Source organism: Nocardioides sp. B-3 (assembly GCF_024703895.1).
Taxonomy (GTDB): Bacteria; Actinomycetota; Actinomycetes; order Propionibacteriales; family Nocardioidaceae; genus Nocardioides.
In genome coordinates, this window is the sequence record NZ_CP087968.1 from 3,612,506 (window position 1) to 3,666,740 (window position 54,235).

Annotated in this window: 60 protein-coding genes and 17 pseudogenes (2 of these 77 cut by a window edge); 35 read left to right on the forward strand and 42 right to left on the reverse strand. The window is 70.3% G+C overall.

All coding sequences use genetic code 11. The features are described 5' to 3' along the window. Nucleotides 1-109, reverse strand: partial view of a hypothetical protein gene (locus tag LP418_RS34410; protein WP_442940314.1) — the start only. It extends 218 nt beyond the left edge of the window; 109 of the gene's 327 nt are visible here — the first part of the coding sequence; it begins with the start codon at nt 107-109; the stop codon falls past the left edge of the window. A 1,036-nt stretch (nt 110-1,145) separates the two neighbouring features. Beyond that, complete coding sequence (locus LP418_RS23940; RefSeq protein ID WP_336276126.1) at nt 1,146-1,682, reverse strand: class I SAM-dependent methyltransferase; 537 nt, start codon at nt 1,680-1,682, stop codon at nt 1,146-1,148. Here LP418_RS23940 and LP418_RS31455 point away from each other — a divergent pair. Next, nucleotides 1,681-2,025 carry a hypothetical protein gene (locus LP418_RS31455; RefSeq protein WP_336275799.1) on the forward strand — a complete coding sequence of 115 codons (345 nt, stop codon included), beginning with the start codon at nt 1,681-1,683 and terminating at the stop codon, nt 2,023-2,025. The two genes, LP418_RS23940 and LP418_RS31455, sit on opposite strands and share 2 nt — an antisense overlap. On the opposite strand, the gene LP418_RS23945 is transcribed toward LP418_RS31455, so the two are convergent. The 3 genes from LP418_RS23945 to LP418_RS23955 form a co-directional block, all read right to left on the reverse strand. Beyond that, entirely contained in the window at nt 1,994-2,494 is a 501-nt protein-coding gene (locus LP418_RS23945) for a binary toxin-like calcium binding domain-containing protein (protein WP_257953966.1), read from the reverse strand. The two genes, LP418_RS31455 and LP418_RS23945, sit on opposite strands and share 32 nt — an antisense overlap. Then, nucleotides 2,442-3,554 carry a hypothetical protein gene (locus tag LP418_RS23950; RefSeq protein WP_257953967.1) on the reverse strand — a complete coding sequence of 371 codons (1,113 nt, stop codon included), beginning with the start codon at nt 3,552-3,554 and terminating at the stop codon, nt 2,442-2,444. The genes LP418_RS23945 and LP418_RS23950 overlap by 53 nt, the downstream gene beginning before the upstream one ends. A gap of 206 nt (nt 3,555-3,760) precedes the next feature. After that, a complete protein-coding gene (locus LP418_RS23955) occupies nt 3,761-3,970 on the reverse strand; it encodes a thrombospondin type 3 repeat-containing protein (RefSeq protein ID WP_257953968.1) in 210 nt (69 codons plus the stop codon). Between LP418_RS23955 and LP418_RS23960 the strand changes: the two genes are divergently transcribed. Next, nucleotides 3,960-4,193, forward strand: coding sequence for a hypothetical protein (locus LP418_RS23960; RefSeq protein ID WP_257953969.1), 234 nt, complete (start codon nt 3,960-3,962; stop codon nt 4,191-4,193). The genes LP418_RS23955 and LP418_RS23960 overlap by 11 nt on opposite strands. 17 nt (nt 4,194-4,210) lie before the next feature. On the opposite strand, the gene LP418_RS29975 is transcribed toward LP418_RS23960, so the two are convergent. From LP418_RS29975 to LP418_RS23980, 3 genes are all read right to left on the reverse strand, one after another. After that, complete coding sequence (locus LP418_RS29975) at nt 4,211-4,744, reverse strand: Ig-like domain-containing protein (protein WP_272496288.1); 534 nt, start codon at nt 4,742-4,744, stop codon at nt 4,211-4,213. Next, complete coding sequence (locus LP418_RS23975; RefSeq protein WP_257953970.1) at nt 4,741-5,112, reverse strand: thrombospondin type 3 repeat-containing protein; 372 nt, start codon at nt 5,110-5,112, stop codon at nt 4,741-4,743. The genes LP418_RS29975 and LP418_RS23975 overlap by 4 nt, the downstream gene beginning before the upstream one ends. A 205-nt stretch (nt 5,113-5,317) precedes the next feature. After that, nucleotides 5,318-6,433, reverse strand: a complete 1,116-nt coding sequence (locus LP418_RS23980; protein WP_257953971.1) for a thrombospondin type 3 repeat-containing protein — start codon at nt 6,431-6,433, stop codon at nt 5,318-5,320. Between the two features lie 731 nt (nt 6,434-7,164). On the opposite strand from LP418_RS23980, the pseudogene rpsA reads away from it, so the two are divergent. Next, nucleotides 7,165-8,658, forward strand: a pseudogene (rpsA, locus tag LP418_RS23985) (30S ribosomal protein S1). 72 nt (nt 8,659-8,730) lie between these two features. On the opposite strand, the gene LP418_RS23990 reads toward rpsA, so the two are convergent. Together LP418_RS23990 and LP418_RS23995 are read right to left on the reverse strand one after the other, a co-directional pair. Beyond that, entirely contained in the window at nt 8,731-9,705 is a 975-nt protein-coding gene (locus LP418_RS23990; RefSeq protein WP_257953972.1) for a class I adenylate-forming enzyme family protein, read from the reverse strand. Nucleotides 9,706-10,038: 333 nt separating this feature from the next. Further along, on the reverse strand, nt 10,039-10,197 hold the full coding sequence (locus LP418_RS23995) for a hypothetical protein (RefSeq protein ID WP_257953973.1): 159 nt from the start codon (nt 10,195-10,197) through the stop codon (nt 10,039-10,041). Between the two features lie 93 nt (nt 10,198-10,290). Between LP418_RS23995 and LP418_RS24000 the strand changes: the two genes are divergently transcribed. From LP418_RS24000 to LP418_RS24020, 7 genes and pseudogenes are all read left to right on the forward strand, one after another. Further along, nucleotides 10,291-10,794, forward strand: coding sequence for a hypothetical protein (locus LP418_RS24000; RefSeq protein WP_257953974.1), 504 nt, complete (start codon nt 10,291-10,293; stop codon nt 10,792-10,794). A gap of 105 nt (nt 10,795-10,899) precedes the next feature. Continuing rightward, nucleotides 10,900-11,235: a helix-turn-helix domain-containing protein gene (locus LP418_RS24005; protein WP_257953975.1), complete on the forward strand. Its 336-nt coding sequence runs from the start codon at nt 10,900-10,902 to the stop codon at nt 11,233-11,235. 22 nt (nt 11,236-11,257) lie between these two features. Continuing rightward, nucleotides 11,258-11,771, forward strand: a pseudogene (locus tag LP418_RS31460) (aminotransferase); the annotation flags it as partial. 103 nt (nt 11,772-11,874) lie between these two features. After that, nucleotides 11,875-12,003: pseudogene (locus LP418_RS31465) on the forward strand (aminotransferase); the annotation flags it as partial. Next, the gene (locus LP418_RS31470; RefSeq protein WP_336275800.1) at nt 11,957-12,538 is read left to right on the forward strand and encodes a hypothetical protein; all 582 of its coding nucleotides are present in this window, start codon (nt 11,957-11,959) and stop codon (nt 12,536-12,538) included. The pseudogene LP418_RS31465 and the gene LP418_RS31470, both read left to right, overlap by 47 nt. A 1-nt stretch (nt 12,539) precedes the next feature. Then, nucleotides 12,540-12,827 carry a sulfotransferase gene (locus LP418_RS24015; RefSeq protein WP_257953976.1) on the forward strand — a complete coding sequence of 96 codons (288 nt, stop codon included), beginning with the start codon at nt 12,540-12,542 and terminating at the stop codon, nt 12,825-12,827. Nucleotides 12,828-12,872: 45 nt separating this feature from the next. Continuing rightward, nucleotides 12,873-13,397 carry a hypothetical protein gene (locus tag LP418_RS24020; protein ID WP_257953977.1) on the forward strand — a complete coding sequence of 175 codons (525 nt, stop codon included), beginning with the start codon at nt 12,873-12,875 and terminating at the stop codon, nt 13,395-13,397. A 33-nt stretch (nt 13,398-13,430) separates the two neighbouring features. On the opposite strand, the gene LP418_RS24025 is transcribed toward LP418_RS24020, so the two are convergent. Next, nucleotides 13,431-14,552 carry an ABC transporter ATP-binding protein gene (locus tag LP418_RS24025; protein WP_257953978.1) on the reverse strand — a complete coding sequence of 374 codons (1,122 nt, stop codon included), beginning with the start codon at nt 14,550-14,552 and terminating at the stop codon, nt 13,431-13,433. Between the two features lie 15 nt (nt 14,553-14,567). Beyond that, nucleotides 14,568-15,212: an ABC transporter transmembrane domain-containing protein gene (locus LP418_RS24030; protein WP_257953979.1), complete on the reverse strand. Its 645-nt coding sequence runs from the start codon at nt 15,210-15,212 to the stop codon at nt 14,568-14,570. 118 nt (nt 15,213-15,330) lie between these two features. Between LP418_RS24030 and LP418_RS24035 the strand changes: the two are divergent. The 6 genes and pseudogenes from LP418_RS24035 to LP418_RS34415 form a co-directional block, all read left to right on the forward strand. Then, nucleotides 15,331-15,471 (forward strand): annotated as a pseudogene (locus LP418_RS24035) (MarR family transcriptional regulator); the annotation flags it as partial. 301 nt (nt 15,472-15,772) lie between these two features. Beyond that, nucleotides 15,773-16,021: pseudogene (gene coaE / locus LP418_RS31475) on the forward strand (dephospho-CoA kinase); the annotation flags it as partial. A 73-nt stretch (nt 16,022-16,094) separates the two neighbouring features. Then, nucleotides 16,095-16,310, forward strand: coding sequence for a dephospho-CoA kinase (locus LP418_RS31480; protein WP_336275801.1), 216 nt, complete (start codon nt 16,095-16,097; stop codon nt 16,308-16,310). Between the two features lie 87 nt (nt 16,311-16,397). Continuing rightward, the gene (locus LP418_RS24050; RefSeq protein ID WP_257953981.1) at nt 16,398-16,658 is read left to right on the forward strand and encodes a hypothetical protein; all 261 of its coding nucleotides are present in this window, start codon (nt 16,398-16,400) and stop codon (nt 16,656-16,658) included. A 17-nt stretch (nt 16,659-16,675) separates the two neighbouring features. After that, nucleotides 16,676-16,927 (forward strand): hypothetical protein, encoded by a 252-nt coding sequence (locus LP418_RS24055; protein WP_336276127.1) that lies wholly within the window; start codon nt 16,676-16,678, stop codon nt 16,925-16,927. A 337-nt stretch (nt 16,928-17,264) separates the two neighbouring features. Next, a pseudogene (locus LP418_RS34415) lies at nt 17,265-17,435 on the forward strand (glycosyl hyrolase family 3); the annotation flags it as partial. Between the two features lie 115 nt (nt 17,436-17,550). On the opposite strand, the gene LP418_RS24065 reads toward LP418_RS34415, so the two are convergent. Continuing rightward, complete coding sequence (locus LP418_RS24065) at nt 17,551-17,724, reverse strand: hypothetical protein (protein WP_257953984.1); 174 nt, start codon at nt 17,722-17,724, stop codon at nt 17,551-17,553. Between LP418_RS24065 and LP418_RS24070 the strand changes: the two genes are divergently transcribed. Next, entirely contained in the window at nt 17,657-18,265 is a 609-nt protein-coding gene (locus LP418_RS24070) for a glycoside hydrolase family 3 N-terminal domain-containing protein (protein WP_257957167.1), read from the forward strand. The genes LP418_RS24065 and LP418_RS24070 overlap by 68 nt on opposite strands. A gap of 260 nt (nt 18,266-18,525) precedes the next feature. Here LP418_RS24070 and LP418_RS24075 read toward each other — a convergent pair. Then, nucleotides 18,526-19,525: pseudogene (locus LP418_RS24075) on the reverse strand (sigma-70 family RNA polymerase sigma factor). Between the two features lie 635 nt (nt 19,526-20,160). Continuing rightward, nucleotides 20,161-21,464 (reverse strand): annotated as a pseudogene (locus LP418_RS24080) (DNA polymerase IV). A 162-nt stretch (nt 21,465-21,626) separates the two neighbouring features. Here LP418_RS24080 and LP418_RS24085 point away from each other — a divergent pair. After that, nucleotides 21,627-22,362: pseudogene (locus LP418_RS24085) on the forward strand (DUF4192 domain-containing protein); the annotation flags it as partial. A 250-nt stretch (nt 22,363-22,612) separates the two neighbouring features. Then, the gene (locus tag LP418_RS24090; protein WP_257953986.1) at nt 22,613-24,073 is read left to right on the forward strand and encodes a glutamate-cysteine ligase family protein; all 1,461 of its coding nucleotides are present in this window, start codon (nt 22,613-22,615) and stop codon (nt 24,071-24,073) included. Between the two features lie 42 nt (nt 24,074-24,115). On the opposite strand, the gene LP418_RS24095 is transcribed toward LP418_RS24090, so the two are convergent. Further along, the gene (locus LP418_RS24095; protein WP_257953987.1) at nt 24,116-24,508 is read right to left on the reverse strand and encodes a hypothetical protein; all 393 of its coding nucleotides are present in this window, start codon (nt 24,506-24,508) and stop codon (nt 24,116-24,118) included. 133 nt (nt 24,509-24,641) lie between these two features. Here LP418_RS24095 and LP418_RS24100 point away from each other — a divergent pair, with 133 nt between their 5' ends. Then, nucleotides 24,642-25,043 (forward strand): universal stress protein, encoded by a 402-nt coding sequence (locus LP418_RS24100; RefSeq protein ID WP_257953988.1) that lies wholly within the window; start codon nt 24,642-24,644, stop codon nt 25,041-25,043. A 39-nt stretch (nt 25,044-25,082) separates the two neighbouring features. Here LP418_RS24100 and LP418_RS24105 read toward each other — a convergent pair whose 3' ends face one another. Continuing rightward, nucleotides 25,083-25,412, reverse strand: coding sequence for a MarR family winged helix-turn-helix transcriptional regulator (locus tag LP418_RS24105; protein ID WP_257957168.1), 330 nt, complete (start codon nt 25,410-25,412; stop codon nt 25,083-25,085). A 173-nt stretch (nt 25,413-25,585) separates the two neighbouring features. Between LP418_RS24105 and LP418_RS24110 the strand changes: the two genes are divergently transcribed. From LP418_RS24110 to LP418_RS24150, 10 genes and pseudogenes are all read left to right on the forward strand, one after another. Continuing rightward, the gene (locus tag LP418_RS24110; RefSeq protein ID WP_257953989.1) at nt 25,586-25,921 is read left to right on the forward strand and encodes an ATP-binding cassette domain-containing protein; all 336 of its coding nucleotides are present in this window, start codon (nt 25,586-25,588) and stop codon (nt 25,919-25,921) included. Further along, nucleotides 25,884-26,903 carry an ATP-binding cassette domain-containing protein gene (locus tag LP418_RS24115; RefSeq protein ID WP_336276128.1) on the forward strand — a complete coding sequence of 340 codons (1,020 nt, stop codon included), beginning with the start codon at nt 25,884-25,886 and terminating at the stop codon, nt 26,901-26,903. Before LP418_RS24110 ends, LP418_RS24115 begins: the two co-directional genes overlap by 38 nt. Further along, nucleotides 26,882-27,274 (forward strand): hypothetical protein, encoded by a 393-nt coding sequence (locus LP418_RS24120; protein ID WP_257953991.1) that lies wholly within the window; start codon nt 26,882-26,884, stop codon nt 27,272-27,274. Before LP418_RS24115 ends, LP418_RS24120 begins: the two co-directional genes overlap by 22 nt. Before the next feature lie 46 nt (nt 27,275-27,320). Next, a complete protein-coding gene (locus tag LP418_RS24125) occupies nt 27,321-27,932 on the forward strand; it encodes an HhH-GPD-type base excision DNA repair protein (protein WP_336275802.1) in 612 nt (203 codons plus the stop codon). 680 nt (nt 27,933-28,612) lie between these two features. After that, a pseudogene (locus LP418_RS34420) lies at nt 28,613-28,687 on the forward strand (sigma-70 factor domain-containing protein); the annotation flags it as partial. 109 nt (nt 28,688-28,796) lie between these two features. Next, on the forward strand, nt 28,797-29,534 hold the full coding sequence (locus LP418_RS34425) for an RNA polymerase sigma factor (protein WP_442940315.1): 738 nt from the start codon (nt 28,797-28,799) through the stop codon (nt 29,532-29,534). A gap of 565 nt (nt 29,535-30,099) precedes the next feature. Beyond that, nucleotides 30,100-30,348 (forward strand): annotated as a pseudogene (locus LP418_RS34430) (Zn-dependent exopeptidase M28); the annotation flags it as partial. A 58-nt stretch (nt 30,349-30,406) separates the two neighbouring features. Next, the gene (locus tag LP418_RS24140) at nt 30,407-30,580 is read left to right on the forward strand and encodes a hypothetical protein (protein WP_257953993.1); all 174 of its coding nucleotides are present in this window, start codon (nt 30,407-30,409) and stop codon (nt 30,578-30,580) included. Further along, nucleotides 30,577-30,723: a hypothetical protein gene (locus LP418_RS24145; RefSeq protein WP_257953994.1), complete on the forward strand. Its 147-nt coding sequence runs from the start codon at nt 30,577-30,579 to the stop codon at nt 30,721-30,723. The genes LP418_RS24140 and LP418_RS24145 overlap by 4 nt, the downstream gene beginning before the upstream one ends. Nucleotides 30,724-30,763: 40 nt before the next feature. Further along, entirely contained in the window at nt 30,764-30,880 is a 117-nt protein-coding gene (locus tag LP418_RS24150) for a hypothetical protein (RefSeq protein ID WP_257953995.1), read from the forward strand. Between the two features lie 4 nt (nt 30,881-30,884). Here LP418_RS24150 and LP418_RS24155 read toward each other — a convergent pair whose 3' ends face one another. The 5 genes from LP418_RS24155 to LP418_RS24180 form a co-directional block, all read right to left on the reverse strand. Beyond that, entirely contained in the window at nt 30,885-31,280 is a 396-nt protein-coding gene (locus LP418_RS24155) for a CapA family protein (RefSeq protein ID WP_257953996.1), read from the reverse strand. 91 nt (nt 31,281-31,371) lie between these two features. Further along, nucleotides 31,372-31,941, reverse strand: coding sequence for a CapA family protein (locus LP418_RS24160; RefSeq protein ID WP_257953997.1), 570 nt, complete (start codon nt 31,939-31,941; stop codon nt 31,372-31,374). A 5-nt stretch (nt 31,942-31,946) separates the two neighbouring features. Then, entirely contained in the window at nt 31,947-32,621 is a 675-nt protein-coding gene (locus LP418_RS31485) for an EamA family transporter (protein ID WP_442939996.1), read from the reverse strand. Nucleotides 32,622-32,777: 156 nt separating this feature from the next. Then, nucleotides 32,778-33,155 (reverse strand): DUF456 domain-containing protein, encoded by a 378-nt coding sequence (locus LP418_RS24175; RefSeq protein WP_257954000.1) that lies wholly within the window; start codon nt 33,153-33,155, stop codon nt 32,778-32,780. A 189-nt stretch (nt 33,156-33,344) separates the two neighbouring features. Beyond that, the gene (locus tag LP418_RS24180) at nt 33,345-33,599 is read right to left on the reverse strand and encodes a DUF7455 domain-containing protein (protein ID WP_257954001.1); all 255 of its coding nucleotides are present in this window, start codon (nt 33,597-33,599) and stop codon (nt 33,345-33,347) included. 337 nt (nt 33,600-33,936) lie between these two features. On the opposite strand from LP418_RS24180, the pseudogene LP418_RS24185 reads away from it, so the two are divergent. Both LP418_RS24185 and LP418_RS24190 read left to right on the forward strand, forming a co-directional pair. Then, a pseudogene (locus tag LP418_RS24185) lies at nt 33,937-35,927 on the forward strand (DNA gyrase/topoisomerase IV subunit B). Between the two features lie 195 nt (nt 35,928-36,122). Next, on the forward strand, nt 36,123-36,449 hold the full coding sequence (locus LP418_RS24190; RefSeq protein ID WP_257954002.1) for a hypothetical protein: 327 nt from the start codon (nt 36,123-36,125) through the stop codon (nt 36,447-36,449). Between the two features lie 46 nt (nt 36,450-36,495). Here LP418_RS24190 and LP418_RS24195 read toward each other — a convergent pair whose 3' ends face one another. Genes LP418_RS24195 through LP418_RS24205 form a run of 3 tightly spaced genes read right to left on the reverse strand, consistent with a single transcriptional unit; the run spans nt 36,496 to nt 38,790 of the window. Next, nucleotides 36,496-37,020 carry a hypothetical protein gene (locus LP418_RS24195; protein WP_257954003.1) on the reverse strand — a complete coding sequence of 175 codons (525 nt, stop codon included), beginning with the start codon at nt 37,018-37,020 and terminating at the stop codon, nt 36,496-36,498. After that, entirely contained in the window at nt 37,017-38,330 is a 1,314-nt protein-coding gene (locus tag LP418_RS24200; protein ID WP_257954004.1) for a nickel-binding protein, read from the reverse strand. Before LP418_RS24200 ends, LP418_RS24195 begins: the two co-directional genes overlap by 4 nt. Continuing rightward, nucleotides 38,218-38,790 carry a hypothetical protein gene (locus LP418_RS24205; RefSeq protein WP_257954005.1) on the reverse strand — a complete coding sequence of 191 codons (573 nt, stop codon included), beginning with the start codon at nt 38,788-38,790 and terminating at the stop codon, nt 38,218-38,220. The genes LP418_RS24200 and LP418_RS24205 overlap by 113 nt, the downstream gene beginning before the upstream one ends. A 31-nt stretch (nt 38,791-38,821) precedes the next feature. Between LP418_RS24205 and LP418_RS24210 the strand changes: the two genes are divergently transcribed. Continuing rightward, entirely contained in the window at nt 38,822-39,226 is a 405-nt protein-coding gene (locus tag LP418_RS24210) for a hypothetical protein (protein ID WP_257954006.1), read from the forward strand. Between the two features lie 295 nt (nt 39,227-39,521). On the opposite strand, the pseudogene LP418_RS34435 reads toward LP418_RS24210, so the two are convergent. The 10 genes and pseudogenes from LP418_RS34435 to LP418_RS24255 form a co-directional block, all read right to left on the reverse strand. Continuing rightward, nucleotides 39,522-39,842 (reverse strand): annotated as a pseudogene (locus tag LP418_RS34435) (ATP-binding protein); the annotation flags it as partial. 130 nt (nt 39,843-39,972) lie between these two features. Beyond that, nucleotides 39,973-40,500, reverse strand: a complete 528-nt coding sequence (locus LP418_RS24220) for a helical backbone metal receptor (protein ID WP_336275803.1) — start codon at nt 40,498-40,500, stop codon at nt 39,973-39,975. A gap of 34 nt (nt 40,501-40,534) precedes the next feature. Next, on the reverse strand, nt 40,535-40,759 hold the full coding sequence (locus tag LP418_RS31495; protein WP_336275804.1) for a helical backbone metal receptor: 225 nt from the start codon (nt 40,757-40,759) through the stop codon (nt 40,535-40,537). A gap of 46 nt (nt 40,760-40,805) precedes the next feature. Next, nucleotides 40,806-43,994: pseudogene (gene icmF / locus LP418_RS24225) on the reverse strand (fused isobutyryl-CoA mutase/GTPase IcmF). A 62-nt stretch (nt 43,995-44,056) separates the two neighbouring features. Next, nucleotides 44,057-44,242 (reverse strand): hypothetical protein, encoded by a 186-nt coding sequence (locus LP418_RS24230; protein WP_257954008.1) that lies wholly within the window; start codon nt 44,240-44,242, stop codon nt 44,057-44,059. Further along, nucleotides 44,239-44,535 carry a hypothetical protein gene (locus LP418_RS24235; RefSeq protein ID WP_257954009.1) on the reverse strand — a complete coding sequence of 99 codons (297 nt, stop codon included), beginning with the start codon at nt 44,533-44,535 and terminating at the stop codon, nt 44,239-44,241. Before LP418_RS24235 ends, LP418_RS24230 begins: the two co-directional genes overlap by 4 nt. 83 nt (nt 44,536-44,618) lie before the next feature. After that, the gene (locus LP418_RS24240; protein WP_257954010.1) at nt 44,619-45,113 is read right to left on the reverse strand and encodes a beta-class carbonic anhydrase; all 495 of its coding nucleotides are present in this window, start codon (nt 45,111-45,113) and stop codon (nt 44,619-44,621) included. Between the two features lie 10 nt (nt 45,114-45,123). Next, complete coding sequence (locus LP418_RS24245; protein WP_257954011.1) at nt 45,124-45,729, reverse strand: hypothetical protein; 606 nt, start codon at nt 45,727-45,729, stop codon at nt 45,124-45,126. After that, nucleotides 45,708-46,265 (reverse strand): hypothetical protein, encoded by a 558-nt coding sequence (locus tag LP418_RS24250; RefSeq protein ID WP_257954012.1) that lies wholly within the window; start codon nt 46,263-46,265, stop codon nt 45,708-45,710. The genes LP418_RS24245 and LP418_RS24250 overlap by 22 nt, the downstream gene beginning before the upstream one ends. Nucleotides 46,266-46,452: 187 nt before the next feature. Further along, entirely contained in the window at nt 46,453-46,998 is a 546-nt protein-coding gene (locus tag LP418_RS24255; RefSeq protein WP_257954013.1) for a hypothetical protein, read from the reverse strand. On the opposite strand from LP418_RS24255, the gene LP418_RS24260 reads away from it, so the two are divergent. Continuing rightward, nucleotides 46,988-48,211, forward strand: coding sequence for an NAD(P)-binding domain-containing protein (locus LP418_RS24260; RefSeq protein ID WP_257954014.1), 1,224 nt, complete (start codon nt 46,988-46,990; stop codon nt 48,209-48,211). The two genes, LP418_RS24255 and LP418_RS24260, sit on opposite strands and share 11 nt — an antisense overlap. 15 nt (nt 48,212-48,226) lie before the next feature. Here LP418_RS24260 and LP418_RS24265 read toward each other — a convergent pair whose 3' ends face one another. From LP418_RS24265 to LP418_RS24290, 7 genes and pseudogenes are all read right to left on the reverse strand, one after another. Beyond that, nucleotides 48,227-48,700 carry a hypothetical protein gene (locus tag LP418_RS24265; protein ID WP_257954015.1) on the reverse strand — a complete coding sequence of 158 codons (474 nt, stop codon included), beginning with the start codon at nt 48,698-48,700 and terminating at the stop codon, nt 48,227-48,229. A gap of 165 nt (nt 48,701-48,865) precedes the next feature. After that, nucleotides 48,866-49,084 carry a hypothetical protein gene (locus LP418_RS24270; RefSeq protein ID WP_257954016.1) on the reverse strand — a complete coding sequence of 73 codons (219 nt, stop codon included), beginning with the start codon at nt 49,082-49,084 and terminating at the stop codon, nt 48,866-48,868. Continuing rightward, nucleotides 49,081-50,034 (reverse strand): MFS transporter, encoded by a 954-nt coding sequence (locus tag LP418_RS24275; protein WP_257954017.1) that lies wholly within the window; start codon nt 50,032-50,034, stop codon nt 49,081-49,083. Before LP418_RS24275 ends, LP418_RS24270 begins: the two co-directional genes overlap by 4 nt. Then, nucleotides 50,031-50,183, reverse strand: coding sequence for a hypothetical protein (locus LP418_RS24280; RefSeq protein WP_257954018.1), 153 nt, complete (start codon nt 50,181-50,183; stop codon nt 50,031-50,033). The genes LP418_RS24275 and LP418_RS24280 overlap by 4 nt, the downstream gene beginning before the upstream one ends. Continuing rightward, nucleotides 50,182-50,385, reverse strand: a pseudogene (locus tag LP418_RS34440) (LppX_LprAFG lipoprotein); the annotation flags it as partial. The gene LP418_RS24280 and the pseudogene LP418_RS34440, both read right to left, overlap by 2 nt. Before the next feature lie 25 nt (nt 50,386-50,410). Then, nucleotides 50,411-50,656 (reverse strand): annotated as a pseudogene (locus LP418_RS34445) (LppX_LprAFG lipoprotein); the annotation flags it as partial. Between the two features lie 106 nt (nt 50,657-50,762). After that, a pseudogene (locus tag LP418_RS24290) lies at nt 50,763-53,264 on the reverse strand (DNA gyrase/topoisomerase IV subunit A). 77 nt (nt 53,265-53,341) lie between these two features. On the opposite strand from LP418_RS24290, the gene LP418_RS24295 reads away from it, so the two are divergent. Then, nucleotides 53,342-54,235 carry the 5' portion of a LysR family transcriptional regulator gene (locus LP418_RS24295; protein WP_257954020.1) on the forward strand. It continues 27 nt past the right edge of the window, so the window shows 894 of its 921 coding nt (coding positions 1-894); the start codon lies at nt 53,342-53,344; its stop codon lies beyond the right edge, outside the window.

Here is a 54,235-nt window from a genome sequence, read left to right on the forward strand (position 1 = left end):
CCAGCCGCCAGACGATGTCTCCTTGAATGAATCCGTCGTGGTCCGTGCGTGCGATCTTGACGATCACGCTGAGGTGGCGCATCGACACCGGGTAGTCGCCGTCGCTCATGACCTGCACTGAGTTGATGTGGGCGTAGTCGGTCGACGGACTCACGGCCTCGGCCTCGAGGTCGATCGCGCCTTCCCCGGCCGCTGTTCCACTCGAACGCGACGCCGCCGTCCGGTTGGATCTCCCGGACAACCGCGTCCACGAGGTTGCTACCGCTGCCTCGTGGTTCGTACGCCACCATCACCCGGTTGCCGTTCGGCAACAGGAGGGAGTCGTGGAAATCGGTGTTGGTCAGACCAACCGTCGAGCGACGTGCGACCTCCTGCAGCTTGTCATCGAGCTCGACGATGACGTTGCCGGCCGGCTGGGCGACGTCCCGGCTCACCGAGAAGCTGCCGTCGTGGAGCTGCTTGAAGTCATGGCGGTTTCCCGTATAGGGCGCTACGAACACGGGTACGCCGTTGCCATCGACTGCTGTCATGAAGCGTGCAGGAACACCGCTGAACGGGTTAAGAGTCAGCAGGGTGTGTCCGGGCTGTGTTGCAACGCCAGTCGCACGTGTGCTGGCCAGCTCGGGAAACTCCGCCGGAAGGTAGATATAGGAGTAGGCAGATGTTCCCGAGACGTCCCGGATGATGATCGACACCTCGTCACCACTCTCGAGACCGTCCACCCGGACGGGCTCCCGTGCCAAAGCGCCATCGACGAACACTCGTCCGTCCGGGTCGCTCGTGGTAGCCAGAACGTCCACGACGCCCGCCGTGTCGCTCGTGGAGCGGATGCCGTACCTGCTGGCTCCACGAGAGAACTCGGGATACGTCGTCGTTCCGGCGCCGGCCACGTCGATGGCGTGGGCAGGGACGTCGACAGAACCTGCTGGCAGGGCAGGGGCGGTGAGCATCGCGCCTACTACCAATGTCAGCAAGGCGGTCACGACCGAGAGAGAACGAGTCATGCGGTGAGGCTACGGGGCTGACCCGGGGCACGTTCCCGCTTCGTCAGACTTCCTGCGATTCCCGGGCGTCGACGAGCCGTTGTTGCGGAGCGGCCGGTCGATGACGACTTCGCTGGAACCCAGAGCTGGTGTTGGGCGCGGTCACGTCCTGTCGGCGACGAAGATCGCCGTCCCGGGCGTGAGCAGCCCGCGCGTGCGTGACCAGCCGCCCCACACGCGGTCGTGGTCGGCGGGCCACTCGGGCTCGACGAGGTTGCTGAGGTTGAAGCCACGGGCCGCCGGGAGGCGCACCCAGTCGCCGAGGGTGCGGTGGTGTTCGACGTACGACACGACGCCCGAGGCGTCATCGATTTCGACGTAGGGAGTGCGGTCCCAGTAGGACTGGGATGCAGTCAGGCCGCCGACGCCCGGGTCGTCGGGGAACATCCACCGGGTCGGGTGAGTGATGGAGAAGGCGAACCGGCCGCCGGGGCGTAGCACGCGGGTCGTCTCGTCGAGCGCCTGCTCGATGTCGGCGACGAACTGGAGCGCTCCGAACGAGCAGAAGACGATGTCGAAGGAGCTGTCCGCGAAGGGCAGGTGTGTCGCCGTCGCGCGCACGGACGGGACCGCGACACCGGTGTTCTCGTCGAGGCGGCGGCTGTGCTGGAGCTGGCGGTGGGACAGGTCGAGGCCGATGGCCCGTCCGCCCCGGGGTCCGGACCCAGCGCGAGCACTGGCCGGCGCCGGACCCGACCTCGAGCACGTCCTTGTCCTTGACCGGGCCGAGGATGCCGAGGTCGGCCTCGGTCTGCCCCTCGGGCCCCCAGACGAAGCCGGAGTCGCCGAGGAAGTCCCCGTGCGTCGCCCGGTATTCGTCGGCGTAGCGGTCCCAGTCCGGGCCGTTCGCCCGCCGCGACTCGCTCTCGTCGACGGCGCGGCGTTCGACCCGGACCGACTGCGGCAGATGATCCACGTCCTGACGGTATCGCCCGCCGCGCCTGCGTGCGTCAGCCGCGGGTGTCGTCCGGGCCCGACTTGATGCGTGTCGGGTCGGATCCGAAGCGGATCTCACGGCCGTCGCTGGTGCCGCCGGTGTCGGTGTCACACCGCATCGGACTGGTCTTGCGCCGCTTCCACTTCTTGTTCTTCTTGCCGGTGCGCTCGTCGCCGTCCTTGATCTTGTCGCGGTCGGTGTCGGCCTTGGCCGGGTTGCTCCGCACCCGACCGATGTTGACGGTCTTGCCCTTGCGGTTGACCACGACCTTCTGCTTGATGCGGTAACCCCTCGCCTCGACACCGTCGTTGATCCGGTCGCCGTCGGTGTCCTTGGACAGCGGGTTCGTCTTCACGACGATCGAGCGCTTGGTGCCGGTACGACACGCCATGAACGGGCCCTTGACCCGCACGCCGGTGACTTCCTCGCCGTCGGTCAGGGTGTCGTTGTCCGTGTCGGGATCATCGGGGGTCGGTGCCGAGCTTGGTCTCGCGGACGTTGGTGAGGCCGTCACCGTCGCGGTCCGGATTGTCGGTCGCCGGGGTTGTGGCTGTGGGGCTCGGGGTCGGAGTGGCTCGGTTGCAGGTGACACCGCCGACGGGAGCCTCGGCGCGAACGTCCATGGGAGCCGGGGACAGCGACACATCAGCGACCTGTGTGGTGGCGAGCGTGAGGTCCACGTCGACTCTCAGGAGAGCCTGCAGGCTGGCCGCGGCAGTCGCACCGGTGCTGGCGTTGGTGAGCCCGAACCCGGTGACGGTCACGCTCGTGTTGAGGCCGGGGATCGCGATGGGGACGGTGACCGGGCTGCCGTTGAGGGGCACCGGAATCGCGGGCGCGCTCGCCAGCAGGACTCGGACCGTCGGGGGCGAGTCGAAGGCCGCGGTCCCCGTGGTGCCGTCGGAGTGGGCGCGCAGCACCACCGGACTGGTCACCCTGACCACTGCCCGGCCGCCGAAGAGCGAGACATCACCAACGGTCGTGGTGGTGACGGCCTCGACGTCCGAGCCGCCGACCGCGTCGTCGACGAGGGCGGTGACGGTGCGGACTCGGGATGCACCGACCGAGGCGATGGATGACGGAGCGCCGGGTACGGCGCTGAGGTCACCGACCGTGGTCTGCGCCAGCGAGGTGAGCGAGTCGGAGTACACACGCTGTCCGGCGACGGCCACCGGGCAAGCCGTCGCGGAGGCGTAGTCGGCCGGGACGCTTCCCTCGATGAGTCCGGGTTTGAGCAGCGGGTTCGGCGGGATGGGAAGGAGGCTGCGCGACGTCGGACCAGAGCGCGGTGGAGCCGTAGCAGTCACCGAATCGACATCCAGTGGCACGTTGTCCAGCAAGGCGGAGCCGTCAAGGTTCGCGGACTCGGCGCGAGAGTTCGGTGCTGCCGTCGTCGAGTCGACCGATCCGGACGAGTGGCCGAGTCGGACGGATGCCAAAGAGCCTGCCGGCACCGGGGTCGCGTCCAGCGCCACGATGTCACCGTGGGCGGCCGCCTTGTACGCCGCTGGCAGCGTCACGCCCAGAGCGGGTTGCTGCACGGCGATCGCAGCCGTGATGCCGGTCAGGAGCAAGCTGAGAAGGAGCGCGTTGAGCCCGGGTCCCCGTGGATGCATGTGATCTTCCCCGTCGTCGATGATTCCTGCTACTTGACGCGTCAACGAACGGGATGCGAGGGCAGTACTGCCAGCGCCCCGACCGGTCTAGACCGGTCGGGGCGCTGGTAGAGGAGCCCGGGCGCCGGAACGGAGTCCGACGCCCAGCGAGTGTGCAACTGATTTCAGCCGCCCGAGGTGAACTCCCTGCGCGGATTCCGGGCCCGCGACTCGAGGTCGTTCGGGCCCGACTTGATGCGAGTCGGGTCGGAGCCCAGCTTGACCTCGCGGCCGTCGTTGACGCCGCCGCCGTCGGTGTCGCACTTGCTCGGGTCGGTCTTGCGGCGCTTGTACTTCTTGTTCGCCGAGCCCGTCCTCTCCGCCTTGTCCGACAAGCCGTCCTTGTCGGTGTCGGCCTTGGTCGGGTTGGACCGCGTCTTGCCGATGGTCAGCGTGCCGCCGTCCCCCGGTCACGAAGACGACCTGCTTGATCCGATAGCCCTTGACCTCGCGGCCGTCGCCATGGCCGTCCCTGTCCGTGTCCTTGACGAGGGGGTTGGTGGTGACCCGGATCTTGTTCGTGGCCTTCTTCCCGCAGACCTCAGAAACGCTCCCTGACGGTCATCCCGTTGACCTCAGGGACCGTCCTTCAGGCCGTCGTTGTCGGTGTCGGGGTCCAACGGATCGCTCTTGGTCGTGTTCACTTCCTGACCGTCGTTGAGCCCGTCGCCGTCGGAGTCGGCCTTGAGCGGGTCGGTCCCGGTGCCCTTGTCGGGTCCGGTGCCGTCGTGGTCGACCTCCTCGCCGTCGGTGAGGCCGTCGTTGTCGGTGTCGGGATCGCCGGGGTTGGTGCCGGGCTTGGTCTCGTCGGTGTTGGGCAGTCCGTCGCCGTCGCTGTCCGGGTTGGCCGGAGCTGCGATCGTGAAGGTCACCGTGTCAGCGGGCGAGGTGTTGCCCGCCGCATCGGTGGCCGTCGCGGTGAATGTGTGCTGGCCCACCGGCAGCGCGGTCGTCGGCGTACAGCTCCAGTTGCCTGACGGGTCGGCGACCGCCGTACAGACGAGCACGCCGCCCTCGGTGACGGTGACCGTCGCACCGGGCTCGGCAGTGCCCGTGACGGTGGGCGTCGTGTCAGCCGTCGAACTGCCCTCGGCCGGCGACGTGATCACCGGAGCGGCGGGGGCGTGGTGTCGACGGGAGCGACATCGTCGGACGGCGTCGAGACCGGCTCGGTGCCGTTGAGCACTTCCTGACCGTCGTTGACGCCGCCGTCGTCGGTGTCGGCATCGCGGGGATCGGTCCCGGTCCCGGTGTCTGCTCCGGCACCGTCCGTGTCGACCTCGGCGCCGTCGCTGAGACCGTCGTCGTCGGTGTCGAAGTCCAGCGGGTCGGTGCCGTAGGTGATGACCTCGGCACCGTCACGCAGGCCGTCACCGTCGGTGTCGGGGTTGGTCGGGTCGGTCCCGTACATGGCCTCGGCGCCGTCGCTGAGGCCGTCGCCGTCGGTGTCAGTGTTGTCGGGGTCGGTCGCGGGCACCGTGCCGGTCTCGGTGGCATCGGCGAGGCCGTCGCCGTCGCTGTCACCGGCGACAGGAGCGTCATCGGCGGGTGTGGCGACAGGGTCGGTGCCGGACCACGCCTCAGGTCCGTCCTGTACGCCGCCCCCGTCCGTGTCAGGGTCCAGCGGGTCCGTCCCTGTGCCGGTGTCGGGGCCGGCCGCATCGGTGTCAACCTCTTCGCCGTCAGGTCAGGCCGTCGCCGTCGGTGTCGGCCATGGCGGGGTCGGTTCCCGTGGTCGCCTCTTCAGCATCGGTGAGTCCGTCGCCGTCCGCGTCGCCGGAGACCGGAGCGTCGTCCGCACCGGCCAACGGGTCGGTGCCGGCCCAGACCTCGGCGCCGTCCGGGGCGCCGCCGTCATCGGTGTCGGCATCGAGGGGATCGGTGCCGGTGCCGGTGTCGGGTCCGGCTCCATCCGTGTCCAGCTCGGCGTCGTCGCCCAGCCCGTCGCCGTCGGTGTCGCCGCGCAGCGGGTCGGTGCCCGTGCCGGTGTCCGGGCCGGCGCCGTCGGAGTCGACCTCCCGGCCGTCGGTCAGGCCGTCGCCGTCCGTGTCGGGATTGGTGGGGTCGGTGCCCGCGGTCGCCTCATCGACATCCGAGAGACCGTCGCCGTCGGTGTCGACGGGGGCGCACTCGACGCCGCCGGTGGGCGCCGTCGCGTCGGCCGTGAGCGGCAGCAGGCCGATGTGCACGTCAGCGAGCGCGGTGCCGAGCACCGGGGCGTCGACGGTGACGTCGATCGAGAGCACGGCGGGGATCGTCGCGCCGGTGGCCGTCGTCGTCGGAGCGTCGAGGACGCTCACGTTGATCTCCGCTGTCGCGACGCCGGGGATCGTGATCGGACCACTGCCGCCGCTGCCACCATTGCCACCGCTGGAGATGATGAGCGGGGCCTGACCAGCCACGGTGAGTGTCACGTCGGGCGCCGTGTATTCCACGGTGCGGGTCGCGCCGTCGTGGGTGACCACGAGCTTCGTCGGGTTGGTGACGGTCACGGTCGCGGTGGGAACTCCCGAGACTGTCAGCAGGTTGATGTCTCCGACGGTGCCTTCGGCCGTGGCGCGCACGCTGTTCGTGCTGCCGCTGGGGATCAGCTCCACTGTGCCGGTGGTCGTGATCACGCCGAGCTCGGCGGCCGTGAGGGTGGGCACCGGGTTGTCGGCAACGGTGGTCGCGTCCACCCGGGTGAACGACTGCGCGAGGGGTGTGCCGGCCGGAACGCAGGCGAGGTCGCCCGCCCAAGCGGCAGACGTCGCGCCCGACCCTGCCTCCAGCGAGACCGCCGGTGCCAACTCGGTCACCGGCAGGAACGTACCCGAGTCGGCGGCCGGCCCGGCGGGCTGCTCGGAGGTGGTATTCCTCGATCGGGATCGAGGTGCCGAGCACCGCCGGATCGAGGTTGGAAGCCGTCGCCGACGTCTTCACGGCAGCGGTGCTGTCGACGGCGGTCGTCTCGTGACCGGAGATCACGTGGGTCTCGTTCGCACCTCCCAGCAGGACAGTGATGTCTTCCGGGTCGCTGTGCGTGGAGCCTGAGTAGGCCGCTGGTAGTGGCGCAGCCGTGGCTGGTGGAGCCAGTGACAGGACGGTCAGCCCCGGCACCGGGGGCCAAGGTCGTGATGGATGCCGGGACACGCCCGGTGCGGAAGTTCGCCACGGTGCTTCCTCTCGGTCGTCAAGGCTGCCCCGTGACAGCCTCCAGCGAGACGCGACGCCCTACGCGACTGAATGACGTCTCGCGCAACGAACGTTCCAGAAATCCAACGAAGTGGAACAAAAACACCACAATTGATGACGGCGGACCGCCCGTGGACTAGACCACCTTGCGAAAGGCCCTCGAGTCCGCATGGGCGGCGGGGGAGGTGCGGCCCCAGTTGGACTCCCGGTGCGACGCGGTAGTCTTCAGGGTGCGCCAGAGGTCTGTCTGAGTTCCATACGGAGCGGACTCTCGCTCGCTATCTCTCATCGGTGGTGAAACCGGCCCTTGCGCGTGTCCGCACGACTTCTATCCATCCAAGGAATTAATTCCCTTATGACGAGCACCATCTCCGCTCTTCCCGATTACGACGCGCCCCGGGTCGCGATCAACGACATCGGTTCTGAAGAGGACTTCCTCGCGGCCATTGACGCGACCATCAAATACTTCAACGACGGCGACATCGTCAGAAGGCACCATCGTCAAGGTCGACCGTGACGAGGTCCTCCTCGACATCGGTTACAAGACCGAAGGTGTCATCCCGTCCCGCGAGCTCTCGATCAAGCACGACGTCGACCCCTCAGAGGTCGTTTCCGTGGGCGACGTGGTCGAGGCCCCCGGTCCTCCAGAAGGAGGACAAGGAAGGCCGCCTGATCCTGTCCAAGAAGCGCGCACAGTACGAGCGCGCCCGGGGCACCATCGAGCAGGTCAAGGAAGAGGACGGCGTCGTCGAGGGCACCGTCATCGAGGTCGTCAAGGGCGGTCTCATCATCGACATCGGCCTGCGCGGCTTCCTGCCCGCCTCGCTCGTGGAGATGCGTCGCGTCCGCGACCTGCAGCCCTACGTCGGCCGGGTCCTCGAGGCCAAGATCATCGAGCTCGACAAGAACCGCAACAACGTGGTCCTGTCGCGCCGTGCCCGGCTCCGAGCAGACCCAGTCCGAGGTTCGCCACGGCTTCCTGACCCAGCTCCAGAAGGGTCAGATCCGCAAGGGTGTCGTCTCCTCGATCGTCAACTTCGGTGCGTTCGTGGACCTCGGCGGCGTCGACGGCCTCGTGCACGTCTCCGAGCTGTCGTGGAAGCACATCGACCACCCGTCCGAGGTCGTCACCGTCGGTGACGAGGTCACCGTCGAGGTCCTCGACGTGGACATGGACCGCGAGCGCGTCTCCCTGTCGCTCAAGGCCACCCGGGAAGACCCGTGGCAGCACTTCGCCCGCACCCACCAGATCGGTCAGATCGTGCCCGGCAAGGTCACCAAGCTGGTGCCCTTCGGTTCGTTCGTCCGCGTCGAAGAGGGCATCGAGGGCCTCGTGCACATCTCCGAGCTGGCCGAGCGCCACGTGGAGATCCCCGAGCAGGTCGTCCGGGTCAACGACGACGTCATGGTCAAGATCATCGACATCGACCTCGAGCGTCGCCGGATCTCGCTGTCGCTCAAGCAGGCCAACGAGACGGCCACGGCCGCGGACGTGGAGGAGTTCGACCCGACCCTCTACGGCATGACCGCGACCTACGACGAGCAGGGCAACTACGTCTACCCCGAGGGCTTCGACCCCGAGACCGGCGAGTGGCTCGAGGGCTTCGACGACCAGCGCGCCGTCTGGGAAGAGCAGTACGCCAAGGCGCACACCCGCTGGGAGGCGCACGTCAAGCAGCAGGCCGAGGCGAAGGTTGCCGAGGCCGAGGCCAACGAGGCGACGTCCTACTCCTCCGGTGGCGACGACGTGTCCGAGACCGGTGGCGACACCGGCGGTGCCAGCGGTTCGCTCGCGTCCGACGAGGCGCTGCAGGCGCTTCATGAGAAGCTCACGGGTGGCCAAGCGTGAACATCTGACTGATGGTCAGATCGGCTTTCCTCGAACGGCTCACCGGCCTCGCCGGTGGGCCGTTCAGGCATTTCAGGGCCGCTCGAGCAGGCCGGGCAAAGGTCGCGGCGCACCTTCCCGGTGGCGGTCAGCGGCAGCTCGGCCACGCGCACATACGTCTTCAGGGCGCTTCGCTGGAGCGAGTACGGCGATCGCGTGCTCGCGCAGCTCAGCGTCGGTCGCCGTACCGACGACCGCGGCGCAGACGCGCTGCCCCCAGTCGGGGTCGGGGCGGGCGAACACCGCGACGTCGTCGATGCCCGGCAGCTCGCGCAGTGCGTTCTCCACCTCGAGGGGGTAGACGTTGACGCCCCCGCTGATCACCGGGTCGTCACGGCGACCGTCGAGGAAGACATAGCCCTCGGAGTCGATCCGGCCAGCGTCACCGACCGTGAACGCCGGCCCGGCAGGGGTCACGCGCCGGGCCTCGACAGTCTTGGCAGGATCGCCGAGGTAGGAGAAGCGAGCATGTGGCGGCACCACGCACCACAGCCGACCATCGGCGTCAGTGGTGATGGAGCGACCCGGCCGGGCGCGGCCGACGGTGCCCGGGTGCGTCAACCAGTCCTCGGACCGGCAGGCGGTGAACTGGCCCTCGGTGGAGCCGTAGAACTCCCACGTCGACCCGGGCGGGAACGCCTCGATCAGACGGTGCTTGAGTGCCGGCGGACAAGGTGCTCCCGCGTGCGCGACCAGCCGGAAGGACGAGAGGTCAGGGGTCCCGACCTCGTCCCAGTGCGCGAAGAGTCGCTGGAGATGGGTCGGCACGCAGAACATCGTGGTCGGCCGCTCGGCCCCGATCGCCGCCGTGATGCCCGCCGGGTCGAAGCGGCCCGGCACCACGATCCGGCCACCGGCCAGCAACGTGCCCATCGCGAACCGCAGGGGAGCCGAGTGGTGCAGCGGGCTGAGCACGAGGTTGACGTCGTCGGGGGAGAAGCCCCACAGGTCGCGCTCCTCGGTGACGAGTGCTGCGGCGTCGGCGGGAGTCAAGAGCCCCGAGAACACGCCCTTGGGAGTGCCGGTGGTGCCGCTCGTGCAGTGGATCGGCCGGCCCTTCGGCAGTCCGCGACGCCGGCCCCGTGGAAACGTCGCGAGCAGGGCATCGACCTCGGGGCCCGGGGTGAGGACCGGGTCGGGGGAGATCGGAGCCGGGGATCCGCTCCCGCTCGGCGTCCGTCAGTGCAGGGTCGAGCGGCACCGGGAAGATGCCCGACGCAAGGAGGGAGAGCACCGAGTCGACGTGCGCGTGCGAACCGGGGACGAGCAGTGCGACCCGGGATCCGGGGCTGAGCCCGGCGGCGTCCATGACGCCATCCAAGCAAAGCCGCGGCGGGTTCCTCAGGGGCGGGGGACCGGGTGACGGCGGAGCTCGACGGGGCCGAGCTCGTCGTGGTCGTCGGCGTGGGTGGCCGCACCGGCGAACAGGTCGTGACGCGCGTAGCTCACGAGGTAGGCAGCGATGGCGGTGGCGACGAGGATGAAGAGGATGGTGGTCATGGCAGTAATTCTGCGCCCGCATTGATGCTGCCACCAGTGGCAGGAATGACAGTGTTGGTTGATTTCCTGCCAGTCGTGCGCCAGCATGTCCCCATGAAGAAGGTCGCGGTCGTGGTGCAGGACGGAGCGGAGCCCTTCGGCCTCGGGGCGATGTGTGAGGTGTGGGCCGAGCCCTACCACCCCGAGGACGACAACCCGGTCTTCGACTTCGTCGTCACCACGCCCCGTCCCGGCCGGGTCAAGGGCAGCGCCTTCGACCTGTACGTCGACCCGGGTCTGGAGGCCGCCGCCGACGCCGACTCGGTGTGCGTCATCCCCAAGCGCGGCTACCTCGACCCGTCACCCGAGGTCGTCGAGCTCGTCCAGCACGCGCACGCGCGGTGCCTTCGTCTTCGCCCACTGCACGGCCGCCTTCGTGCTCGGCGAGGCCGGGCTGCTGGACGGCAAGCGGTGCACGACGCACTGGCGACACGTGGACGAGCTCGCGGGTCTGTATCCCGAGGCACAGGTCGACGGCGGCGTGCTCTACGTCCGGGGAGGGCAACATCGTCACCGGTGCGGGCTCCGCGGCAGGCCTCGACGCGGCCCTGCACCTGATGCGCCAGCAGTTCGGTGCGCGCGTCGCGGCGTCGGCCGCCCGCCGGATCGTGGTGCCGCCGCACCGTGACGGTGGCCGGGCGCAGTTCATCGCGCGCGATACCGGTGTGCGAGTCGGAGGCGCTCGCCCCGCTGCTGGCCCGGATCTCGACCAACCCGGCCGAGGAGCTCACGGTCGAGACCCCGGCCCGGCACATGCACATGTCGCCGCGGACGTTCGCCCGCCGATTCAAGGACGAGACCGGCACGACGCCGTACAGCTGGGTGCTCGCGCAGCGTGTGCAAGCAGCCGAGGAGCTGCTCGAGCAGACCGACCACTCCATCGACTGGATCGCCGGCGAGGTCGGCTTCGGCAACGCGGCGACGCTGCGCCACCACTTCGGTCGCTACCGCGGCGTGAGCCCGGTGGAATATCGACGGACCTTCAGCGAGACCGCGTGACCACCTCGGTAGCCTTGCATCCGTGACACACCAGCCGCTCTCATCACTGTCCCGTGACGACATCGCCTCGCTCCTCGAGCAGCAGCAGTCGGCGTACGCCGAACTGCAGGCCAAGGGCCTCAAGCTCGACCTGACGAGGGGCAAGCCCTCGGCCGCGCAGCTCGACCTCTCCGACGAGCTGTTGAACCTGCCGCGCGGGTTCAAGGACAGCAGCGGCACCGACGTGCGCAACTACGGTGGGCTGAGCGGTCTGACCGAGCTGCGCGAGATGTTCGCCGACCTGCTGTGGGTCGAGCCGGAGCAGGTCGTGGCCGGTGGCAACTCCAGCCTGACGATGATGCGCGACTGCCTGATCTTCATGCTCCTGTTCGGTGCGCGACAGTGACCGGGCGTGGAGCAAGGAGGACCGGATCAAGTTCATCTGCCCCGTCCCCGGCTACGACCGCCACTTCACGCTGCTCGAGTCCCTCGGCATCGAGATGATCACCGTGCCGATGAACGACGACGGGCCGGACGCCGAAGCCGTCGCTCGCCCGGTGAAGGACGACCGCTCCATCAAGGGCATGTGGATCGTGCCGACCTACGCCAACCCCGCCGGCTCGATCTGCAGCCGGGGAGGTCGCCGCGCGGCTCGCGTCGATGGAGACAGCCGCCAACGACTTCAAGATCTTCTGGGACAACGCCTACGCGCTGCACCACCTGACCGAGGAGGAGGCGAAGAGTGCCGACATCCTCACCCTCGCCTCGGCGGCCGGCCACCCGGACCGGCCGATCATGTTCGCCTCGACCTCCAAGATCACGTTCGCCGGCGCCGGCGTCGCGTTCCCCGGCCGCTTCGGAGGCCAACATCGCGTGGTACCTCGCACACCTCGGCAACGGCTCGATCGGCCCGGACAAGGTCAACCACCTGCGCCACGTCCAGTTCTTCGGCTCGGCCCGGGGCGTGCGCGACCACATGGCCAAGCACCGCGAGATCATCGCGCCGAAGTTCGAGGAGGTCGACCGTGTGTTCTCCGACCGCCTCGGCGGCTACGAGGTCGCGACTCGGAACAAGCCCGCAGGTGGCTATTTCATCAACCTCGATGTCCTGCCCGGCACAGCGGCGCGGGTGATCGCGCTGGCCAAGGACGCGGGCGTCGCGCTCACCCGGGCCGGGTCGTCCTTCCCGCACGGCGACGACCCCAACGACCAGAACATCCGGATCGCGCCGACCATGCCGCCGCTCGACGAGGTGACGGCCGCGATCGATGCCGTGGCCACGTGCGTGCTGCTGGCGGCGGCAGAGAAGCTGTCGCAGGGCTGACGTGTCCTTCCTGCCCTTCACCTTCTCCATCGTCGGCGTGCAGAAGGCGGGCACGTCGACCCTGCAGTGGATGCTCAACCAGCATCCCGAGGTGGCGCGCCCGCCCCGCAAGGAGATGGGCTGGTTCGACGTCGATGACGCGACTGGCGCGACGCCGACCACTCGGCGTACGGCATCAGGCACGCGAAGCCGATCCACATCGCCTCCCGGGCGACGCGACGCCGCGCTACCTGCTGATGCCCGGGTCGCTGGAGCGGATGCACGAGCAGCGCCCCCGACATGCGCCTGATCGCGGTCTTCCGCGACCCGATCGACCGCCCGGGTCAGCCAGTGGGTGATGGTGCGCGAGCGCCAGCCCGACAAGGCGCCGGACTGGCCCGAGATGATGGCGTGGCGGCCCGACGACTTCCCGACCGAGCTGCCGGCGGAGTTCGACGGGCGCGGCGGACGAGCGAGGTTCATGCGTGCCTCCGGCGTGATCCGGGGCTACTACGGCGGGCAGGTCCGGCACGGGCTCAGCGTCTTTCCCCGCGAGCAGTGGCTCTTCCTCGACTTCGCGACGCTGCTCGCCGAGCCCAACCCGACGCTCGACAAGGTCACCCGGCACATCGGCGTGGGCCGGTTCAAGCCCTATCCGCCGCTTCGGCAGCTGATGGCAGGCTCTCCGAGCATCTCCGGTACGGCGCCCACCGGCGCCGACCTGATGACGCTGGCGCGCCCCCTCGAGCCCGAGCTGGCGGAGTACGTCGCACTGACGGGCCTCTCCGTCGACCACTGGACCACCGAACGCCTGCTCACCGGTGATCTGGACGCCGCCGAGCAGGCGACGGTCTACGCCCGCAAGGCCGGACTGGCCTGAGGCGTCAGGCCGCCTCGGCGAGGCTGCCGCGGATCAGCGTGGCGTAGTGCCCGCCCCGGAGCAGCAGCTCCTCGTGGGTGCCCAGCTCGACGACCCGGCCGTGGTCGAGGACCGCGATCCGGTCGGCATTGCGCACGGTCGAGAGCCGGTGCGCGATGGTGATGGTGGTGCGACCCCTGGGCGAGCGAGTCGAGGGACGCCCGGATCGCGCGCTCGGTCTCGTTGTCGAGGGCGCTGGTGGCTTCGTCGAGGACCCGGGATGGCCGGGTCGCGGAGCAGGGTGCGGGCGATCGCCAGCCGCTGCTTCTCCCCGCCGGAGAACCGGTGGCCGCGGGAACCGACGATCGTGTCGTAGCCGTGCGGCAGCCCCGCGATCAGGTCGTGGATCTGGGCGCGGCGAGCGGCGTCCTCGATCTCCTCGTCCGTGGCGTCGGGGCGGGCGTGCAGGAGGTTCTCGCGGATGCTGGTGTGCATCAGGTAGGTCTCCCGGGTGACCATCCCGACTCGACTCGCGAGGTCGGTGGCTGCCACGTCGCGGACGTCGACGTCGTCGATCAGCACCCGACCGTCGGTCGGGTCGTGCAGGCGGGCGACGAGGCCGGCGAGGGTCGACTTGCCGCTGCCGGTGGCGCCGACCAGCGCGAGGCTCGAGCCGGCCGGCACGGTGAGGTGGATGTCGGTGAGGACATCGCTGTCGGCGTCATAGCCGAAGCCCACGTGCTCGAAGGTGACCCCACCGCCGGACCGGGGGAGTGGCGTGGGGTCGACCGGCTCCGGAAGATCGATCGGCAGGTCGGCGTACTCGAAGATCCGGGAGAACAACGCCATCGAGGCGGTGATCTCGACGCCCACGTTGAGCAGTCCCATCAGGGGGCGGAACAGGGTGCCCCGGAGGGCGATGAAGGCGACCGGGGTGCCGATGGTCATGCCACCCGACGTCGCCGGGAAGCCGGCAGCGAGGTAGATGGCGGCGGGGATGGCGGAGAAGATGATGTTCATCGTGGCCATCCGCCAGCGACCGGCGAGGCGGGAGCGGATCTCGAGGTCGACCAGATCGGCCGAGGTCTCCTCGAAGCGGGTGCTGAGGGCGCCGCCGACGCCCGGGGTCTTGGTGAGGAGCACGCCGCTCACGGAGAGTCCCTCCTCGATCTGCACGTGCAGGTCCGCGAGTCAGCGCTGCCGCTGGGACGTGAGCTTGTGGCGCATGCGCGCGACCTGCCGGGTCAGGAAGACGGCCGGCGGGATGACGATCAGGGAGAGCAGCGCCGGGCGCCAGCTCAGGGCCACCATGGCCGCGGCGGTGCCGACGACGACGGTGACGTTGGCCGCGATCGAGGTGGCGGTGCTGGTGACCACGCTCTGCATGCTGCCGATGTCGTTGACGAGGCGCGACTGGACGTCGCCGCCACGGGTCCGGGTGAAGAACCCGAGAGACTGGCGCTGCAGGTGCGAGAACAGGTCGCTGCGCAGGCGGTGCATGACGCGCTGGCCGACCGACGTCGACAGCCGGGTCTGCACGACGCCGATGGCGGCGGTGGCGATCGCGACTGCGAGCATGCCGAGCACCAGCGTGACCAGCAGGCGCACGTCCGGCGGGGGAGCGCCTCGTCGATGACGTGGCGCACCGGGAAGGGCTGGGCGAGGCCGATGACCGAGCTGACCATGATCAGGGCGATGACGACGACGAGGGTGCCTCGGTGCGGCGCGAAGAGGCGCGATCCGGGTGAGGGAGACAGGGTGGTCCGCGAGCTGCCGCTTGTCGGCGGGGTCGGGACGGCCGCTGCGGGAGCGGCGGGAGCTCTGCTGGTCATCCATGCGACCAACTCCTTTCGAAGTATGTCGTGAGGTAACCTCACTATGAGGGTGCAACGCCCACGGGGCTAGGGTTGTTCCCATGGGTTCCCCGACGTCCGACTCGACCGGTGACCTGCTGATGGCCGCCGCCCGGCAGATCCGCCGCGAGACGGCCCGGGAGCTCGACGCCCGGGGCATCACCCCCGCGCAGTCGCGTGCGCTGAAGGTGATCGCGTCGTCCGAACCCGTGAGGCCCTCCGTGCTGGCCACCCGGCTGCGGATCACCCCGCGCTCGGCCACCGAGGTCGCCGATGCGCTCGAGGAGCGCGGCTGGATCGCCCCGCTCGGCCGACCCCACCGATCGGCGGGCCACGACGCTGGCGCTGACCGACGCCGGACGGCTGCTGCTCCGGAAGATCGAGGATGTCCGCGGGCAGGCCGCGGAGCGCGTGCTCGACGTCCCGGGGGGAGCGTGACCGCCGTACGCTGGACCGGATCCTCACGAAGTTGGGAGAGCAGGGGTGAGCTCGAGAGTCGGACTGACTGGGGGGATCGCCTCCGGCAAGAGCACGGTCTCGGCGATGTTGGCCGAGCTCGGCGCGGTGATCATCGACGCCGACGCGCTCGCGCGCGAGGTGGTGAAGAAGGGCACTCCGGGCCCGGACGCGGTGGTGGCCGAGTTCGGATCCTCCTTGCTCACGCCAGCCGGCGACCTCGACCGGGCGGCGATGGGTGCGCTGGTCTTCGGCGACGCCGAGGCCCGCAAGCGGCTCGAGGCGATCGTGCACCCGCTGGTGTTCGAGCGGATGGTCGCACTGGAGGAAGCAGCTGGGGACGACGACTCGGTCGTGCACGACATCCCGCTGCTGGCCGAGGGCGGTCGCGCCGACTCGTTCCGATGCGGTGATCGTCGTCGACTGCCCGCCCGAGCTCCAGATCGCGCGGATGATGGCCGACCGCGGCTGGACCCGCGAGGACGCCGAGTCGAGGATCGCCGCCCGGGCGTCGCGGGAGGACCGGCTCGCGATCGCGACCCACGTCATCGACAACACCGGCACCCCCGACCAGCTCCGCGATCGGGTGGTCGAGGTCTTCGTGTCCCTCCGGGCCGACGCCTGACTGCGCTCGGAAGGCAACACCCCTGCGGGCCTTTCACCGGTGCCGGAAGTGTGCTCGACTGACGGGATGCTGTTCCGTGAGCGGTCCGTGAGCAGCGCCGAACGGGCCGTGCGACTCATCGAGCGTGCCGACGGGATCGATGTCCCGGCGACGCGGGTCCGGGCCGGTGCCCACGAGGTGCTCGTCGACCCACCTTTCCTCGACCACTTGCTCGGCGGCGACTGGCTGGGCCACCGCGTGCACCCGGTGGCAGGCGCAGCTGCCTCTGGGGGCGTGGATGATGGCCACGCTGCTGGACCTCGCCGGCTCGGAGAAGCACGCGGCGGCGGTCGACGCCCCTCCTGCTGACGGGCTGCCTGACCGCGCTGCCGACGGCGCTCACAGGTGCCCACGACCTCGCCACGACGTCCGGGAGCGAGACGCGGGTGGCGCTGGTGCACGCGATCGCGATGGACGCCACCCTTGCACTCTTCGTGACCGCGCTGGTCAAGCGCCGCCGCGGGGATCGGCGCACCGCGCGGCGCCTCGCGCTCGCCGGGACCGCCACGGCCGGGGCCGGCGCCTACCCGGGCGGACACCCGGTCTTCCGGATGGGGGTCGGTGTCGAAGGGCGGTGAACCGGGCTGAAGCCGCGTTTCAGGGCGCGTACGGCGACGCGGGTAACCTTCGCGCCGTGCGTACCCACCGAGCCGCGGCCGTCCTGACCGTCATGGCCTGCGTCTTCGCTGGTTGCACGTCGCAGGCCGATGCCCCGGACGGGACGGTGGCGGACCCCTCTGTCTCGGCACGACCTGCTGAAGAATCGCCCGACCCGAACACCCCCTCGGCTGGGGGCCGACAGTCGGCGAGCTCGAGCAGGCGCAGTCGATCGTGGCCGACATGACCAGCGAGCAGCTGGCAGGTCAGGTCATCGTGGGTCGCTATCTCGGCACCGACCCGACCGAGGTCGCGACCATGCTGCGCGACCAGCACCTCGCCGGCATCTCGATCACCAACGGCAACGTTGTCGACGAGGCGCAGGTCCGCGAGATGACCGCCGCACTGACACAGGCCGCCGTCGACGACGGCCGCAGCTACCCGCCCGTGCTCGGTGTGGACCGGGAGGGTGGCTACGTGTCGCACCTGCGTGGCATCGCCACCGAGTTCCCGGCCTTCGACGCGGCCGGCGACGCGATCTCGGCGGACGGCGAGTCGGGCCGGGAAGTGGTGCGCCGGGGCGGCGTACGCGACCGGGCTCGAGCTACGCGAGCTCGGCTTCACACAGGTGTTCGCGCCGGTGGCCGACGTGACGATCGGGGGCGGCCGATCCCACAATCGGCACGCGATCGGCGAGCGAGGACCCGGCGATCGCGGCCAAGGCGACCGCCGCGGCGGTGCGTGGGTTCGACGCGGCCGGTGTCGTGTCGACCGTCAAGCACTTCCCGGGCCACGGGGCCGCAACCAGTGACAGCCACGACACCTTGCCGGTGCTCGACTCCACGTTGGCGGAGATGCTGGCGCACGACCTGCCGCCGTTCGAGGCGGCGATCGACACGCACGCGCCCGCCGTCATGCTCAGCCACCTCGACCTCACCGCGATTGCTCCGGGTGTCCCCGCCTCCCCGGCGCCCGAGGTCTACGACCTCCTGCGCGACGACATGGGCTTCGAGGGAGTCGCGATCACCGACTCGCTGGGCATGGGCGCCGTCGCCTCGAGCTACAAGCCGGCCGTCGCAGCGCTCAACGCCGGCGCCGACCTGCTGCTGATGCCGGTCGACACCGTCGAGACCCACCGCGTCGTCACCAAGGCGGTCGAGGAGGGCGAGATCTCGCGCGAGCGGATCGAGGAGGCCGCCGCCCGGGTCGTTGCTGTGCAGCTGTGGCAGCAGCGAGCGGCGGGCCGGGTTCCCGTGCCGGGCGATGTCACGACGCTGGCCCGGGACGCCGCTGCCGCGCTGACCTCCGCTGCGTACTGACCCTCGGGTCGTCCACCCGGCTCGACCGGTCCGACCCGCCCGGCGGCGGTGCGTGACCTACATTTTCGGCCGCTCGAATGTGGGTGGTTGACCGCTGGGGCGGTCGGACACGTGTCGTCGCTCGATGGAGGTGGCACAACCACATTTGCCGGCCCTCGAATGTGGCTCACTCACCGCTGGTCGATGGTGCAGAAGTGACCAAGGCCCGCCCCGAAGATCGGGACGGGCCTGCTGCCCCGGGAGGAGGCTGGTGGAACGGGTCAGGCCGCGGTGCTGCCGGTCGCGAGGTCCGGGTCGCCGATGCGACGCAGCTTCTGCAGGGCCTCGCGCTCGAGCTGGCGGACTCGCTCCGCGGAGATGCCGTGCTTGGCGCCGATGTCTGCCAGCTTGTGCTGGCGTCCGTCGGTGAGGCCGTAGCGGGCGCGGATGATGTCGGCGGCCCGCTCGTCGAGGTGCGAGACGAGGTCCTCGAGCCGCTGGCGTGCCTCGACATCGAGGAACTCCGGGTCGGGACCGGGGGCCGTCTCCCGGGCCATCAGGTCACCGAGTGACGTGTCGCCGTCCTCGTCCACCGGGGTGTCGAGCGACACGTGGTCGCGACCCCGGGACATCAGGTCGAGGACCCGGTCGATGTCCATCCCGAGCTCGGTGGCGATCTCGTGCGGCTCCGGGTCGCGGCCGAGCTGGCGCTCGAGCGTGCGGCGGGCACCCGACACTGGTTGAGCTCCTCGACCACGTGCACGGGAAGCCGTACGACCCGCGCCTGCTGCGCGATGCCGCGGGTGATGGCCTGCCGCACCCACCGGGTGGCGTAGGTCGAGAACTTGTAGCCCTTGGAGTAGTCGAACTTCTCGACTGCGCGGATCAGTCCGGTGTTGCCCTCCCGGATCAGGTCGAGCATCGGCATCTGCGAGCGGCCGTACTTGCGGGCGATCGACACGACGAGACGCAGGTTGGCCGAGATGAACTGGTCGACGGCCTTGCGGCCTTCCTCGGCCAGCCACTCCAGCTCTTCCCCGGTTGGCGCTGCCCGGGGCGCCGCCCTTCTTGCGGCCGACGCGGCCCTCCTCCGAGGAGCTTCTCGGCCAGCAGGCCGGCCTCGATGGTCTTGGACAGCTCGACCTCGGTGATGGCGTCGAGCAGCGGCGTGCGAGCGATCTCGTCCGGGTAGAGCCCGACGCTGTCGCGACCTTCGATCTCACGCGTCGCGCCGCGCGTCCCCTGCCGGCTGCGCTGCGCGCCGGGTGCGTTCTTGGTGATCTGTGTGGTGGTCATTCTCGTCGCCTCCTCCGTTGTGTCGCGGTCCCCGATCGCGTCACGTCGTGTTCAACGGCCCACACGGTCCGGAGATTCCCGTTCGTTGTGGCCCTTCACCAGCACTGACGTGCGGGGGTTCCTGCAGAGTTGCAACCTCGACCAACTCTCAGGGACTTCTCAGGGCCGGTTCGGAGCAGCCACTGATCCGGATGGGCTCTGGATGGCCGTGGTCGCGCGGCGGTCATCCACAGGCTGATCCACATCCATGTGGAGAAGCGGGCCTCATCTGTGGACCACCGCAGATCTTCTGTGGACATGCCTGTGGGACCGAAGGAATGTTTGCCGTACCCCTTGCGCGGCAGGTCCGCGAGCGCATAGAACTCTCTCTACCAGCACCGCTTGCGGAGCTGGGGATCGGACTGAAACGCAGAACTCACACGGCGAGCTTGCTCGCTGCGGGGGCCCGGTGACGGGGACCTCGGAGGGTTGCGTCGGTCTTGATCGATCGGACGTCACCGCAACCGGTCAAACTGAGGGGCTCCTGACGCTCATACCGTCTGGAGCCCCTCTCCCATTTCCCTGCCATCGTCCCAGCGAGCGACGAGGCTCGCAATGAACGCTCAGGCGTTGAACGGCTTTCAGTCGTCCACGGGGCGCTCGGCCGGCGCCAGCGCGGGATCGTCGACGGAGAAGGACCGGACCGGGCCGGGCGGCGTCTCGGCGGTCTCGAAGCGCACCGTCACCACGCCCTTGCCGGAGCCCCACACCCAGCCGTGACCCATCTCGTCGTGAACCACGTCCATGCCCGGCACGTAGCCGCGCCGCACCGGCTCGGCCGCCGGCAGGTCCACCTCGGGTTCCTCGGCCTCGGTCTCGCCAAAGAGGTCCTCCCGGATCCAGTCGGCGAGCCCCGAGACACCCACGCCGAGCAGCCGCACGCCGCCGGAGGTGTCGAGGTCGGCCAGCAGGGACCTCGCGACGCGACTGATCGCCGGGCCACTGTCGGTGGGGGAGGAGAGGGTCGAGGAACGGCTCAGGGTCGTGAAGTCGTGCAGGCGCACCTTGATGGTCACGGTGCGACCTGAGAGGCCGTGCTTGCGCAGCCGCTCGCCGACGTGGGTGGCCTGCCGCGTGAGCAGTCCCTCCATCAACCGGCGGTCGGTCAGGTCGGTGTCGTAGGTGCCCTCGGAGCTGACGGACTTCGTCTCGCGGTCGGCGACGACGAGACGGTCGTCCCGGGCGCGCGAGCTGGAAGAGGCCGTGCCCGTGCGCGTTGCCGAGCAGTCGGACCATCTCGTCCTCGGGGACCGCCTCCGGTGTCGGCGATCGTGTGGATGCCGGCGCGGCGCAGCCGCTCGGTCGTGGCGGGCCCGACGCCGGGGATGACCGTCACCTTCATCGGCCGCAGCAGATCGCGCTCGGTGCCGGGCGGCACGACCGTGAGCCCGTCGGGCTTGTCCAGCTCACTGGCCACCTTGGCGATGAACTTCGACGACCCGATGCCGACACTTCCCGTGAGCCCGCCGGTGGCCCGGGCGACCTGCGCGCGGAGGCTTTCGCCGTACGCCGCGACGGTTGCCACCTCCAGATCGGGCAGGCCCGCCTGCGCGAGGTCGACGAAGGCCTCGTCAAGGGAGAGCGGCTCCACGAGTGGCGAAGCGGCACGCAGCACGGCCATCACCTTGCCGGACGTCTCGCGGTAGGCGTGGAAACGGCCGGTGAGGAACGCCGCGTGCGGACAGCGGGCGCGGGCCTCGCGGGTCGACATGGCGGACCGGACGCCGAAGGCTCGGGCCTCGTAGGAGGCGGTCGCGACCACGCCCCGCCCCCCGACGCCACCGACGATCACCGGCTTGCCGCGCAGGGAGGGCTTGTCGCGCTGCTCGACCGCGGCGAAGAACGCGTCGAGGTCGATGTGCAGGACGGAGGCTGTCGACCTCACCCGCGACCCCACGTCATGTCAGGCATTGTCGCAGTCCCGAACCCATCCACAGGCAACCGCTCCCGAAGCGTCGTCCACAGGTGTGGCGAGAGGCGAGGATGAGTGTCGGTGCGGCTGGGCAGCGTCATCGTCATGACCACTCCACATCACCTCTCCCGCCAGATGAAGGCCACCTGTCCCGAGGACCTGCTCGCCTTCGTGCCCATTGCCATCGGCTTCCCGCCCGCGAGGTCGGTCGTCATGCTCTCCGTCGAGGGGGCGCGGCAGTTCCACGCCCGCGTCGACCTGCCCGCCGACGAGTCCGACGTCGACGACGTGCTGGAGGCGCTCCTGCGCCCGGCCCGCAGGCACGGCATCAGCAAGGTCGTGTTCGTCGTCTACGACGACGACACGGCCGTCGCCGACGAGGTCGCCCTGGAGCCTGCACGAGGGCTTCACCGACGCCGGCATCGAGGTCTTCGAGCTGCTCCGCGTGCACGACGACCACTACTTCGCGGTGCTCCCGGGCCGCGGGCCGGAGGCCTACCGGGGGATCCCGTTCCGGGTCGGACACCACCCGTTCGCCGTCGAGGCGGTGTTCGACGGCCGGGTCACCCACAGCTCGCGGGAGGCACTGGCGGCGACGGTGACACGCGACCCGGTCGGCTCCGAGCTGGTGGCCGGGTTCGTCGCGGCGGCGGAGCCGCTCACGCCGGCCGCAATGCGTCCGTGCATCACTCGCCCGGCCGCCTCGCACACGCCCGCCCCGCCGGACGTGCTGGCCGCGCTCGCCGTGTCCCTCGTCCAGCCCGACCTGCGCGACGAGGCGTGGCGCTGGCTGACCCGGGACAACGCCCGGCCCTACGTCGAGCTCTGGAGCGACATCGTGAGGCGCACGCCCGAGGAGCTGGTTCCCGGGCCGGCCTCGGTGCTGGCATTCACCAGCTGGCTGGCCGGCGAGGGAGCGCTGGCCCTGGTGCGCCGTCGATCGTGCCCGGGCCGTCGATCCGGAGCACTCGCTGGCGGGGCTGGTGGCGGAGATGCTGATGTCAGCCACGTCGCCGGACCTGTGGGAGTCCCTGCTGAGTCACACCGTCAGACCGGCCGAGGGGGCAGCCTGAACCTCCGCACGGCACCCATCCGGTGCTCCGGCTCGCTATCGTCGCGACATGGGCGAAGAGGTGGAGCAGCAGGAGTTCTCACGGGCCGACCGCACGCAGCACCGGGAGAAGGTGCGCCGCAACCTCGACGTCTTCGCCCGGATGCTGCGCGAGGCCCGCTTCGACACCGACGACCCGATGACGGGCCTCGAGGTCGAGCTCAACCCGGTCGACGAGCAGGGCGACCCGGCGCTGAAGAACGCCGAGGTGCTGGAGGCTATCGCGTCGCCGGAGTTCCAGACGGAGCTGGGCCAGTTCAACATCGAGATCAACGTCGCGCCGGCCACCCTGCGCGAGGGCGGGCTGACCATCTTCGAGGAGAGCCTGCGGCGTTCGCTGAACGACGCCGAGTCCAAGGCCGCCGAGGTGGGCGCCCACCGGGTGATGATCGGCATCCTCCCGACGCTCGACGAGGGCCACATGGAGGTGCACAGCCTCAGCTCCAACCCCCGCTACAAGCTGCTGAGCGAGCAGATCCTCTCGGCTCGCGGCGAGGACATCACGATCAACATCTCCGGTCGCGACCGGCTCTCGACGACGGCCGACTCGATCGTGCCGGAGGCGGCCTGCACGAGCACCCAGTTCCACGTGCAGACCTCGCCCGAGGACTTCGCGGCCTACTGGAACGCTTCGCAGGCGATCGCGGGGGTGCAGCTGGCCGTGGCGGCCAACTCGCCCTACCTCCTCGGCAAGGAGCTGTGGCGCGAGACCCGGATCCCGCTCTTCGAGCAGGCGACAGACACGCGCAGCGACGAGCTGAAGGTGCAGGGGGTGCGGCCCCGTGTGTGGTTCGGCGAGCGGTGGATCACGTCGGTCTTCGACCTGTTCGAGGAGAACGTCCGCTACTTCCCGGCCCTGCTGCCGATCACCGACGATGAAGACCCGCTCGAGGTGCTCGAGGCCGGCGGCACGCCCAACCTGCCCGAGCTGCGCCTGCACAACGGCACGATCTACCGCTGGAACCGGCCGGTCTACGACATCGCCGGGGGAGTGCCGCACCTGCGCGTGGAGAACCGCCTCCTCGCCGCCGGCCCGACCGTGGCCGACACGATCGCCAACGCGGCGTTCTACTTCGGACTGGTCCGTTCACTGGCCGAGAGCGAGCGGCCGCTGTGGTCGCAGATGTCCTTCTCAGCGGCCGAGGAAAATTTCCACGTTGCCGCGCAGCAGGGTGTGGACGCCCAGATCTACTGGCCCGGCATCGGCCGGTGCGCGCCACCGAGCTGGTGCTGCGTCGGCTGCTGCCGATGGCGGCCGAGGGCCTCGACGCCCGGGGCGTCGAGGGCCCGGTGCGTGACCGTTTGCTGGGCATCATCGAGCAGCGCTGCCTGCTGGGGACCAACGGTGCCGAGTGGTTCGTGGGCCGGATGCGACAGCGGCAGGACCAGGACAGGTTCGACGCCCTGCGCGCGACGCTGCTCGACTACCGCGAGCGGATGCACACCAACGAGCCCGCTCACACAGGACTGACGAGCGGCCGGGACGCCGGAGCGGCGCCGCAGCCGGCTCCATTCACGCAGCACGCCGGTGCGCGGGTCGGCCCACCCCGTGCGGGTCACGACGACGAACGGCACCTCGACCTCGCGCTCCCGCGCAGGCGGCGTACCACGCAGCCGACCGGGCGACGTCGGCATCGTGCAGCGCCAGCGAGCCGCCACGGGTCAGCCACGCCCACCGTTGGGCGGCGCTCGAGGTCTGCTGGAGGAGAGCGGCCGCGATGTCGGTGCGCAGCGCCCGGTCGAGTGACTGCCCGCGCTCGACCACGTGGCGCGCGACGGCACGGCCGGGAACGCCGACATGCAGGGACACGGGGACGCGACCGCGCGGCGTCGCCTCCTTGAAATCGAGAACGGCCGCCCGGAAGACCGAGTGCTCGGTGCGGGTGATGGGGGCGGAGACGGGCATGGGTCAACCTTGCACGGATCCGGCTTCTCGTGCGTCGGCTCGTCCACAGGCTCCCGCCGGGGCTGCAGATTCGATACGGTGCGGATAAGCCCGGGCGTAACGAAGCGCGAGGGCACTGTGCGAAGGAGAAGCCATGGGCACCGTTGTCGTCGGATATGTTCCCAAACCCGAAGGTGAGGCCGCGCTGGCCACCGCCATCTCGGAGGCCAAGCTCCGCGGCAGCAAGCTCGTGGTGGTCAACTCCCACCGCGGTGGCAACGACTTCGACCAGAGCAAGGCGCGCGCCGCCGAGGGCGAGATGGATGCGGTGCGCAAGACGCTCGACGCGTCGGGCGTGGAATACGACATCCGCCAGCTCGTCCGCGGCTTCGAACCCGCCGAGGACCTCATCAGCCCGGCCGAGGCCAACTCCGCCGAGCTGCTCGTGATCGGGCTGCGCCGCCGCTCACCCGTCGGCAAGCTGATCCTCGGATCCAACGCGCAGCGGATCCTGCTCGACGCGCACTGCCCGGTGCTGGCGGTCAAGGCCGACTGAATCCCGGTACGACCGGGCCCTCGAGCCCTGCCGCACGCGTCATCCGTCCTCGAGAAGCTTGGCGAGCAGACTGCGCAGCTGTGCGTGACCGCGTTCGCCGAGCCTTGCCGTCAGCTGCTGCTCGATCCCGTCGATGGTGGCGATGCCGGCGGCGATACAGGCCTGTCCCTTGCTCGTCAGGGTGATCAGCTTCGCCCGTCGATCGGTCGGATCGGGACGCCGGACGACGTAGCCGAGCTCCTCGAGCTCGTCGACGAACTCGCCCATCGCCTGCGGTGACATGTTCGCGCGTGTGCCAGCACGGTGAGACGGGAACCGGCGGGGTCGATCTGCGCAAAGACCGCCGAGTGTGCGGGCTTCTGTGGGAATCCGGAACCCACCACGCCATCGACGATGCGGAACCCCAGCAGGCTGTACGCGCGTCCGAGCATCATGACGGTGTTGACGGCCTGCGGGGTCTGTGTCACATTGTTCAGGGTAACCTGATTATCAGGTAAACCTGAGGAAATGCGGATCCGGGCCGTGTGGATGGGAAGCGGGCCGTGACCAGTGCCATCGAGTTGACGGGCCTCACCAAGTCCTTCGGGGACGTGGTTGCAGTCGAAGACGTCAGCGCAGTCGCGCTGCCGGGGCAGGTCACGGCCCTGCTCGGCCCCAATGGGGCCGGCAAGACCACCACCCTGCGGATGCTGCTCGGGCTCGTCGCACCGGACACCGGAGCTGCGACGTTCGATGGCTTGCGGTACGACGAGCTGTCGGGGCCGGTTCGTCGGGGTCGGCGCGGTCCTCGAGACGTCCGGTTATCACCCCGGGCGCACCGCCCGGGACCACCTTCGCATCCTGTCGACAGCGTCCGGCCTGCCACTGGACATGTGTGAGCGGGTGTTGGGCGAGGTCGGGTTGGCGTCGGACGCGCGTCGCCGGGTCGGGGGCTTCTCGCTGGGGATGCGCCAGCGGCTGGGGATAGCGGCAGCGATGCTCGGTGACCCGGGCGTGCTCGTCCCGGACGAGCCGACGAACAGGCTCGACCCGCCGGGCGTGCGGTGGTTGCGGGGGTACGTCCGCCGACTGGCGGACGAGGGTCGCACCGTCCTCCTGTCCAGCCATGCCCTGAGTGAGGTCGAGCTCACCGCCGACCACGTGTTGGTCATGGCGCACGGCCGCCTCTTGCGGTCCTCGACCCTTGCGGAGCTGCGTGCGGAGGCGGGGGTCGGGTCGAGGGTGCGTACGCCAGACCCGGACCGGCTCTGCGTCGCCCTCGACGCGGCCGATGTCGGCCATCGGCGTACAGATGACGGGTTGGCCGTGGACGCCGCCCCCCGAGCAGGTGGGCGAGCTCGCCGCCCTGCACGGGATCGTGCTGCACAGCCTCGTGGGGACAGCCGACTCGGAGCAGGCCTTCTTCCGGCTGATCCGGGAATCCGGCCCGATGGACGAGCGTCCGCGCCAGCCCGAGAGGGTCGCGCCATGACGGCACTCCTCCGGGCCGAGCTGCTCAAGCTGCGCAGCGCTCGGATCACGGCCGGACTGCTGCTTGCCACGCTCGGCCTCGTGGCGCTGACAGTCGGCGCCAGCGTCCCGAAGGTCGGGGGAGCGGAGGCGCCGCTCTCGCTGGACGACCCCGGCCTGCTCGCCGACGTGGTGGCGACGTGCTTCGGTGTGCCCCAGCTGGTGATGGTGCTGTTCGGCACGATCGCCTTCACCCAGGGAGGTTCCGCTACGGCACCATCACCTCGACCTACCTCGGCGAGCCGCGGCGCACCCGGGTCCCGGTCGCGAAGTGGCTTGCGCTGGCGCTCGCCAGCGTCGCCGTCACCGTCGCCACCCTCGCACTGGCCGTGCCGTTCGCCATTGCGCTGATCCGCTCACGAGACGGCGACGTGACGCTCGGAGGGCACTTCTGGGGCGTGGTCGCCACCGGGTTCGTCGTGATGGCCGCGTACAGCGTCATCGGGGTCGGGATCGGTGCGTTGGTCCGCCACCGCGTCGTCGCAGTCGTCGGGGTGCTCGTGTGGATGACCGCCTTCGAGTTCACCGTCGTCCCCACGTTCCCCGCCGTCGGACGCTGGTTGCCCCCGGGAACGACCGTCTCCCTGTTCGACCTCGGGCCGTCGATGGGACTGGACGGGAAGCTGCTGGCGGCGCCCATGGCGGCGCTGGTCCCGGTCGTCTACACCGCCGCCGCGGTTGCGCTGGCGCTGCGCGTCACTCCCCGCAGGGACGTGCTGTGACTCGGCTGAGCCGTCTCTCGTGGGCGTCGTCGGGCAAGATGGGGACATGGCCATCCAGATCACCGGCGACCCCGCCGCCGACAAGATCCTCGACGAGTCCCCCTTCGCCCTGCTGGCGGGGATGATGCTCGACCAGCAGTATCCGATGGAGCACGCCTTCCGCGGCCCCGCCAAGGTCACGGACCGCTTCGGGAGCTTCGACCCGGCGGCGATCGCGTCCGCAGACCCGGAGGAGTTCGCCGCCATGGCCGCCACGACGCCGGCCATCCACCGCTTCCCGGGCTCGATGTCGGCCAAGCTGCAGGAGCTCGCCCGCATCGTCGCCGACGACTACGACGGTGACGCCTCTCGGCTGTGGACGGAGGCGGCAGACGGCAAGGACCTGCTGAAGCGGATCATGGCGCTGCCGGGCTTCGGCAAGCAGAAGGCACAGATCTTCGTGGCGCTGCTCGCCAAGCAGCGCGGGGTCACGCCCGATGGCTGGGAGCAGGCCGTGGGGGACTACGCCCTCGACGGGTTCCCGCTCGGTCGCGGACGTCGTGGATCCGGCCTCCCTGCAGAAGGTGCGCGACTACAAGAAGGCCAAGAAGGCGGCCGCCAAGACCGCCGCTCCGGCCTGACATGGCGCCTCGTTGACGGGCCGTGCACACGCCGTTGACGGACCTTGACCAACCCCGTGGCAGAATGACAATGCGGCTCTTGACTTGACCGGGCCTTGCCGCGCCCCGATGCCGTTTGACGAGAGGTGTTCGTGTCCCCGCACGCACGCAAGTTGCTCCCCGCAGAGGTGCTCGCGCACCCGTCCATCGTCGCGCTGATCGAGCGCGGATCCCCGGCCGGGAGCGTGACTCCAGAAGAAGTTCGCCGGGCCAGTGACGATGCGGCGGTCGAGCCCCCGTCATCTGAAGGCACTGCTGGTCCACATCAGCGGCCCGGGCATCACCGTCAACGTCGACGCGGCCAGCACCCGCGCGGTCGCCGCCACGTCGAGCACCCGCAAGACGACCACCGCGGCTGCCAAGAAGGCGCCCGCGAAGAAGGCCGCCGCCGCGACGAGCGCGACGAAGACCACCGCGACGAAGGCGACCGAGGCCCCGGCGAAGAAGGCCGCAGCCAAGAAGGCGCCGGCGAAGAAGGCCGCCGCGACCGACGCCGTGGACGTGGCCGTCGAGCTCGCGCCCGCCGCTGTCGGACCCGACGGCAAGAAGCTCCTGCCGGACCTTCCCCGACGAGCAGTTCGAGAAGGACGTCAAGGTCGACCCGACGATCAAGGAGGACGAGAAGCAGGCCTTCACCGTCTCCGCGTCGGACGACACGGACGAGCCCGAGCAGCAGGTCATGGTCGCCGGCGCCACCGCCGACCCGGTCAAGGACTACCTCAAGCAGATCGGCAAGGTGCCCCTCCTCAACGCCGAGATGGAGGTCGAGCTCGCCAAGCGGATCGAGGCCGGCCTCTTCTCCGAGGAGAAGCTCAACAAGGGCGGCAAGATCACCCCCGAAGGTCCTCGAGGAGCTCGAGTGGATCTCCGAGGACGGGCGCCGCGCCAAGAACCACCTCCTCGAGGCCAACCTCCGTCTCGTCGTCTCGCTGGCCAAGCGCTACACCGGTCGCGGCATGCTCTTCCCGGACCTCATCCGGGAGGGCAACCTCGGCCTGATCCGCGCGGTCGAGAAGTTCGACTACACCAAGGGCTACAAGTTCTCGACCTACGCGACTGGGTGGATCCGTCAGGCCATCACCCGCGCCATGGCCGACCGGGCGCGCACCATCCGCATCCCGGTGCACATGGTCGAGGTCATCAACAAGCTTGCCCGCGTCCAGCGGCAGATGCTCCGGGACTCGGGCCGCGAGCCCACGCCCGAGGAGCTCGCCAAGGAGCTCGACATGACCCCCGAGAAGGTCATCGAGGTCCAGAAGTACGGTCGCGAGCCCATCTCGCTGCACACGCCCCCGGGTGAGGACGGCGACTCCGAGTTCGGCGACCTGATCGAGGACTCCGAGGCCATCGTGCCCGCCGACGCGGTCAGCTTCACGCTGCTGCAGGAGCAGCTGCACGCCGTCCTCGACACGCTCTCCGAGCGCGAGGCGGGCGTCGTGTCGATGCGCTTCGGCCTCACCGACGGCCAGCCCAAGACCCTCGACGAGATCGGCAAGGTCTACGGGGTGACCCGCGAGCGGATCCGTCAGATCGAGTCGAAGACGATGAGCAAGCTGCGCCACCCCTCGCGGTCGCAGGTGCTCCGGGACTACCCGGACTGATCACCCGTTCCATGCAGAACCGCGGCCGCCCTGCTCTGTGTGGGGTTGGCCGCGGTTTCGATTTCCTGTACGGCGCCTGCCTCCCCGCCCCGGGACGCGCCGTCGGAGGTGCCGACGGTGGCCCACGCGCTCTTCGACCCCGAGCTCGACGGCGCCGAGCCGGTCGAGACCACGGTCCACGGCGACCACGTGTCCACGACCTACGAGTGGGCCGAGCACCGGGGATTCACGCTCTCCCAGCAGGTGGCCCCACAGCGCGACCTGTGTGCCGCTCTGGCGCAGTGGCGGATGGCGGGGGACACCTGCACCGTCTCCGACGGCGTGATGGTGACTCGGATGGAGGAGTTCAGCGGGGTCGCGCTGGTGCGTGACGGCACCTTGCTCTTCGCCAGCGGCCCGGTCACCGAGGCCGACGCGGGGTTGCTCGACCGCGCGACCGAGGCGTTGAGAGATGCCCCCCGAGGTGACGCTCGCCGACCTCGGGGAGGCGACCGAGGGCGAGGATCCTCCTGCCGAGGTGCTCGTGCCGATGATGAGTGCCGACGACTTCGAGCCGGCGGCGGCGATGGCCGCAGTTCGCCGTCTGGCCGGAAGCATCGGTCCGCGGGAGGCGACGGGGCCGGCGTATGCCCGGGCGGCGCGCTGGGTGGAGCATCGGTTCGACCGGCTCGGCTACTCGGTGCGACGCCAGCCCGTCGCCGTACCCGCCGGAAGCTCGTGGGGCGTGCCGGTGCCGGCCGGACGCTCGGTGAACGTGATCGCGACGCCACCCGGTTTCGAGCCGGAGGCGCCGCACCCGGTCGTGGGCGCCCACCCGGACACGGTGCCGCAGGCGCCGGGCGCCGAGGACAACGCGTCGGGGATCGGGGGTGATGCTGGCGGCCGCAGAGGCGGCAGCGGTCGCCCGCACCCGGCTGCCGGTCGTGTTCATCGCCTTCGGCGCCGAGGAGCCGCGGAGCGACACCGATTCGGAACAGCACCACTTCGGGTCGCGGGAGTACGTCCGCTCGCTGGGGTCCCGGCAGCGCGGAATGTTCGCGGGATGATCTCGCTCGACCGTGTCGGGGTCGGCGCGCGGGTGCCGGTCGGTTCGGCGAACGACACCGACCCGGTCCAGCGGCAGCTGCTCGCGGCGGCTCGACGGGTGGGCGTGCTGACGACGCCTGATCCCCGACCAGCGCAGCAGTGACCACTGGTCGTTCGCCCGGGCGGGGTTGCCGGGAGCGCGGTTGGGCAGCACGTCGTACGTCGAGTACCACTCCGCGCAGGACGTGGTCTCCGTCGTCGAGCCGGCCCAGCTGGAGCGGGTGGGCCGGCTGGTGCTGGCCCGGCTCGCGGGCCGCTGACGAGTCAGAACCCCGCGCAGCGCCGCAGCGCCGCCCGGTCGGTGTTGAAGTCGCCGGCATCCGCGAGCTCTCGCGGCAGGCCGTCGGTGCCGATCCGTGCCGGCGCCCACGCGTGGTCGATGACCCGGGCTCGCCCGGACGGCTCGCTGGGCGGCCGGACGGTGAGGGTGAGCACCCCGGTCGCGCCCTCGGTGTACCGGGCGTAGTTGCCGAGCCCGTAGGCGACGTAGCCGGGCCCCAACCGACCGTCGCCCCGGAGCTGGTGCGCGTGGCTGCCGACGATCACGTCGGCACCGGCCGCGACCAGCTCGGCGGCCAGCGAGCGCTGGTCGTCGGTCGGACAGGCTTCGCCCCTGGACGCCCCAGTGCAGGTAGGTGACGACGACGTCTGCCGACGCATCGGCTTCCCGGACAGCGCGCAGGAGTCGGCTCGGGTCGACGGCGTCAGCGGTGCCGGGGAGTCGGCCGTGGCCGCCCACTGCCACGTCGGGTCAGCGGTCGGGTCGGTGGAGGCCGGGGTCGCCCCCGATCGTGGCCACGACCGTGCCCCGGATCTCGGTGCGGGCCGGTGCGAAGGCCTCGTCGATGTCGCGACCCACACCGACCACCGTCAACAAGGGCTCGGACTCGTCGAACGTCTCCTGCAGGAGTGCACGGCCGAAGTCGAGGGCATGGTTGTTGGCCATCGACACGACATCGATCCCGGCCTCCGCGAGGGCCTCGAACGCGGCGGGCGGTGCCCGGAACGTGAACCGCTTGCTCGGGTCGGGCCGGCCACCCGCGCCCACGGAGGTCTCCGGGTTGACGATCGCCGGGTCGGCCGCCGCGAGCGTTCCGGTGACCGGGGCCAGTGCCGTCGCCGGGTCGTCGAGCCGGGCACGCAGCGGGCCCTCGAAGTGGATGTCTCCCGCCACGGCGATGGTGATCGGACGCGGGGGACCGGTTGGCGTCGGGCCGGCGGTCTCGGTCGACGGTGCGGGCGCGGCGGGCGCCTCGTCGGCCGGCGGGGTCGCCGTACAGGCGCAGAGGGCCGCTGTCGCGAGGACGAGCGGCCATCTCATGCGGCTCAGCCCGCCGCGACCAGCGCGACGCAGAGGCCGCAGAAGGCCAGCCCGACGGCCTGACCGCGATGGATCGGCTCGCGGAGCACGGTGGCGGCGAGCAGGATCGTGAAGGCGGGATAGAGCGAGGTGAGCACAGCGGCGACCGTCAGCAGCCCGGACTGGGTGGCGAGCAGGAAGCCGAGGGCGGCCGCGCTCGCCGGGGCGCCCGCGAGCAGGCCGCCGGTGACCTCGGAGCGGGCGGTGGGTCGCCACGCCGCCTTGAGCAGGATCGCGGTGAGGACCACGGCCGGGAGTGCGGAGACTCGGGCGAGAACAGAGCGGCCAGTAGCCCGCGCCCTCGGGCACCCGGCCGATGGCGGCGAAGAGGAGCCCGAAGCCGACGCCCGCAAGCACGCCGTCGACCGGGCCCGCCGCGACGCTGCCGTCCGTGGTCGGCTCGCGACTGACCAGCCAGATGCCGGGGACGGCCGCCGCGATCCCGAGCCAGACGAGCAGCTCCGGACGCTCGCCGGCGGCCACGCCCACGGCGACCGGCACGATCGCGGCGCCGACGGCGGAGACCGGGGCGACCACGCCCATCCGACCGGCGGCCAGTCCGCGGTAGAGGAACGCGCCACCGAGCCCCGAGCCGATGCCGGCCGGGGCACCCCACGCGAGGTCCACGCCGGTCGCCTCACCGGGGGTGACGAGCGCGATCAGGACGGTGCAGGCGAAGGCCCCCACGGCGCACATGAAGGCCACCGGCCGGGCGGACGTACGGCGTGCAGCGAGCCCGCCGACGAAGTCGGACAGGCCGTAGGCGACGGCGGCGCCCAGTGCGAGCAGGATGCCCATCAGCCGGTCACCACGACGCCGACGATCCGGGTGGCGACCGCCGGGAGGGACGCCGTGAGCTCGATCAGGATGGAGAGGCCCACCGCCCTGAGCGCGTGCTTGGTTGCCGGGCCCGCGGCCGTCGCGCCCGGGCGCCGGCGCTCGGCGGCGTAGACACCGAGGACGAAGCCGACGAACAGCCCGATCACGGGGATCACGAAGAACCCGACAATGCCGAGGAGACCGCCGAACACCAAGGTGGAGCGGGGGACGCCGGCCTCCTTGAGGCGACGGCCCGGGACGACGTACTTCACGACCGTCCCGACGGCGAGGAAGGCCAGCGCGACCGCGAGGACCAGCCAGCCGGTGGTGGTGTTGACGTCGATCGCCCACAGCACCCGGGCCGCCGAGGATCAGCAGCAGGCCGGGAATGACCGGGACGATGATGCCGGCGAGGCCGACCAGCAGCAGGACGGCGACGACGAACTCGGTGGCGCTCACGCGGCGAGCCTTCCACAAGAGTCCGGGAACGACGACGGCCCCCGACCGGTTGGTCGGGGGCCGTCGTGGCGTTGGTGGGGCCTCGGTCAGTCGTTGCTGTCGCGAACGCCGGCCGGGGTGGGCTCGAGCTTGTGCGTCTCGTCGTGCACGTGGGACGCGATCGAGCGGAGCTTGTCTCCGTGCTCACGGGCGTGGTGGGCACAGAACAGGAGCTCACCGCCGGACGTGAGCTCGACACGCAGGTAGGCTCGGGCACCGCAGCGGTCGCAGCGGTCACCCGCCGTCAGGGCGGCGGGCTGGGGGGCAATGGCTGTAGTCACATCGGCCTCGTTTCTCTCCATCGGTGTCTGGCCCAACGTAGCCACCGGGTCAAAGATTCCCGGAAGTGCCATCGGGTGGACGAGAGTCCAGTCAATCACTGATCTGCGTTCCCGTTGGGGTTACCCCCAACCATGGGACGTGCTTTGTGTTCGTCGCGTTGCAGGAATCCGGATTGCGTGATGCGAATGTGATCACGCTAGACCTGCCACGTCCTTTCGGCCTGCAGCGTGCCCTGCACTGGTCCACGGCGTGTCGCAGGTAGGTTTTCTCCTTGTGGCAGCACCGGCAGACAACACCTACAACGCGGCACACCTCCTCGTCCTCGAGGGGCTCGAGGCGGTTCGCAAGCGCCCGGGCATGTACATCGGCTCGACGGACACCCGGGGCCTGATGCACTGCCTGTGGGAGATCATCGACAACGGCGTCGACGAGGCCCCGGCCGGCGTCGCCCACCGCGTCGAGATCACCCTGCACCCCCGACGACTCCGTCGAGGTGTACGACGACGGGCGGGGCATCCCGACGGACAAGGAACCCAAGACAGGGGCTGCCCGGCGTGGAGGTCGTGGCCACGAAGCTGCACGCCGGCGGCAAGTTCGGCGGCGGCTCCTACGTCGCGACCGGTGGTCTCCACGGCGTCGGCCTCTCCGTGGTCAACGCGCTGTCGTCGCGGATGGACATCGACGTCGACCGCGCGCCGACCCAGCAGGGCCTGTCGTTCCAGCGCGGTGTGCCGGGCGTCTTCGCGGGGGACGGCCCCACCGCCGCGTTCACGGCCCAGTCGGGCCTGACCCGCAAGGGCAAGCGGGTCGCCAAGGGCAAGACCGGCACCCGCATCCAGTTCTGGCCCGACCGCCAGATCTTCACCAAGGACGCCGGCATCGAGCTCGAGGGCCTCCCGGGCCGCGCCCGCCAGACGTCGTACATCGTTCCCGGCCTCGAGCTGGTCATCAACGACCAGCGCGGCCCCGAGGCGATCTGCGAGAAGTTCCTGCACGAGGGCGGGATCAGCGAGTTCGCCGATTTCCTCTCGCAGGGCGAGCCGGTCACCGACATCCTGCGCCTGCAGGGCATGGACACCTTCACCGAGACGGTGCCGCTGCTCGACGACAAGGGCCACATGACGCCGCAGGAGGTCGAGCGCGAGCTCACCGTCGACGTGGCACTTCGCTGGTCCAACACCTACGACACCCACGTGAAGTCCTTCGTCAACGTGATCGCCACGCCCAAGGGCGGCACCCACGTCAGCGGCTTCGAGTCGGCGATCACCTCGACCTTCAACGACGTGATGCGCTCGGCCAAGGTGCTCAAGGTCAACGACGACAACGTGATCAAGGACGACGTGCTCGAGGGCATGACCGGCGTCGTCACCGTCCGGCTCGCCGAGCCGCAGTTCGAGGGTCAGACCAAGGAGATCCTCGGCACCCCGGCCGCACGCAACGTCGTGCGCAAGGTCGTGGCCGCCGAGCTGAAGGACTTCCTCACCTCCACCAAGCGCGCCGAGAAGGCGCAGGCCAAGCTGGTCATGGAGAAGGTCGTCGGGGCCTCCAAGACCCGGATCGCGGCCAAGCAGCACAAGGAGACGCAGCGTCGGAAGAACGCGCTCGAGTCCTCGGCGCTGCCGGCCAAGCTCGCCGACTGCCGCTCCGCGGACAACGAGCGCACCGAGCTGTTCATCGTCGAGGGTGACTCGGCTCTCGGTACGGCGAAGTTCGCCCGTGACTCGGAATACCGGGCGCTGCTCCCGATCCGCGGGAAGATCCTGAACGTCCAGAAGGCCTCCGTGGGCGACATGCTCAAGAACACCGAGTGCGCCTCGATCATCCGGGTCGTCGGCGCCGGCTCGGGGCGGACCTTCGATCTCGAGTCCGCGCGCTACGGCCGGATCATCTTCATGGCCGACGCCGACTCCGACGGCTCGCACATCCGCTGCCTGCTCGCCACCCTGTTCTTCAAGTACATGCCCGAGCTGCTCAAGGAAGGGCGGGTCTACACCGCCGTACCCCCGCTGCACCGCATCGAGCTGACCAACCCCAAGAAGGGGATGGAGAAGTACGTCTACACCTACTCCGACGACGAGCTGCACCGTCGGCTCGCGGAGCTGAAGAAGAAGAACGTGCGCTGGAAGGAACCCCCCGCAGCGCTACAAGGGCCTCGGTGAGATGGACGCCGACCAGCTGTCCGAGACGACCATGGATCCCCGTCACCGCACGCTGCGCCGGCTCACCGTCGACGACGCCGAGGTCGCGGCCCGGTGTTCGAGCTGCTGATGGGCTCCGACGTGGCGCCCCGCAAGGAGTTCATCGTGCAGGGCGCCTATGAGGTCGACGTCGAGTCGCTCGACGCCTAGGACGGCACCGAACGCCCATCGGCGCAGCAGAACCCCGCCGGCTTCGGAGGTTGAGGAGGGCCGAAGGCTCGTCACGAAACCGAAGGCTGCGCCAGACTGGACGCATGGGCGACAGGGTCGACGACGCGGGACCGGTGAAGGGCTTGCTGGTCCTCGGGGTCTCTCGGGTTCGGCGCTCTCCTGCTCGGGTCTCTCGTGATCGGGCTTGCGCTGGGCACGATGTACTTCTGGGCAGGTCGCGCCCAACCGGTTCCCCGGGACACGGTCGAGGGGACCGGGACCGAGCTCACGGTCGTCTTCATCGGCTCGGAGTGCCAGAGCTCGTCGCGGGTCGAGGCGGTGGAGCACGAGGACCGCGTCGTCATCACTGCCTATGAAGGCGTGCGGGCGCGGTCGTGCAGCGACGTGGGCGTGCGCTACGACCTCACGGTGACGCTCGACGAGCGGCTGGGCGAGCGGGAGCTGATCAACGGCGCGTGCGCGGTTGACCAGCCACCTCGCTCCTGCAAGAGCGCTGGTTGAATGGCCGTACGGGCGCGCTCCCCGACGCGCCGTACGACCGGGTTCGTCAGCAGCTGACGCCGGGGTTGTAGTCCTTCAGTAGACCCACGACGTTGGACTCGCCGAGCCAGACGTGCTGCTCGTAGAAGGCCGGAATGCCGTACCGGTTGCCGGCGGGCACGAGGGTGAACTTCTTGCCGAAGAGCTTCGGCGGCTGGCTGCCGTGGTTGGCCTCCCAGTCGGCAACGAAGACCGTGTACTCGACACCGAGGAACCGGTCAGGGGTCGAGGTCAGGTCGTAGAGCAGGATCTCCGGTTCGAGCAGGGAGATCTCGCCGTCCCCGATCCGGGAGCCCGGGCCGAAGTGGGTGCCCATGCCGCCCTTCGCCGGGTCATGGATGCAGGTGACGCCAGCTGCGTCCGGGACGACGCCGAACCCCTCGCCCTCGGCGACCGACAGCGAGGCGTACTTGGCTGTCGCGGCACGCAGGTCGCTGATGTGCTGACCGCCCTGTTCGGCGCTCGCCTGAGCGGCCGCGACGGAGACCAGCGCGCCGGCGGCGGCCACGGCGACCGCGAGCCGGGCCCTCATGACCCCTCCCGGACCGCGTAGATCTCGTCGGCCACCGGGCCGTGCGCCTCCTTGTGCACCGTGGCGGCGGCGTCCGCGGACGGCGCCTCGACGAGGCAGAAGATCTTGCCCTCGGACTCGTCCACCCAGTAGCGCAGGTAGTTGACGTCGTACTTCGACTGGGTCTGGAGATCGGCCATGTGGGCCTTGGCGACGTCGCCCGGGGCGACGCCGTCGGCAAGGCTGTGGACGTCCATGAACAGTGGCATCGGGTGCTCCTTCGGTCGTGGATCTGGTGTCCACGACCCTGCTCCTCGCTGGGCCCGAGCGGATCGGGAGCGACGCCCTAGGTTGCCGGCACCCGTTCCCCGAGGTTGGGGCGTCAGGCCGCGGGCGAGGGCCGCGGCCGCGGCGTCCTGCCCGGTGTGGACGCCGAGCTTCGAGAGCACCGCCGAGACGTGGTGCCCGACGGTCTTCGCCGAGATGAACAACGCCCGCGCGATCTGCTCGTTGGTCATCCCGGCACACACCCGGGCGAGCACCTCCTGCTCGCGTGCGGTGAGGCCGGCCGGGTGCTCGCGCGTCGTGGCCCGGACCCCGTTGGGGATCGAGCGCACTCCTGCCTCGCGCAGCCTTCGCCGTACGAACGAAGCGGCCGGGACGGCTCCTAGGTCGTCGAGCTGCGGCAGCGCCGCCAACCAGTCGTCGGGGTCGTCGCTGTCGAGCAGCGCCAGCGCAGTGTCGTACGGCGAAGCGCCGGCCGTCACCGGGACCGGGACGTCGAGGCCGACCCGGCGGGCCCACACCGAGGCCATGGCGACGAGGCGCGGCCCCTCCGCCCGGTCGAGGGCCAGCTGGACGTCGTCGATCGCAGGGCCATCGCGACCGGCGAACCAGTGCCAGTCAGCGCGCGCAAGGGCCGTCGGGACGACCCACTGGGGCTCGCCCGTCGACAGCGCCTCCGACACGCACCGATCGAGCAGGTCGGCGGCCTCGGGCGCGCCACGGCGGGCGCTGATCCCGGCCATGGACACGAGGAAGTGCATGCGGTTGATCGGTGAGAGGACCGCGTGCGCGACCTGCTCCTGCGCGAGCGCGAGCGACTCGTCCCACCGGCCGTCGGCCTCGAGCGCCTCTGCGCGGGTGGCGAGCAGGCAGTTGGTGAAGGTCGCGGCATCGTGCTCCTCGCAGAACGTGATCCCGTCGAGGAACACCCGCTCACCCTCGGCGATGAGTCCGGCGTCCACGAGGTTGCCGTAGAAGTTGGTGTAGGCGCGGGCGGCCCGGGTGTCGCAGCCGTGGTCGAGAGCCACCGCGAGCGCGCGCTGCATCGTGGGGATCCACGGCTGCCCGAGAACGCTCAACGAGCACGCCCGGGTGTCGAGGGCATCGCTGAGGACATCGGGCAGGTCGAATCTCTCGGCGAGCTCGATGGCCCGCGCGGCGGTCTCGATCGCGGCGAGGTTGTCCCCCGTTGATCATCTGTGAACCCGCGTGCTCCTTGACAGCCCCGGCCAGCTCCACGCTGGGGCCCAACGGCTCGAGGACCTCGAGGGCCGCGGTGAGGAGGGCGGTCGAGTCGTCGCCCATCGAGAGCCGCCATCGCGCCTTGCTCCCGGCGCGGAGTGCGTCGCCCTCGCGGTGCGGCTCGCCGAGGCTGTGCCAGAGCTTGACCGCGGTGGCCCAGTGGGCGTCGGACTCCTCCCAGTGGTCGATGATGCCCAGCTCTGCGGCGAGCGCGTCGCACAGCGTCGCCCGGGTGCTGGCATCGAAGTCGTCGGCGAAGCGCAAGGCCCGACGGTAGTGCTCCGACGGCCTCGTGGTGGGCCGCGAGGTCCGCAGCGCCGCGCGCAGCAGCGGTGGCGTGGGTGTGTACGGCGTCGGCATCCCCGGCACCCTCCGCGTGGAACGCAAGCCGTGCCCGGTCGGTGCATCCGCGGTCGATCAACGTCCGCAGGATCCGCGCGTGCAGGTCGAGACTGCGGTGCGGCGGCACGGACTCGGCGACCGCGAGCCGGGCGATCTCGTGCCGGAAGCGGGGTGCGCGGCCCTCGCTCGTCAACAGCCCGGCGGCGACGAGCTCGTCCCACACGTCGAGCGGTGCCGCGGTGAGGTCGCTGAGCAGGTCGTGGTCCAGCCGACTGCCGGTCAGGGCGCACGCCTCCGCGAGCGTGAGCGCCGCCTCCGACAGCCCGGCCACCCGAGCCAGCACCGAGTCCCGTGCTGACGCTGGCAGCTCGCCCCCGCCGCCCTTGAGCAGCTCCGCGACGAAGAACGGGTTGCCGGCGGTCAGCCGGTGCACCGCCTCGGCGTCGAGGCTCGTCCCGGCCACGACCTCCTCGATCGCCTCCAGTGACAGTGGCGGCAGGGTCACCCGGCGGGTCGCGCGCTGCCCGGCCGGGTCGCCGAGCGCGACCCGCAGCTGGCTCAGGGGTGCCGTGACCCTCGTCGCGGAACGTCACCAGCAGCAATGCCCGCAGGCGCTGGATCCGGCGACCCGGGTGACGCAACAGGTCCAGCGTTGCGTCGTCGGCCCAGTGCACGTCCTCGACGACCGGGACGGTCAGCGTCTCGCGGTCCCGCAGCTCGTCGACCACGGTGGTGAACAGCAGGTCCCGGGACTCGTCCGCGCGACAGGCGGTGAGCAGGTCGCCGCCCATGTCCTCGGCGATGTCGCGCAACGGGGCCAGGGGGCGAGGCGTCGAGAGGCCGTCGCAGGCCCCCCAGAACCGGGCTCCGGGCAGTCGCTGCTCGAGCTGCTCGAGCAGGGTCGACTTGCCGACCCCGGCCTCACCCTCGACCCGGGACGAGACGACCGGTTCCGTTCTCGGCCTCCGCGGCATACCCGAGCAGCGCGGCCACCTGAGTGTCGCGTTCCGGGGAAGCGCATCCTGCGATCATCCGCTCAACGGGTCGTCGGGTCCATAGCCCGTTGAGACGGCCGGATTGAGTGACGGTCGCTGCGCGCCGTCCTCAACCCCCGAGGTGTCTCAGGAAGGTGTGGGCCTCGACGAGCGACGGGCCGTACCACGTGATCAGCCGTCCGGACACGAGCTCGGTCGGCGTCGTGAACGCCTCGGGGCCGTCGTCGGCGGTGAAGACGTAGGGCTCGTCGGGCAGCAGAACGACGTCCGCGCCGGCGCCGTCGATGGTCGCGACGTCGAGGGTGGGGTAGCGGTCGGCGTACGACGCGAAGACGTTGGGCAGGCCGGCGCGGGCGAGCAGGTCGCCGGTGAACGTGTCGCGGCCGACGACCATCCACGGATCCCGCCAGATGGGTACGGCGACACGCGCTCGAGCAGGGGCGGGCTCGCCGCACCACAGCTCACGAGCCGTGGCCAGCCACTCAGGCCGCGGCCAGCGCAGCACCGAGTCGAAGAGCTCCTCCATGGCGTCGATCGCCCGGGGGACCGTCTCGATGACGCTGACCCACACCTCGACGCCGGCCTCGCGCAGGCGGCGGACGTCGAGCTCGCGGTTCTCCTCCTTGTTGGTGATCACCACGTCCGGACGCAGGGCGATGATCGCCTTCGTGTCAGGGATTCTTCGTCCCGCGCACACGGGCGACGTCCAGATCGGCCGGGTGGGTGCACCAGTCGGTCACCCCCACCAGCGTGGAGCGGTCGACGCTGGCGATCGCCTCGGTGAGGGAGGGGACGAGGCTGACCACCCGGCGAAGGCCGCCGTGGCCACTCTCGGACTCGGTTTCGTCCCGCCCGTCGCCCGGGCTCGCAGGCTCGCCCGGTCGGGGCTTGCTCAACCTCTTCGCCCCACGCGCTGCGCTCGCGCGCTCGCGCCGCGCTGGCTCAGACATTCCGCCGGTACTGCCCGCCCACCTCGAAGAACGCCTCGGTGACCTGCTGCAGCGAGCACACGCGGGCGGCGTCCATCAGGACGGCGAAGACGTTGTCGCCGTTGACGGCGGCCTCCTTGAGGCGCGCGAGTGCCTCGGCCGCCTCGTCGGCGTGCGCGGACTGGAAGGCGCGGACCCGCGAGAGCTGCGACTCCTTCTCGGCCTCGGTGGCGCGGGCGAGCTCGACCTCCGGGGGAGTGACGTCGGAGTCGGGCTTGACGAACGTGTTGACGCCGACGATCGGGAGCGAGCCGTCGTGCTTGCGGTGCTCGTAGAGCATCGACTCGTCTCGGATGCGCCCGCGCTGGTAGCCGGTCTCCATCGCGCCGAGCACGCCTCCGCGCTCGTTGATGCTGTCGAACTCGGCCAGCACGGCCTTCTCGACCGTGTCGGTGAGCTCGTCGATGATGAAGGAGCCCCCGGAGCGGGTTCTCGTTCATCGCGAGACCCCACTCGCGGTTGATGATCAGCTGGATCGCCAGCGCGCGGCGTACGGACTCCTCGGTCGGCGTCGTGACGGCCTCGTCGTAGGCGTTGGTGTGCAGCGAGTTGGCGTTGTCGTAGATCGCGATCAGCGCCTGCAGCGTGGTCCGGATGTCGTTGAAGTCCATCTCCTGCGCGTGCAGGGACCGACCGGACGTCTGCACGTGGTACTTCAGCTTCTGCGACCGTTCGTTGGCGCCGTACTTCTCCTTCATCGTGATCGCCCAGATGCGGCGGGCGACGCGACCGATGACGCTGTATTCAGGGTCCATGCCGTTGGAGAAGAAGAACGACAGGTTGGGCGCGAAGTCGTCGATGTCCATGCCGCGGGCGAGGTAGGACTCGACGTAGGTGAAGCCGTTGGACAGCGTGAAGGCGAGCTGGCTGATCGGGTTGGCCCCGGCCTCGGCGATGTGATAGCCGGAGATCGACACGGAGTAGAAGTTCTGCACCTCGTTGTCGATGAAGTACTGCTGGATGTCGCCCATCATCCGCAGCGAGAACTCGGTCGAGAACAGTGCGGTGTTCTGGCCCCGGTCCTCCTTGAGGATGTCGGCCTGCACCGTGCCACGCACCTGCTTGAGCGCGTCGGCGGCGGAGATGCCGCGCTCGGCGGCCCGGTCGATGGCGGTGTTGAGGAAGAAGGCCAGCACGGTCGGCGCCGGCCCGTTGATGGTGAGCGACACCGACGTCGAGGGGGCGATCAGGTCGAACCCGTCGAACAGCACCTTCATGTCGTCGAGCGTCGCGACGGAGACACCGGAGGTGCCGACCTTGCCGTAGACGTCGGGGGCGCGGGTCGGGGTCGCGGCCGTAGAGCGTCACGGAGTCGAAGGCGGTCGAGAGCCGCGTGGCCTCGCCCTCGTGGCTGAGGATCTTGAACCGGCGGTTGGTGCGGGCCGGGTCACCCTCGCCGGCGAACATCCGGGCCGGGTCCTCGCCGTCGCGCTTGAACGGGAAGACGCCCGCGGTGAAGGGGAAGTAGCCCGGGAGGTTCTCGTTGCGCCAGAACTTCACCAGCTCGCCGTGGTCGGTGAACCGGGGGAGGGCGACGCGGGGGATCTTGTTGCCGGACAGCGACTCGCGCGTCAGCTTGGTGTGGATCTCGCGGTCGCGGACCTTCGTGACCTGCTCGTCGCCGGAGTAGGACTCCACGACCGCGGGCCGGGCCTTGATCTGGTCGGAGACCTCGCGCGGCAGCTGGCGCTGGGCGGACTCGAGCAGGTCCTCGACGCCGTTGGTGTCCTTGTCGGCGGACACCAGCTCGCCCCGGACGATGTCGAGCCGCTGAACGCGACGTGCGGCTTCGGCGAGGCGGTCGGTCTGCGCGTGGTAGCCGCGCACGGTCTCGGTGATCTCGGCGAGGTAGCGCACGCGATCGGTCGGGACGACCTCGGCGGATCCCCGACGAGTGGCGTACGGCGACGTGCGGGAGCGTCCCCTCCGCGATCGGCAGCCCGCCGGCACCGAGGGTGTCGCGCAGGTGCTGGTAGAGCGCCGTGACGCCGTCGTCGTTGAAGGTGGCGGCGCTGGTGCCGAAGACCGGCATCTCGTGGGGCTGCTTGCCGAAGGCCTCGCGGTTGCGGACCAGCTGGCGACCGACGTCGCGCAGCGCGTCCTTGGCGCCGCGGCGTTCGAACTTGTTGATCGCGACCGTGTCGGCGAAGTCGAGCATGTCGATCTTCTCGAGCTGCGATGCGGCACCGAACTCCGGCGTCATGACGTAGAGCGAGTGGTCGACGAAGGGCACGATCGCGGCGTCGCCCTGTCCGATGCCGGGCGTCTCGACGATGACGAGGTCGAAGCCGGCGGCCTTCATCACCGCGATCACGGTGTCGAGGTGCTCGGGCACCTCGTGGGCGCCACGCGTCGCGATCGAGCGGAAGAAGATCCGGTCGCCGTCGAGCGAGTTGGCGCGGATGCGGTCACCCAGCAGGGCACCGCCGCCCTTGCGCCGGGTCAGGGTCGACCGCGATCACGGCGATGCGGAGCTTGTCCTGCTGGTCGACGCGGAAGCGGCGCACGAGCTCGTCGGTCAGCGACGACTTGCCCGACCCGCCGGTGCCGGTGATGCCGAGCACGGGTGCGGTGTGGGCGGCGGCCGCTCGGGTGATGCGCGCGAGCATCTCGTCGCTGAGCTGGCCGGTCTCGGCGCCGGTGAGGGCGCGGGCGATGGCGTGGCGATCGCCGGCGAGCACGGCATCGATGTCGGCGGGCGACGTCTGCCACGGGTCGAAGTCGCAGTCGACGACGACCGAGTTGATCATTCCGACGAGGCCCATCCGCTGGCCGTCCTCGGGGAGAAGATGATGACGCCCGACTCGCGCAGGCGCTTGATCTCGGCCGGCACGATGACCCCACCGCCACCGCCGACGACCTTGATGTGGTCGGCGCCGGCCGCGCGCAGCGACTCCACGAGGTATTCGAAGTACTCGACATGGCCGCCCCGGTAGGACGACACGGCGATGCCCTGCGCGTCCTCCTCGAGCGCCGCGTCGACGACCTCTCGGACGGAGCGGTTGTGCCCGAGGTGGATCACCTCGCAGCCCCGGCTCATGAAGATGCGCCGCATGATGTTGATCGACGCGTCATGACCGTCGAAGAGGGCCGACGCCGTGACGAGGCGGACCGGGTGCTGGGGCTGGTGGAGATCGACCATGGAGGATCCTCAGACTGGGATAGTTGGATGTCCTACCAACTGATAGTAGGACATCCAAGTAACTACTGTGAAGTAGCGGGTACGGCGACGTGGTCGCCGGCACCCGAACGGAGCTCGCCGAGGAGCTCGGTGAGCTGCTCGACGCGCTCGAGCGGCAGCCCGGGCTGCTCGAAGACCTGCGTGTTGAGGCCGAGGGTGGCGCGGTCGACCACGTCTCGACCGGCGTCGGTCAGGGATGCCGGGATCACGCGGCGGTCGTCGTCGCGGCGCAGGCGCTCGACGTACCCCCTGCTTCACGAGGCGCTCCACCGCGCTGGTCACGCTGGTCGGATGCACCTGCAGCAAGGAGCCCGGGCGCGTCATCGGCATCGAGCCGGACTGGGCGAAGGACAGGAGCCGCAGCACCTCGTAGCGGGCGAAGGTGAGGTCGAGCGGGCGCAGCACGGAGTCGATGCGCTCCATCAGCAGCTGCTGCACGCGGACCACCGAGGTGACCATCGCCATGCCGTCGGCCGCGTCGTCCCACCCGTGGCGGACCCATTGGCTGCGCGCCTCGTGGATCGGGTCCCTGTCGGCTGCCATGACGACAGGCTACGCGGAATTGCTAGGACGTCCTAGCAAGAATCAGAACTTCTGGTCGATCAGGCCGGTGTCGACGTAGTAGAGGAAGCCGCCGATCGCGACGGAATCGGGGATGAGCGGGTGCGAGCGGACCATCTGCACGTCCTCCCGGAGGGCAGCGATCTGGTCGGAGATGACGTGGAACCGGTGCCACGACGCATCGACCCCCATCGACTTGCCGACCTTGACCCGCAGGTCGGCCTCGGTGTTGGACGCCATGGCGCACTTGGTGTGCGGGACGATCAGGATCCGCTCGACGCCGAGCAGGTGCACGCCCGGGACGAGCGCCTCGAGCGCCGCGCTGGTCACGCGACCACCGGGGTTGCGGAAGATCTTGGCGTCGCCGTGCTCGAGGCCGAGCATCCGCAGCGGGTCGATCCGGCTGTCCATGCAGGTGACGATCGCGACGCCGGCATGGGCCACGCCGTCGAAGTCGCCCGGGGTGAAGTCCTCGGCGAAGCTCTTGTTGGCGGCGATCAGGTCGCTGAAGTCGTCCACGAGGGCGAGATTATCGGAGGTCGGGACCGAGCACGGTCGCGCGCACCGTGGGCGAGATGCGATAGGGCTGGGACTCGAGCAGCGAGCCGAGGGTGCGGCGCAGCCGCGACATCTCGGCGCGCACCGTCAGCACTCGGCTGGGGTCCGCGAAGAGGTCGTCGGCGAGCTGGGCGGCCGTGCGTCCCTCCGGCGACCGGATCAGCGCGAGCAGGATCTCGGCGTGCCGCGGGCTCGGCTGGTGCCGCCACGAGTGGCTGGCCGTGCTCACCCGCAGCTCGCGGCCCGCCCGCAGGTCGAGCACCGGGTCGGTGGCCGCGCGGTCCCCGTCGCCCAGTCGCACGAGCCAGCCGCCGGGCAGCGGCTCCACCGTGACGGCGCCCAGCGCCGGCAGCCACGTCGACTCCGCGGACAGGTCGGCCGGCAGCACCAACCGGTCGGGCGCGGTGAAGCCGGTGACCGCCGCGATGTGTCCGCTCGGATCCACGGCCGGGGTGCGGCCGCCGACCCGGGCGACGACGGGCGCGGCGTAGGCCCGAAGCCGTTCGAGAGCCACGGCGTGCTCGGTGCGGACCTCCGCCTCGGCCAGCTTCGCGGTCACGCCGACGAGGGCCAGCACCGATCGTTGTACGGCGAACGCCGGGCCCGCTGATGTCGACCGCACCCAGCGTCTCGCCGGTCCACGGATCGAGCACCGGGGCAGCCGCGCAGCTCCAGCGCGTGTGCGACTCGACGTAGTGCTCGGGGCCCCGGATGTGCACCGGCTCGCCGAGCACCGGGCAGGTGCCGATGGCGTTGGTGCCGACGTTGGACTCGGTCCACGCCGACCCGGGGACGAAGCCGAGCCGGTCGGCCAGACGGCGTACGCCACCGTTGCCGTGACGCCACAGCACGCGCCCGTCGGTGTCGGTCGTCACCACCAGCAGGCCGTCGTCGACCACCGGGCTCAGGGACGCGGTGATGCTCGCGAGCAGGGGAGCCAGGGGCGCTGGTCGTGCGCCGCGACTCGACCTCGCCCTCGGTCAGCGGCGCCACCGCAGGCTCGGCACCCGGGGCCAGTCCGCCGGCCCGGACCCGTCGCCACGACGCGCTGATCTCGGGGCGGAGGTCCTTCGTCGGGGGCCGCCGGAGAGCACGCGCTCGCGTGAACGCCACGAGGTGCGCTCGTCGCCCATGTCGCCTCCGATCGGTTGCAACCCCGTTGCAACCCTGCCGTCGATCGTACGGCGGGGTGTGTGCTTGGTCACGTCGGAAGGAGACATCATGACCGAGACACTGGACAAGCCCGCCACCGCCGTCACGACCGATCCGAGCGCCACGGCGACGGCGTGGTTGGAGGGGTTCAGAAGCCGCCCTCGCCGCGCGCGACATCCCGGCCGCCGCCGCGATGTTCGCCACCGAGTCGTTCTGGCGCGACCTCGTGTCGTTCAGCTGGAACATCACCACGGTGGAGGGGCGCAGCGGTGTCGGCGACCTGCTGGAGAGCACGCTGGCGGGGACCGACCCGTCGTCCTTCGCGCTCGACGAGCCCGCGGACGAGGCGGACGGTGTCGTCACGGCGTGGTTCCTGTTCGAGACCGCGATCGGTCGCGGTCGCGGACTGCTGCGACTCGTCGAGGAGGACGGTGAGCGCAAGGCGTTCACGTTCCTCACGACGCTCTACGAGCTGAAGGGCCACGAGGAGCCGAAGAACGAGCACCGCCCGCGTGGCGCCGAGCACGGGGCGGACAAGCAGCGCCAGACCCGGCTCGAGCGCAGGCAGCAGGAGGCGGAGAGCCCGGGCAGCACCACCCAGCCCTACGTGCTCGTCATCGGCGGCGGCCGGGGCGGCATCGCCCTCGGCGCCCGCCTCCGCCAGCTCGGCGTGCCGAGCCCAGGTGATCGACAAGCACCCGCGCCCCGGCGACCAGTGGCGCAACCGCTACAAGTCGCTGTGCCTGCACGACCCGGTCTGGTACGACCACCTGCCCTACCTCAAGTTCCCGGACAACTGGCCGGTCTTCGCACCCAAGGACAAGATCGGCGACTGGCTCGAGTCCTACACGAAGATCATGGAGGTGCCCTACTGGTCGAGCACCGCGGCCAGCAGCGCGTCCCGGTCCGAGGAGACGGGCGAGTGGACGGTCGAGGTCGAGCGGGAGGGCAAGCCGTTGACGCTGCGCCCGAAGCAGCTCGTCTTCGCGACCGGCATGTCGGGCAAGCCCAACGTCCCCGCCGTACCGGGCATGGACGTCTTCGGGGGCGACCTGCACCACTCGTCGGCGCACCCCGGCCCGGACGCCTATCGGGGCAAGAAGGTCGTGGTCATCGGCAGCAACAACTCCGCCTTCGACATCTGCGGCGCGCTGTGGGGAGAACGACGTCGACGTGACGATGGTGCAGCGCAGCTCCACGCACATCGTGAAGAGCGACAGCCTGATGGAGATCGGGCTCGGCGACCTCTACTCCGAGCGGGCCGTCGCGGCCGGCGTGACGACCGAGAAGGCGGACCTGATCTTCGCGTCGTTGCCGTACAGGATCCTGCACACCTTCCAGATCCCGGCCTACGAGGCGATGGCGGAGAAGGACAAGGAGTTCTACGAGCGGCTGGAGGCGGCCGGCTTCGACCACGACTGGGGCGACGACGGGTCGGGCCTGTTCATGAAGTACCTCCGCCGCGGCTCGGGCTACTACATCGACGTCGGTGCCGCCGACCCGGTGGCCAACGGCGACGTCAAGCTGGTCAAGGGCCAGATCGACCACCTGACGGCGGAGGCCGTCGTGCTGGCGGACGGCACCGAGCTCCCGGCCGACGTGGTCGTCTTCGCCACCGGCTACGGATCGATGAACGGCTGGGTCGCCGACCTGATCGACCAGAGACCGCAGACCGGCTCGGCAAGGTCTGGGGCCTCGGGTCCGACACCACCAAGGACCCCGGACCGTGGGAGGGCGAGCAGCGCAACATGTGGAAGCCGACCCAGATCGAGAACCTGTGGATGCATGGCGGCAACCTGCACCAGTCGCGCCACTACTCGCTCTACCTCGCGCTCCAGTTCAAGGCGCGGTTCGAGGGCATCGACACCCCGGTCTACGCCCTGCAGGAGGTGCACCACACGGGTTGAGACCCGCGGCAGGTCTCAGTGGATCGACAGGGCGTCCCTCGTGGAGAGGGGCGTCGCTGTCGCCGTACGGAAGAGGACGAGGGCCAGTACGGCGGCGACGACCGCGCAGACGGCGGCGCCGTAGAACACGGTGTGCTCCCGGGCGATCCCGGCGACGCGCAGCAGGTCGGAGAACTCCTTGCAGCGGCTCTTGCCGTCGCAGACCTCGCGTGCCGGCGGGATGACGCCCTGCTCGGCGTAGTACTGGCGCAGCCCGATCGTTGTCAGTGCCGAGATGCCGACCAGCATGCCGACCATCCGCGACACCACGACGAAGGCGCTGGCCACGCCGTGGACGTCGTCGTCGGTGAAGGCGAGCAACGCGGCATTGACCGGCGCGAGCGCCGGGCCGAAGCCGAGGCCGCCGGTGAACAGGGCGAGGTTGGCGATCGGCTCTCGGACCGTGGTCAGCCCCCACTGGGCCATCAGCACGAAGCCGGCCGCTGCCATCAGCATCCCGGCGGCGGTGACCGAGCCGGGGGAGAGACGCCGGATGAGGTAGCCGCCGATGACCGCTCCGACCGGCAGTGCGACCGGGGAAGCGGACGAGCACGAGCGCTGCGGGCAGCTGGTCGTCGGGATAGACGGTCGTGCGCGCGAAGAGCGGGATGTCGATCAGCGCCGCGATGAGGGCGGCCCCGATGAAGAAGCTGACCGGGAGCGCACCCCGGGCCGGGGTACGCCGCAGCGCACCGCGAGGAACCAGCGGAGCCGTCGCCCGGCGTAGGTGCAGGGCGACAGCACGCTCGCGATCGCCGACCCGAGGAGGAACCACCAGCCGCGGTCGGAGAACACCCGGATCTTCAGGTCGGCCGTCGCGAACGCGAGGATCACGCCGGCCGGGGCGGCCGCCAGCAGCAGGGCGCCGACGAGGTCGGCCTCGACCGAGCTGGCACCCCAGCGGCGCAGGTCGAAGAGCGGCCGCTTCGCGAGGAAGCAGCGCGAGGGAAGAGGATCGCCGCGCCGACGGCGATCAGGCCGATCGGGGTCAGCCAGCGCCCCGACCCGGCGTAGGGGATGAAGAGCTGGCCCCACGTGAGGTCGCGCAACAGCTGCGCCGGGCGGACGAAGACGAGCGCGCCCGCCGCCGGGGTCGCGAGGAGGAGGACGGCGCCGACGAGGTCGGGGCGTTTCACCTTGGTTTCGACACGGCGCTGGCGCGCCTGCTCAACCAGCGGTGAGTCGGCCGCCAGCTCAACCAGCGGCGATCGCCCGGCGAGGGATCGCAGTGCCGCGGCCAGCACCAGCCCGACCGCGAGGTTGATCGCGAAGATCACTCGCCAGTCGGCGAAGGCCAGCACGACCGCGCCGAAGAGCGGACCGATGACCGAGCCGATCTCTCGGACCGCGGAGACGACGCCGAGCGGGACTCCGCGGCGTTCCTTGGGGTAGAGGTCGGCGACCGGGGCGAGCGTGGCGGGCACGAGACCCCCGCCGCCGACACCCTGCAGGAACCGGCCGATCACCATCGAGGGCATGTCGTAGGCCAGCGCCGTGACGAGGGAGCCGAAGGCGAAGAGCACCAGCGAGAACACCAGCACCGGCACCCGGCCGCGGAGGTCGGCGATCCTGCCGATGAGCGGCAGCATGGCGACGTACCCCGGGAGGAAGCCCGAGACGATCGGCGCCGCGCGTTGCAGCTGGTCGATCGGCACGCCGACGCTGGTCATCATGTCGGGCAGCGCGAGCACGACGACGTAGGTGTCGGCGGCCGCGAAGGCTACGGCGACGGCCGCCGGGCCCGGGAGCGCCCGGGTCGGAGCCGACCCGGTCACCTCACTCACGGGGCGACTATGTCCTTGCTCGTGCCGTAGTCGGCGAAGTCGACGGTGTAGGTCATCTCGTCGCTGTTCTTGTAGAAGACGCCGGTCAGCACGGCCTTGGCGCAGCTCGCCGTCGTCGGAGACGAGGTATTCCGCGTCGAAGGCGTCACCCGACGAGCTCGGGATCACGTTCTTCATCGCGTCGCCCGGGACGGTGCCGGTGAAGGTCGTGAGGACCTCGGAGTTGTCCGAGCCGCCGCGGACGCTCTCGCCCTCCTCGAGGTCGGTGGTGACGCCCAGCAGCGACGAGAAGCCCGAGTCGGCGCTGACGAGCTGGGCCGGGTCGGGCGCGCCGTAGTCGCCGGGGTCGATGTCCCAGGTAGCTGCCGTCGGTGAACGGCAGGACGGCGTTGACCTTGCCGTCGACCGCGATCACCGGCACCTGCACGCTCTGGCCGGCGAAGATCACCGTGATCGTGCCCTCGAAGGCCGGCTGGTTGGTGGCGACCCCGTCGGCCTTGACGATCCCCGCGACGCCGTCGGGGAGGTCCTCTGTCGACAGCGTGAGGCTGACGCCGCTGGTCTCGCTGAGCGTGGTGGCCGCCGCGGCGAGCACCTCTTCGGGGCTCTGGTCCTCCGTCACCTTCTCCTCGCCCCCGCCGCTGCACGCGGACAGGGCGAGAGTGCCGGCGAGGACCAGTGCCGGGGGACGCCAGCGGCGCGAGCGATCATGCGATCAGCCTTGCACATCACGCATCCTCAGCAGGCGCATCGGCGGAGGCGTCCATCGTGCGGCCTTCGAGGAGTACGGCGACCGGACCCGCGACAGCGGCGATCGCCTGCGGTCCGGGCACACCGGAGCCGTCGCGGCGGCCGTTGGCGGCGGGGAGCTCGATCGGGGCGCCGCTGGCAGCGGCCGCCCCGGCCGGAGCGGAGCCGGCCCGGGCGGTGACGAGCGTGTCCTCGCCCTTGAGGAACCGGTGGCAGCGGACGCCGCCGGTGGCACGACCCTTGGGCGGGTACTCGCTGAAGGGCGTCACCTTCACCGCGCCCGCCTCGGTGCCCGGCAGCGCCGTGGAGGCGCCCGACGCGGTCACCACGACCGAGTCGGCGCTGTCGACCACGCCGAACCGGGCGACCCGCTCGCCGGGAGTGACACGGACGCCGGCGATGCCCCCGCCGGACCGACCCTGCGGGCGCACCCCGTCGGCACCGAAGTGCAGCAGCTGCGCGTCCGTGGTGATGAAGCACAGCGTCTCGTCGCCGGTCATCAGCTCGACGGCACCGACGACCTCGTCGTCGTCCTTGAGTCCGATGACGTCCCAGTCGTCCTTGTTCAGCACCTCGGGGTTGACGCGCTTGACCACGCCGTCGCGGGTGCCGAGGGCGAGACCGGGGCCCTCGGTCGCGAGCGACGTGAGGGCCAGTGCGCGCTCGCCGTTGTCGAGGGACAGCACCTCACTGAGCGGCAGACCGCCCCGGAGATTGGGGTCGTTGGCGGAGTCGGGGAGCTCGGGCATGTCCAGCACGCCGACCTTGATCAGCCGCCCGCGCGAGGTCAGCACACCCACCTCGCCGCGGACTGTGGTGCGCACCGCGGAGGTGATGACGTCGTGGTTGGCCCGCGACTCGCCGTGCCCGGGGAGGCCCGCGCCGGACGTACGCGCGACCCGGGCCGCTGGAGGACAGGAAGGCGAAGCACGGGTCGTCGGCCACCTCGAGCGACGTGGCGGCAGACGTCACCGTGGTGCCGGCCGAGGCGAGCAGGACGGTACGGCGCGGGGTGCCGTAGGTCTTGGCGACCTCGGCGAGCTCGTCGGAGACGACCTTCCGCAGCAGCTTCTCGTCGTTGATGATCGCGTCGAGCTGCTCGATCTCGCGCTCGAGCTCGGCCTTCTCCTTGTCCAGCTCGAGCCCGGAGAACTTCGTCAGGCGGCGCAGTGGCATGTCCAGGATCCAGTCGGCCCGGATCTGGCTGAGCTCGAAGATGTCGATCAACCGCTCCTTGGCCTGCGAGGCGTTGTCGGAGGAGCGGATGACTCGGATGACCTCGTCGATGTCGAGGATCGCGATGAGCAGTCCCTCGACCGGGTGCAGCCGGTCGGCGGCCTTCGTCCGGCGGAACTGCGACCTGCGGCGGACGACGTCGAAGCGGTGCTGCAGGAAGACCTCCAGCAGCTCCTTGAGCCCGAGCGTGCGCGGTTGGCCGTCGACGAGTGCGACGGTGTTGATGCCGAAGGAGTCCTCCATCGGGGTGAGCTTGTAGAGCTGCTCGAGCAGTGCCTCGGGCACGAAGCCGTTCTTCACCTCGATCACCAGCCGCAGCCCGTGGCTGCGGTCGGTGAGGTCCTTCAGGTCGGCGATGCCCCTGGATCTTCTTGGCCAGCACCAGCGCCTTGATCCGCTCGATCACGCGCTCGGTGCCGACGCCGTAGGGCAGCTCGGTCACGACGATGCCCTTGCGACGGGCGGTGACCGACTCGACGCGCGCGGTGGCGCGCATCTTGAAGGTGCCGCGGCCGGTCTCGTAGGCGTCGCGGACACCGTCGAGGCCGACGATCTTGCCGCCGGTCGGCAGGTCGGGGCCGGGGATGAACCGCATCAGGTCGTCGAGACCGGCGGTCGGGTGCGTGATCATGTGTCGCAGTGCCCGGACGACCTCGACCGGGTTGTGCGGGGCGATGTTGGTCGCCATACCGACCGCGATGCCGGTGGTGCCGTTGACGATCAGGTTGGGGATCGCGGCCGGCAGGACGCTCGGCTCCATCTCGCGGGAGTCGTAGTTGGGCTTGAAGTCGACGGTGTCCTCGTCGATGGAGGCGGTCATGGCGACCGCCGCCGGCATCATCCGACACTCGGTGTAGCGCATCGCGGCGGGGAGTCGTCGGGCGAGCCGAAGTTGCCGTGCCCATCGATGAAGGGCACCCGCAACGACCACGACTGGGCCATCCGCACGAGTGCGTCGTAGATGGCGTTGTCACCGTGCGGGTGCAGCTTGCCCATGACCTCGCCGACGACGCGGGCGCTCTTGACGTGCCCGCGGTCGGGCCGCAGGTTCATGTCGTCCATCGTGTAGAGGATCCGGCGCTGCACGGGCTTCAGGCCGTCGCGAGCGTCGGGCAGTGCGCGGAGTAGATGACGCTGTAGGCGTACTCGAGGAACGACGAGCGCATCTCGTCGCCGACGTCGATGTCGAGGATGTGCTCCTCGAAGTCGTCGGGGAGCGGTTGTTTGGTGGTACGGCGAGCCATGGGGGCATTCTCCCTTTCGGCCGTGCGTTCGGGCGCCGGGGCTCGCCGGTGGGCTGTCTAGATGGGAGAGTTGCGGCATGGATCTCGACCTCACCGCCGTCGAGAGTTTCATCGCAGTCACCGACCAGCGGCACTTCGGACGTGCCGCCGAGAGTCTCGGCGTCACGGTCTCCGCGCTGACCAAGCGGATCCAGCGCCTCGAAAGGGCACTCGGCGTGCCGCTGATCGAGCGGGACTCGGGTGGATTCCTCGGGCTCACCCCTGCCGGGCAACGGTTCGTCCAGCTCGCACCGCAACTGATCCACGACGTCCAGTCCGCTCGGCTCGCCGCCACCGGCGAGGCCGTCACGACCCTGAGGCTCGCTGTGCCGGCCGGGGTCGGCGTGGTCGCGCCACTGATGCCTGCTGCCCTCACGACTCTGGAGCTGGCCCTCCGGCATGCGCATCCGGGGGTGGCGGTTGAGTCGGTGCCGACGCCCTTTCCCAGACTGACACCCGACCTGATGGCTGGTGAGGTCGACGTCGTGCTGACGTTCGGACCGTCGCCAGATCCCGCCGTCGCGTCGACACGGCTGTCGAGGATCCAACGGGTGGGGCTGGTCAGCTCCACCCACCTGATGGCCGTTCGCGGCATGGTCGACGTCCGGGAATTCGCTTGCTACCCGATGCTCTACTCGCCCGGATTGCCCGACGAGTACATGCACCCGTTTGTGCTGGCGGACGTCCGACCGCTGAGCGAGGCGACCCCGGTACCGATCGACGCCTCGAACACGGCGCACGTGGCGCAGCGCATCCTTCAGGGGCGAGAGGTGACCGTCGTCCCGTTGGCACTGACCGCGAACCTGCCACCGGAGCTTCGCAGGGTCGGACTGCGAGGCGTTCCGGACAGCTGGTACCACGCCCATCGTCGCCGCGGCGACAACCGCCCGGAGCTGCTGACTGCCATCCAGTTGATGGCCGACTTCACCGAG

Coding starts and splice junctions, on each gene's coding strand:
- LP418_RS31455 (WP_336275799.1), top strand. CDS start 1,681: ATGGCCCGTCCGCCCCGGGGTCCGGACCCAGCGCGAGCACTGGCCGGC.
- LP418_RS23995 (WP_257953973.1), bottom strand. CDS start 10,197: ATGACCACCATCCTCTTCATCCTCGTCGCCACCGCCATCGCTGCCTAC.
- LP418_RS24000 (WP_257953974.1), top strand. CDS start 10,291: ATGAAGAAGGTCGCGGTCGTGGTGCAGGACGGAGCGGAGCCCTTCGGC.
- LP418_RS24030 (WP_257953979.1), bottom strand. CDS start 15,212: ATGGATGACCAGCAGAGCTCCCGCCGCTCCCGCAGCGGCCGTCCCGAC.
- LP418_RS24090 (WP_257953986.1), top strand. CDS start 22,613: ATGGGCGAAGAGGTGGAGCAGCAGGAGTTCTCACGGGCCGACCGCACG.
- LP418_RS24095 (WP_257953987.1), bottom strand. CDS start 24,508: ATGCCCGTCTCCGCCCCCATCACCCGCACCGAGCACTCGGTCTTCCGG.
- LP418_RS24100 (WP_257953988.1), top strand. CDS start 24,642: ATGGGCACCGTTGTCGTCGGATATGTTCCCAAACCCGAAGGTGAGGCC.
- LP418_RS24125 (WP_336275802.1), top strand. CDS start 27,321: ATGGCCATCCAGATCACCGGCGACCCCGCCGCCGACAAGATCCTCGAC.
- LP418_RS24140 (WP_257953993.1), top strand. CDS start 30,407: ATGCTGGCGGCCGCAGAGGCGGCAGCGGTCGCCCGCACCCGGCTGCCG.
- LP418_RS24145 (WP_257953994.1), top strand. CDS start 30,577: ATGATCTCGCTCGACCGTGTCGGGGTCGGCGCGCGGGTGCCGGTCGGT.
- LP418_RS24155 (WP_257953996.1), bottom strand. CDS start 31,280: ATGCGTCGGCAGACGTCGTCGTCACCTACCTGCACTGGGGCGTCCAGG.
- LP418_RS24160 (WP_257953997.1), bottom strand. CDS start 31,941: ATGAGATGGCCGCTCGTCCTCGCGACAGCGGCCCTCTGCGCCTGTACG.
- LP418_RS24180 (WP_257954001.1), bottom strand. CDS start 33,599: ATGGAGAGAAACGAGGCCGATGTGACTACAGCCATTGCCCCCCAGCCC.
- LP418_RS24195 (WP_257954003.1), bottom strand. CDS start 37,020: ATGAGGGCCCGGCTCGCGGTCGCCGTGGCCGCCGCCGGCGCGCTGGTC.
- LP418_RS24200 (WP_257954004.1), bottom strand. CDS start 38,330: ATGCAGCGCGCGCTCGCGGTGGCTCTCGACCACGGCTGCGACACCCGG.
- LP418_RS24235 (WP_257954009.1), bottom strand. CDS start 44,535: ATGGGTCCGCCACGGGTGGGACGACGCGGCCGACGGCATGGCGATGGT.
- LP418_RS24265 (WP_257954015.1), bottom strand. CDS start 48,700: ATGGCAGCGGCCGGCTTCGTGCTGATGGCCCAGTGGGGGCTGACCACG.